Source organism: Citrobacter sp. wls714 (assembly GCF_005281025.1).
In the GTDB taxonomy this organism is placed as follows: domain Bacteria; phylum Pseudomonadota; class Gammaproteobacteria; order Enterobacterales; family Enterobacteriaceae; genus Citrobacter; species Citrobacter werkmanii.
On record NZ_SZWZ01000095.1, the window covers coordinates 57,672 to 115,342 of the forward strand.

General features: G+C 53.1%; 53 protein-coding genes, 3 tRNA genes, 1 pseudogene and 1 other annotated feature (2 of these 58 cut by a window edge). Of the genes and pseudogenes, 37 read left to right on the forward strand and 20 right to left on the reverse strand.

Annotated features, from left to right (window positions below; translation table 11 throughout):
* Positions 1 to 1,322, forward strand: partial view of a PTS sugar transporter subunit IIC gene (locus tag FDX11_RS20790; RefSeq protein WP_061382863.1) — the 3' portion only. The gene continues 19 nt to the left of window position 1, outside the view; the window shows 1,322 of its 1,341 coding nt (coding positions 20–1,341); its start codon lies off the left edge, out of view; the stop codon is at positions 1,320 to 1,322.
* Positions 1,323 to 1,351: 29 nt separating this feature from the next.
* Here FDX11_RS20790 and fhuF read toward each other — a convergent pair whose 3' ends face one another.
* Both fhuF and FDX11_RS20800 read right to left on the reverse strand, forming a co-directional pair.
* Positions 1,352 to 2,140: a siderophore-iron reductase FhuF gene (gene fhuF, locus FDX11_RS20795; RefSeq protein ID WP_137398481.1), complete on the reverse strand. Its 789-nt coding sequence runs from the start codon at positions 2,138 to 2,140 to the stop codon at positions 1,352 to 1,354.
* Between the two features lie 108 nt (positions 2,141 to 2,248).
* Positions 2,249 to 3,324: pseudogene (locus FDX11_RS20800) on the reverse strand (GGDEF domain-containing protein).
* 252 nt (positions 3,325 to 3,576) lie between these two features.
* Between FDX11_RS20800 and FDX11_RS20805 the strand changes: the two are divergent.
* Positions 3,577 to 3,813: a DUF1435 domain-containing protein gene (locus FDX11_RS20805; RefSeq protein WP_072277010.1), complete on the forward strand. Its 237-nt coding sequence runs from the start codon at positions 3,577 to 3,579 to the stop codon at positions 3,811 to 3,813.
* Positions 3,814 to 3,851: 38 nt separating this feature from the next.
* Here FDX11_RS20805 and FDX11_RS20810 read toward each other — a convergent pair.
* From FDX11_RS20810 to rsmC, 4 genes are all read right to left on the reverse strand, one after another.
* Positions 3,852 to 3,937: transfer RNA gene (locus FDX11_RS20810), tRNA-Leu, on the reverse strand.
* A gap of 33 nt (positions 3,938 to 3,970) precedes the next feature.
* A tRNA-Leu gene (locus FDX11_RS20815) sits at positions 3,971 to 4,057 on the reverse strand.
* Between the two features lie 28 nt (positions 4,058 to 4,085).
* A tRNA-Leu gene (locus FDX11_RS20820) sits at positions 4,086 to 4,172 on the reverse strand.
* Positions 4,173 to 4,311: 139 nt separating this feature from the next.
* Positions 4,312 to 5,343, reverse strand: coding sequence for a 16S rRNA (guanine(1207)-N(2))-methyltransferase RsmC (rsmC, locus tag FDX11_RS20825; protein WP_137398482.1), 1,032 nt, complete (start codon positions 5,341 to 5,343; stop codon positions 4,312 to 4,314).
* Between the two features lie 103 nt (positions 5,344 to 5,446).
* Between rsmC and holD the strand changes: the two genes are divergently transcribed.
* The 8 genes from holD to FDX11_RS20865 all read left to right on the forward strand — a co-directional run bounded on the left by holD (position 5,447) and on the right by FDX11_RS20865 (position 11,833).
* On the forward strand, positions 5,447 to 5,860 hold the full coding sequence (gene holD / locus FDX11_RS20830) for a DNA polymerase III subunit psi (protein ID WP_038636992.1): 414 nt from the start codon (positions 5,447 to 5,449) through the stop codon (positions 5,858 to 5,860).
* A complete protein-coding gene (gene rimI, locus FDX11_RS20835) occupies positions 5,829 to 6,275 on the forward strand; it encodes a ribosomal protein S18-alanine N-acetyltransferase (RefSeq protein ID WP_137398483.1) in 447 nt (148 codons plus the stop codon). The genes holD and rimI overlap by 32 nt, the downstream gene beginning before the upstream one ends.
* 14 nt (positions 6,276 to 6,289) lie before the next feature.
* Positions 6,290 to 6,970, forward strand: a complete 681-nt coding sequence (yjjG, locus tag FDX11_RS20840; protein WP_042312525.1) for a pyrimidine 5'-nucleotidase — start codon at positions 6,290 to 6,292, stop codon at positions 6,968 to 6,970.
* A 92-nt stretch (positions 6,971 to 7,062) separates the two neighbouring features.
* Positions 7,063 to 8,652 (forward strand): peptide chain release factor 3, encoded by a 1,590-nt coding sequence (prfC, locus tag FDX11_RS20845; protein ID WP_006686587.1) that lies wholly within the window; start codon positions 7,063 to 7,065, stop codon positions 8,650 to 8,652.
* Between the two features lie 306 nt (positions 8,653 to 8,958).
* On the forward strand, positions 8,959 to 9,576 hold the full coding sequence (gene osmY, locus FDX11_RS20850; protein WP_038636996.1) for a molecular chaperone OsmY: 618 nt from the start codon (positions 8,959 to 8,961) through the stop codon (positions 9,574 to 9,576).
* A gap of 127 nt (positions 9,577 to 9,703) precedes the next feature.
* Complete coding sequence (locus tag FDX11_RS20855; protein ID WP_003019081.1) at positions 9,704 to 9,865, forward strand: DUF1328 domain-containing protein; 162 nt, start codon at positions 9,704 to 9,706, stop codon at positions 9,863 to 9,865.
* 121 nt (positions 9,866 to 9,986) lie between these two features.
* Positions 9,987 to 11,060, forward strand: coding sequence for a patatin family protein (locus FDX11_RS20860; RefSeq protein WP_042312523.1), 1,074 nt, complete (start codon positions 9,987 to 9,989; stop codon positions 11,058 to 11,060).
* A complete protein-coding gene (locus FDX11_RS20865; RefSeq protein WP_061382869.1) occupies positions 11,057 to 11,833 on the forward strand; it encodes a metal-dependent hydrolase in 777 nt (258 codons plus the stop codon). The genes FDX11_RS20860 and FDX11_RS20865 overlap by 4 nt, the downstream gene beginning before the upstream one ends.
* Before the next feature lie 65 nt (positions 11,834 to 11,898).
* On the opposite strand, the gene FDX11_RS20870 is transcribed toward FDX11_RS20865, so the two are convergent.
* Positions 11,899 to 12,762 (reverse strand): YjjW family glycine radical enzyme activase, encoded by an 864-nt coding sequence (locus tag FDX11_RS20870; protein WP_042312519.1) that lies wholly within the window; start codon positions 12,760 to 12,762, stop codon positions 11,899 to 11,901.
* Positions 12,734 to 14,284 carry a YjjI family glycine radical enzyme gene (locus tag FDX11_RS20875; RefSeq protein ID WP_137398484.1) on the reverse strand — a complete coding sequence of 517 codons (1,551 nt, stop codon included), beginning with the start codon at positions 14,282 to 14,284 and terminating at the stop codon, positions 12,734 to 12,736. The genes FDX11_RS20870 and FDX11_RS20875 overlap by 29 nt, the downstream gene beginning before the upstream one ends.
* Before the next feature lie 261 nt (positions 14,285 to 14,545).
* On the opposite strand from FDX11_RS20875, the gene deoC reads away from it, so the two are divergent.
* The 4 genes from deoC to deoD all read left to right on the forward strand — a co-directional run bounded on the left by deoC (position 14,546) and on the right by deoD (position 18,956).
* Positions 14,546 to 15,325 (forward strand): deoxyribose-phosphate aldolase, encoded by a 780-nt coding sequence (gene deoC / locus FDX11_RS20880; RefSeq protein WP_042312514.1) that lies wholly within the window; start codon positions 14,546 to 14,548, stop codon positions 15,323 to 15,325.
* A 107-nt stretch (positions 15,326 to 15,432) separates the two neighbouring features.
* On the forward strand, positions 15,433 to 16,755 hold the full coding sequence (gene deoA / locus FDX11_RS20885; protein WP_016151609.1) for a thymidine phosphorylase: 1,323 nt from the start codon (positions 15,433 to 15,435) through the stop codon (positions 16,753 to 16,755).
* Positions 16,756 to 16,806: 51 nt separating this feature from the next.
* Entirely contained in the window at positions 16,807 to 18,030 is a 1,224-nt protein-coding gene (deoB, locus tag FDX11_RS20890) for a phosphopentomutase (RefSeq protein ID WP_042312511.1), read from the forward strand.
* A 206-nt stretch (positions 18,031 to 18,236) separates the two neighbouring features.
* Complete coding sequence (deoD, locus tag FDX11_RS20895; RefSeq protein WP_000224864.1) at positions 18,237 to 18,956, forward strand: purine-nucleoside phosphorylase; 720 nt, start codon at positions 18,237 to 18,239, stop codon at positions 18,954 to 18,956.
* 86 nt (positions 18,957 to 19,042) lie between these two features.
* Here deoD and lplA read toward each other — a convergent pair whose 3' ends face one another.
* Both lplA and FDX11_RS20905 read right to left on the reverse strand, forming a co-directional pair.
* A complete protein-coding gene (gene lplA, locus FDX11_RS20900; protein ID WP_137398485.1) occupies positions 19,043 to 20,059 on the reverse strand; it encodes a lipoate--protein ligase LplA in 1,017 nt (338 codons plus the stop codon).
* 15 nt (positions 20,060 to 20,074) lie between these two features.
* Positions 20,075 to 20,710 (reverse strand): YtjB family periplasmic protein, encoded by a 636-nt coding sequence (locus FDX11_RS20905; protein ID WP_137398486.1) that lies wholly within the window; start codon positions 20,708 to 20,710, stop codon positions 20,075 to 20,077.
* Positions 20,711 to 20,826: 116 nt separating this feature from the next.
* Between FDX11_RS20905 and serB the strand changes: the two genes are divergently transcribed.
* From serB to nadR, 3 genes are all read left to right on the forward strand, one after another.
* A complete protein-coding gene (gene serB / locus FDX11_RS20910; protein ID WP_038637014.1) occupies positions 20,827 to 21,795 on the forward strand; it encodes a phosphoserine phosphatase in 969 nt (322 codons plus the stop codon).
* A 60-nt stretch (positions 21,796 to 21,855) separates the two neighbouring features.
* A complete protein-coding gene (gene radA / locus FDX11_RS20915) occupies positions 21,856 to 23,238 on the forward strand; it encodes a DNA repair protein RadA (protein ID WP_001728171.1) in 1,383 nt (460 codons plus the stop codon).
* 140 nt (positions 23,239 to 23,378) lie between these two features.
* Entirely contained in the window at positions 23,379 to 24,611 is a 1,233-nt protein-coding gene (gene nadR, locus FDX11_RS20920; protein WP_042312507.1) for a multifunctional transcriptional regulator/nicotinamide-nucleotide adenylyltransferase/ribosylnicotinamide kinase NadR, read from the forward strand.
* A gap of 82 nt (positions 24,612 to 24,693) precedes the next feature.
* On the opposite strand, the gene ettA is transcribed toward nadR, so the two are convergent.
* Complete coding sequence (ettA, locus tag FDX11_RS20925) at positions 24,694 to 26,361, reverse strand: energy-dependent translational throttle protein EttA (protein WP_079225546.1); 1,668 nt, start codon at positions 26,359 to 26,361, stop codon at positions 24,694 to 24,696.
* 207 nt (positions 26,362 to 26,568) lie between these two features.
* Here ettA and sltY point away from each other — a divergent pair, with 207 nt between their 5' ends.
* Both sltY and trpR read left to right on the forward strand, forming a co-directional pair.
* Positions 26,569 to 28,506 (forward strand): murein transglycosylase, encoded by a 1,938-nt coding sequence (gene sltY / locus FDX11_RS20930; protein ID WP_061382876.1) that lies wholly within the window; start codon positions 26,569 to 26,571, stop codon positions 28,504 to 28,506.
* A 90-nt stretch (positions 28,507 to 28,596) separates the two neighbouring features.
* A complete protein-coding gene (trpR, locus tag FDX11_RS20935; RefSeq protein ID WP_032934222.1) occupies positions 28,597 to 28,923 on the forward strand; it encodes a trp operon repressor in 327 nt (108 codons plus the stop codon).
* Positions 28,924 to 28,980: 57 nt separating this feature from the next.
* Here trpR and yjjX read toward each other — a convergent pair whose 3' ends face one another.
* On the reverse strand, positions 28,981 to 29,496 hold the full coding sequence (gene yjjX, locus FDX11_RS20940) for an inosine/xanthosine triphosphatase (protein WP_042312503.1): 516 nt from the start codon (positions 29,494 to 29,496) through the stop codon (positions 28,981 to 28,983).
* Between the two features lie 52 nt (positions 29,497 to 29,548).
* On the opposite strand from yjjX, the gene gpmB reads away from it, so the two are divergent.
* The gene (gpmB, locus tag FDX11_RS20945; protein ID WP_006686609.1) at positions 29,549 to 30,196 is read left to right on the forward strand and encodes a 2,3-diphosphoglycerate-dependent phosphoglycerate mutase GpmB; all 648 of its coding nucleotides are present in this window, start codon (positions 29,549 to 29,551) and stop codon (positions 30,194 to 30,196) included.
* On the opposite strand, the gene robA is transcribed toward gpmB, so the two are convergent.
* On the reverse strand, positions 30,193 to 31,062 hold the full coding sequence (gene robA / locus FDX11_RS20950) for an MDR efflux pump AcrAB transcriptional activator RobA (RefSeq protein ID WP_061382877.1): 870 nt from the start codon (positions 31,060 to 31,062) through the stop codon (positions 30,193 to 30,195). The two genes, gpmB and robA, sit on opposite strands and share 4 nt — an antisense overlap.
* A gap of 211 nt (positions 31,063 to 31,273) precedes the next feature.
* On the opposite strand from robA, the gene creA reads away from it, so the two are divergent.
* From creA to creD, 4 genes are read left to right on the forward strand one after another with little or no spacing between them, the layout of a single operon-like run.
* On the forward strand, positions 31,274 to 31,747 hold the full coding sequence (gene creA / locus FDX11_RS20955) for a protein CreA (RefSeq protein WP_038637033.1): 474 nt from the start codon (positions 31,274 to 31,276) through the stop codon (positions 31,745 to 31,747).
* Positions 31,748 to 31,759: 12 nt separating this feature from the next.
* The gene (creB, locus tag FDX11_RS20960; RefSeq protein WP_042312498.1) at positions 31,760 to 32,449 is read left to right on the forward strand and encodes a two-component system response regulator CreB; all 690 of its coding nucleotides are present in this window, start codon (positions 31,760 to 31,762) and stop codon (positions 32,447 to 32,449) included.
* Positions 32,449 to 33,873 (forward strand): two-component system sensor histidine kinase CreC, encoded by a 1,425-nt coding sequence (creC, locus tag FDX11_RS20965; RefSeq protein WP_137398487.1) that lies wholly within the window; start codon positions 32,449 to 32,451, stop codon positions 33,871 to 33,873. Before creB ends, creC begins: the two co-directional genes overlap by 1 nt.
* A 57-nt stretch (positions 33,874 to 33,930) precedes the next feature.
* Positions 33,931 to 35,292, forward strand: coding sequence for a cell envelope integrity protein CreD (creD, locus tag FDX11_RS20970; protein ID WP_137398488.1), 1,362 nt, complete (start codon positions 33,931 to 33,933; stop codon positions 35,290 to 35,292).
* 60 nt (positions 35,293 to 35,352) lie between these two features.
* Here the strand turns inward: creD and arcA are convergent, their stop codons facing one another.
* The gene (gene arcA / locus FDX11_RS20975; RefSeq protein WP_001194359.1) at positions 35,353 to 36,069 is read right to left on the reverse strand and encodes a two-component system response regulator ArcA; all 717 of its coding nucleotides are present in this window, start codon (positions 36,067 to 36,069) and stop codon (positions 35,353 to 35,355) included.
* Positions 36,070 to 36,164: 95 nt separating this feature from the next.
* On the opposite strand from arcA, the gene yjjY reads away from it, so the two are divergent.
* From yjjY to thrC, 6 genes are all read left to right on the forward strand, one after another.
* The gene (gene yjjY / locus FDX11_RS20980; protein WP_042998021.1) at positions 36,165 to 36,305 is read left to right on the forward strand and encodes a protein YjjY; all 141 of its coding nucleotides are present in this window, start codon (positions 36,165 to 36,167) and stop codon (positions 36,303 to 36,305) included.
* Between the two features lie 398 nt (positions 36,306 to 36,703).
* Positions 36,704 to 37,390, forward strand: coding sequence for a tRNA/rRNA methyltransferase (locus tag FDX11_RS20985; RefSeq protein WP_042312489.1), 687 nt, complete (start codon positions 36,704 to 36,706; stop codon positions 37,388 to 37,390).
* Between the two features lie 206 nt (positions 37,391 to 37,596).
* Positions 37,597 to 37,723, forward strand: a sequence feature (Thr leader region).
* The gene (gene thrL, locus FDX11_RS20990; protein WP_032337689.1) at positions 37,602 to 37,667 is read left to right on the forward strand and encodes a thr operon leader peptide; all 66 of its coding nucleotides are present in this window, start codon (positions 37,602 to 37,604) and stop codon (positions 37,665 to 37,667) included. It overlaps the preceding feature by 66 nt.
* A gap of 23 nt (positions 37,724 to 37,746) precedes the next feature.
* Positions 37,747 to 40,209 (forward strand): bifunctional aspartate kinase/homoserine dehydrogenase I, encoded by a 2,463-nt coding sequence (gene thrA / locus FDX11_RS20995; protein WP_137398489.1) that lies wholly within the window; start codon positions 37,747 to 37,749, stop codon positions 40,207 to 40,209.
* A 1-nt stretch (position 40,210) separates the two neighbouring features.
* Complete coding sequence (thrB, locus tag FDX11_RS21000) at positions 40,211 to 41,140, forward strand: homoserine kinase (protein ID WP_038637046.1); 930 nt, start codon at positions 40,211 to 40,213, stop codon at positions 41,138 to 41,140.
* A gap of 3 nt (positions 41,141 to 41,143) precedes the next feature.
* Positions 41,144 to 42,430 carry a threonine synthase gene (gene thrC / locus FDX11_RS21005; protein ID WP_042312482.1) on the forward strand — a complete coding sequence of 429 codons (1,287 nt, stop codon included), beginning with the start codon at positions 41,144 to 41,146 and terminating at the stop codon, positions 42,428 to 42,430.
* Between the two features lie 84 nt (positions 42,431 to 42,514).
* Here thrC and yaaA read toward each other — a convergent pair whose 3' ends face one another.
* Positions 42,515 to 43,288, reverse strand: coding sequence for a peroxide stress protein YaaA (gene yaaA / locus FDX11_RS21010; protein ID WP_079225541.1), 774 nt, complete (start codon positions 43,286 to 43,288; stop codon positions 42,515 to 42,517).
* Between the two features lie 77 nt (positions 43,289 to 43,365).
* Positions 43,366 to 44,796 carry a sodium:alanine symporter family protein gene (locus FDX11_RS21015; protein WP_079225540.1) on the reverse strand — a complete coding sequence of 477 codons (1,431 nt, stop codon included), beginning with the start codon at positions 44,794 to 44,796 and terminating at the stop codon, positions 43,366 to 43,368.
* A 274-nt stretch (positions 44,797 to 45,070) separates the two neighbouring features.
* Here FDX11_RS21015 and tal point away from each other — a divergent pair, with 274 nt between their 5' ends.
* The 3 genes from tal to FDX11_RS21030 all read left to right on the forward strand — a co-directional run bounded on the left by tal (position 45,071) and on the right by FDX11_RS21030 (position 48,154).
* Complete coding sequence (gene tal, locus FDX11_RS21020; RefSeq protein ID WP_005124064.1) at positions 45,071 to 46,024, forward strand: transaldolase; 954 nt, start codon at positions 45,071 to 45,073, stop codon at positions 46,022 to 46,024.
* A 110-nt stretch (positions 46,025 to 46,134) separates the two neighbouring features.
* Positions 46,135 to 46,722 (forward strand): molybdopterin adenylyltransferase, encoded by a 588-nt coding sequence (gene mog, locus FDX11_RS21025; RefSeq protein WP_038637056.1) that lies wholly within the window; start codon positions 46,135 to 46,137, stop codon positions 46,720 to 46,722.
* A gap of 124 nt (positions 46,723 to 46,846) precedes the next feature.
* Positions 46,847 to 48,154 (forward strand): MFS transporter, encoded by a 1,308-nt coding sequence (locus FDX11_RS21030; RefSeq protein WP_003829746.1) that lies wholly within the window; start codon positions 46,847 to 46,849, stop codon positions 48,152 to 48,154.
* Positions 48,155 to 48,188: 34 nt separating this feature from the next.
* On the opposite strand, the gene satP is transcribed toward FDX11_RS21030, so the two are convergent.
* The 3 genes from satP to FDX11_RS21045 all read right to left on the reverse strand — a co-directional run bounded on the left by satP (position 48,189) and on the right by FDX11_RS21045 (position 50,054).
* Positions 48,189 to 48,755, reverse strand: coding sequence for an acetate uptake transporter (gene satP / locus FDX11_RS21035; protein WP_042312473.1), 567 nt, complete (start codon positions 48,753 to 48,755; stop codon positions 48,189 to 48,191).
* A 148-nt stretch (positions 48,756 to 48,903) separates the two neighbouring features.
* On the reverse strand, positions 48,904 to 49,617 hold the full coding sequence (msyB, locus tag FDX11_RS21040) for an acidic protein MsyB (RefSeq protein WP_061382887.1): 714 nt from the start codon (positions 49,615 to 49,617) through the stop codon (positions 48,904 to 48,906).
* A 32-nt stretch (positions 49,618 to 49,649) separates the two neighbouring features.
* A complete protein-coding gene (locus FDX11_RS21045) occupies positions 49,650 to 50,054 on the reverse strand; it encodes a DUF2541 family protein (RefSeq protein ID WP_042312469.1) in 405 nt (134 codons plus the stop codon).
* Positions 50,055 to 50,438: 384 nt separating this feature from the next.
* On the opposite strand from FDX11_RS21045, the gene dnaK reads away from it, so the two are divergent.
* The 4 genes from dnaK to nhaR all read left to right on the forward strand — a co-directional run bounded on the left by dnaK (position 50,439) and on the right by nhaR (position 55,888).
* Positions 50,439 to 52,361, forward strand: coding sequence for a molecular chaperone DnaK (gene dnaK, locus FDX11_RS21050; RefSeq protein ID WP_042312465.1), 1,923 nt, complete (start codon positions 50,439 to 50,441; stop codon positions 52,359 to 52,361).
* A gap of 85 nt (positions 52,362 to 52,446) precedes the next feature.
* A complete protein-coding gene (gene dnaJ, locus FDX11_RS21055; RefSeq protein WP_003018956.1) occupies positions 52,447 to 53,580 on the forward strand; it encodes a molecular chaperone DnaJ in 1,134 nt (377 codons plus the stop codon).
* 209 nt (positions 53,581 to 53,789) lie between these two features.
* The gene (gene nhaA, locus FDX11_RS21060) at positions 53,790 to 54,956 is read left to right on the forward strand and encodes a Na+/H+ antiporter NhaA (protein WP_042312462.1); all 1,167 of its coding nucleotides are present in this window, start codon (positions 53,790 to 53,792) and stop codon (positions 54,954 to 54,956) included.
* 38 nt (positions 54,957 to 54,994) lie between these two features.
* Positions 54,995 to 55,888 (forward strand): transcriptional activator NhaR, encoded by an 894-nt coding sequence (gene nhaR, locus FDX11_RS21065; protein WP_006686630.1) that lies wholly within the window; start codon positions 54,995 to 54,997, stop codon positions 55,886 to 55,888.
* 54 nt (positions 55,889 to 55,942) lie between these two features.
* On the opposite strand, the gene FDX11_RS21070 is transcribed toward nhaR, so the two are convergent.
* Positions 55,943 to 57,671: the 3' portion of a TIM-barrel domain-containing protein gene (locus tag FDX11_RS21070; protein WP_042312458.1), read on the reverse strand. It continues 311 nt past the right edge of the window; 1,729 of the gene's 2,040 nt are visible here — the last part of the coding sequence; the start codon falls outside the window, past its right edge — the gene reads right to left on this strand; the stop codon is at positions 55,943 to 55,945.

Here is a 57,671-nt window from a genome sequence, read left to right on the forward strand (position 1 = left end):
TGTTTAATGTGATTTTCCGCTTTGTTGAAAACTACGTCAGCCCTGTCGCCGGGCGTATCTCTTCGCAACGTCACGTGATGGCAATTCGTGATGGTTTTATTTCGGCTATGCCATTTATGATCGTAGGCTCATTTCTGTTGGTTTTTGCCTACCCGCCATTTTCTCCTGATACAACATGGGGATTTGCCCGCGCATGGCTGGACATGGCAAAACAGTTTGAAGGCCAAATCCTCACTCCGTTTGATATGACGATGGGGATCATGTCGGTCTACATATGTGCGGCTATCGCTTATAACCTGGGGAAGCACTATGTGAAGTCGTATCAATTAGATCCGTTTATGTGCGCGATGTTGTCCATTATGGCTTTTTTGCTGATTGCTGCGCCGAAAACCAAAGGCACGATGCCCGTTGATAGCCTGGGTGGGACGGGGATTTTCACCGCTATCCTGGTGGCGATTTACTGTGTTGAAATGATGCGTTTCCTGAAGGCGCACAACATCGGTATCCGTTTACCCGATCAGGTGCCGCCAATGATCAAAAACTCCTTCGATCTGCTGATCCCGGTGCTGGTGGTGGTGCTAACTCTGTACCCTCTGAGTCTGGTTATACAGTCGCAGTTTGACATGCTAATCCCGCAGGCCATTATGGCCATCTTTAAACCACTGGTATCCGCCGCTGATTCTCTCCCGGCGATACTACTGGCCGTGCTGATTGGTCATCTACTGTGGTTTGCTGGGATCCATGGTGCGGCGATTGTATCGGGGATGCTGCAAATGTTCTGGCTAACCAATCTCGGAATGAACCAGTCGGCGCTGGCACAGGGCGCGCCTTTGCCGCATATCTTTATGGAAGCATTCTGGACGTTTTTCATCGTGGTTGGTGGGTCCGGCGCGACGATGGGGCTGGTGATTTGCTATCTGCGCAGCCGTTCGGCTCATTTACGCTCGATTGGGCGTTTGAGCGTGGTCCCCAGCATTTTCAATATTAATGAACCGGTGATTTTCGGTACGCCGATTGTTATGAACCCGGTGTTCTTTATCCCGTTCCTGTTGGCCCCGATGGTGAATGCGGTGCTGGCATGGGCGGCGATGAAGCTGGATTTAATTGGTCGGGTGATTTCCGTCGTTCCCTGGACGGCCCCGGCTCCGGTTGGTGCGGCATGGGCGTTAGGCTGGGATTATCGTGCGGCCATCCTGGTTGTCCTGCTGGCATTGGTGTCGGCGATCATTTATTTCCCATTCTTTAAAGTTTATGAAAAGCAGCTTCTGGCACAGGAAAAAGAAGAAGCACAGCGTATAGAAGAAAATCAGCAGGTTGCATAATTTGTTGGCGAGGGGCTACGGTTCCTCGCTTATTTCAGCGTACAGTCACCGCATTGCTGAACGTCGGGCAGGCGATAGCGCTGGCAGCAGGTTCTGCGAACTAACAGTCCCTCGCGTGGAACAACGGTACGCCACAGGGGGTTATCCTGGCCGCAGGAGAGTTGTTTCTCAAAAAAGCAGGTCTGGCGCAGCGTGTTCAACAGTTCTTCACCTAACAACGGCTTCATTTCCGTTAAGTACCAGTGAATTAAGTATCCCGTATTACTCCAGATAAGCTTTGCGTTGATCTCGCCTGTCGCTTCCAGCGCCTGCACAACCGGCGTCAGCGCTGTGAGAATCAGCGTTTCCATACGTTGTTGAGGAGACAGGGCCGTGGTCTGGTGATCCTGATGCACATCGATCCAGAAGCAGGCTGCACGGCCCGTTTCGTGGAATTCTACGTGCATGTGTTCAGGAGAGACATCGATAGCCTCTTTTTGCGTCAGCAGAGCTACCATGAGCGGAGGCATCATCAGGCCGATATACCACTGGGCCCAGAGAGAAATCAGCGGCTTATTTTCGCGTGTCAGCGTAGCTTGGTTGCGATAGATATGGTCTGAATAAACGGCCAACAGCGAACTGAGCGTCGCCGGTTGCGTCCATTCATGTAGCGTCATCGCGCCCGGTACGGGGATTTCGTCAAGACGAATGAAGTCCAGTAGGTGCTCACGGGTCTTGGCTATCGTTTCGCGTACAGCAGCCGCCAGCGAGGGCATCTTTGCTGGGAGGTGGCTACGCCAGATGACATCTTCAACGATCGGTGCGGAACGATAAGCCATGGCAATATACGGATGTTAATCTAAATGATAATGATTGCTAATCCTATAGTTGACAATGAACGATGGCAAGATCTTTGTCACGATGCTGGGTGCCACCGCACATATAGCTCAGAGTGAAGGGCGGTTTATCCGTAGCTCATCGCTGACCAGCGTGTTGTTACGCCCGAGGTTTTTCGCCTCGTATAGGGCTTTATCCGCTCTGGCGATAGCGGCCTCAATATCCTGCTCTACCAGAGGCGCAATGCCAATACTGACGGTCACGTTGGTTGCCACGCTTTCGTTAAACATGTGGGGTATTTTAAGGTCGTACACTTTCTGACGAATACGCTCGGCGGCAGCTTGTGCCTGTTGCGGATCGATCGCGGTCAGCAAAACCATGAATTCTTCGCCGCCGAATCGCGCCACCACATCCCGGGAGCGTACGGAATCACGAATGGCCGCTGAGACGCGGATCAGCGCCTGGTCACCCATCATATGCCCGTAATGATCGTTATAGGCTTTGAAGTGGTCGATATCTAATAACAACACGTAGTGCTTCGAGTTGCTCAGCGCCAACAGTGTATCGAGTCTGTGTTGCAGCCCCCGGCGGTTATATAAACCAGTAAGCGGATCAAGCATGCTGAGTCCGCTGAGCGTTTCTCGTTCCTCCAGCAGTTTGTACATCAACTGCTGGGCGAAACCATCGTAGCGCTTTTGAATCACATGCTGGATGGCGATCCCGGCCATCGGTAACGCCATAAAATAGAAAATTCGTAAACCATGCTCGTTGCCGCTCAGCCATAAACAGACGGCGACGGAAGGCAATGAGTGAAGCGTAAACGCGATGATATTATTGGCAAAAGCAATAGATCCAATAAACAGTACACTGAGCAGTGCGATTAACAGAAAATAATAGTCATTATGACCGAGCGTGGAATATTTCTGAAAAATATGAAATGCCCATAACAAGCCAAAAATTATTGAAATAAAAGGGAGATTAATTTTTTTATCCGTATATTTCCCATGCCATATAAGCAGCAGCGTGCTGGTGATCAGTATCAGCAGAGCCGGTACTGATACGGCTTTGACGGCAAAAAGTGGGAAAAAAGCGTAAACAGCGCGGAGACTGCGTTGAGAAGCAGAAACAAACGCAACGAGAGTTGATATTTTTTAGTGCGCAGAGTTCGCCAGGATTGTACTGTCATAGGTAAATATTGTTAGTTATCTGTAATATACGAAGATGTGTTGGTAAATAAAACAAATAACGAACGGGGCATCATTCGCTGAGGTCTTTATTTTTAGTTGAAGCGTTAATCGGCGAGCAATTTATCACCTTAGGTTATTCATGTCATCAATCGTTAAGTAAAACTCATATAATTGATAGTGCCTCCCAGCTGACAAATGAGAAAATATATCATATGATATTGGTTATCATTATCAATGTAGTAGGTGGAACCATGTTGCAACGTACGCTGGGCAGTGGATGGGGAGTTCTGTTGCCGGGGATGCTCATTGCCGGAATGGCATTTACCGATCTGTCAGTCTATGTATGGAAGGTAATGATTGTATTAGGATTACTACTGACTTCGCTCATGCTATATCACAAGCGTTTACGGCATTTTGTTCTGTTACCTTCATGCGCGGCGTTGATCGGCGGCATTGTGCTGGTAATGATGAACTGGAATCAGGGATAAGCGAAACAGGGAAAAAAGCGAGAGGGAAATAAGATAATTGGTGCGAGGGGGGGGACTCGAACCCCCACATCCTAAGGACACTAACACCTGAAGCTAGCGCGTCTACCAATTCCGCCACCTTCGCACAGTCATCTTATTTTTTTTGATATCGCCTCGTTGGTGCGAGGGGGGGGACTTGAACCCCCACGTCCGAAAGGACACTAACACCTGAAGCTAGCGCGTCTACCAATTCCGCCACCTTCGCCCAGTGCGAGCAATATCAACGTGGATTATGGTGCGAGGGGGGGGACTTGAACCCCCACGTCCGAAAGGACACTAACACCTGAAGCTAGCGCGTCTACCAATTCCGCCACCTTCGCATACCATCGACACTCAAAAAGTATCGTTACCACGGAGGCGCATTCTAGTTGTTTTCAACTTTTCGTCAATAGTTAATTGTACAGGCTGGGCCGATTGATGCAAAAACGGCCATGTGAATGGCCGTTCGCTGCGAGACAATTACGCTTTTTTCGCCTGACGCGTCATGATGGTGCGATAGACCTTGAAGCGTCCGGTCTGTGCGATAACTTCATGGAATCCGAATACCTCATCCAGCACCTTTGGATAGGGCAGGAAGGCGTTCGCCACGATACGCAGTTCACCGCCGCTGTTGAGATGACGCACCGCGCCGCGAATCAGCGTTTGCGCGGCATCGAGGCTGGTCTGCATCCCATCATGGAACGGTGGGTTGGAGATGATCATATCAAAGCGGCCCGTCACGTCAGAAAAAACGTTACTGGCGATCACATCACCTTCAATACCGTTGGCGGCAAGCGTGGCGCGGCTGGCTTCAACAGCGGCCGCACTTACATCACACAGGGTTAAGCGAACTTTTGGCGAGTGGCTGGCTAAAGCGACGGAAAGTACGCCAGCGCCACAACCGACATCCAGAATTTTACCTTTGGTATGCGGCGTCAGTGTGGAGAGTAGCAATTGGCTGCCAACATCCAGGCCGTCACGGCTGAATACGCCCGGCAGCGTTTTGATGGTCAGATTATCAACCTGATATTCATCCCAGTATTTTTCTGCATCAAAGACCGGCTGTTTTTCCAGACGGCCGTGGTACAGGCCACAGCGACGGGCGCTGTCGACTTTATTCAGCGGTGCGTATTCGGCCAGCATCTGCTCTGCGCTACGTACGCCACTGCGGTTCTCACCGACAACAAAAACATCGCTGCCCACCGGTAACAGCGACAAAATGTTCATCAGCTGGAACTGCGCTTCCGGCTTATTCTTCGGCCAGTAGTAGATTAGCGTATCGCTATCGGCAACGTCATCGGCCCTGGCGACGAGGCTGAAACGGACGTTGTCACCCATCTGGCGGTTCAGCACCTGCCAGTGATGAAGTTGTTGAGTGTGCGCACGGCTGGCGGCGCTTTCGAAGTGGGCAGGTAGGTCATCCTGCAAATCACCGGCAAACAGAATACGGCTTTGTTCGAAATCATCACTGTGGCGCAGCAAGACTTCACTTGCCGGGGTAAAAGCAGACATGGAGTGCTCCTTAAATTGTACAGCCGGGGATTATAGTTGTTTGATGGCACGGATTCGACAAATTTGCTATATTTGCGCCCCAGATAGACAGGAGTGTTTCGCTATGACATCCCGACGAGACTGGCAGTTACAGCAACTGGGCATTACGCAGTGGTCGCTGCGTCGTCCTGGCGCACTGCAGGGCGAAATCGCGATCTCCATTCCTGCGCATATCCGTTTAGTGATGGTTGCTGCACAGCTACCCGCGCTAACCGAACCGTTAATGAGCGATATTTTACGCGCAATAACCGTCAGCCCGGATCAGGTTTTACAATTGACGCCTGACCGTGTCGCCATGCTACCGCAGGGCAGTCGCTGTAATAGCTGGCGGCTGGGAACCGAAGAGCCGCTGCTGCTGGAAGGCGCTCAGGTCGAGAGTCCTGCGTTTAATGAATTACGGGAAAACCCAGCGGCCCGCGCCGCGTTATGGCAACAAATCTGCGCATATGAACACGATTTCTTCCCTCGAACCGATTGATTTACCTGCAGCATTTCAGATTGAAAAACGCGCCCACGCTTTTCCGTGGAGTGAAAAAACATTTGCCAGCAACCAGGGCGATCGCTACCTCAATTTTCAGTTGAGGGTTGACGACGTGATGGCCGCCTTTGCGATTACGCAGGTGGTGCTGGATGAAGCTACGCTGTTCAATATCGCTGTCGATCCTGACTTTCAGCGCCAGGGCCTGGGGCGCGAGCTGCTGGAGCACCTGATCGATGAGCTGGAAAAGCGTGGCATTTTGACGCTGTGGCTGGAAGTGCGCGCCTCAAATGCTGCCGCTATTGCACTGTATGAAAGCCTGGGCTTTAACGAGGCGACGATCCGGCGCAATTATTATCCGACGGCCGATGGTCATGAAGACGCCATTATCATGGCATTGCCAATCAGCATGTAAGACAAGGTGTAATGATGAAGAAGTGGGACTGGATTTTCTTTGATGCCGACGAAACGCTGTTTACATTTGACTCGTTTACCGGCTTACAGCGGATGTTTCTCGACTATAGCATTACCTTTACCGCTGAAGATTTTCAGGACTACCAGGCCGTGAATAAACCGCTATGGGTGGATTATCAAAACGGCGCGATTACTTCATTGCAACTGCAGCACGCCCGTTTCCAGAGCTGGGCTGAACGCCTGAAGGTCGAACCAGGCCAGCTTAATGACGCATTTATCAATGCGATGGCGGAGATCTGCTCGCCGTTGCCTGGGGCGGTTTCTCTGCTCAATGCGATTCGTGATAAAACGAAAATCGGTATCATTACTAACGGCTTTACGGCGTTGCAGCAAATCCGCCTTGAGCGGACGGGGCTGCGCGACTATTTCGATCTGCTGGTGATTTCTGAGCAGGTTGGAGTGGCAAAACCCGATCCCCGTATTTTTGACCACGCGCTGGAGCAGGCGGGCAATCCTGATCGTTCCCGCGTGCTGATGGTGGGCGATACCGCAGAGTCCGATATTCTGGGCGGCATTAACGCTGGGCTATCCACCTGCTGGCTAAATACGCACCATCGCGAGCTGCCAGCGGGCATTCAGCCGACATGGACGGTGGCGTCATTAAGCGAACTGGAGCAGCTCCTGTGTAAACACTGATTGCCTCCCCCCCGTTGATGGGTAAAATAGCCGCAATTTTTTCGTATTCAACATGCGCGGCGCATTGCCGCGTTTACTAAGAAGATTGAATTATGACGTTGTCTCCTTATTTGCAGGAGGTGGCCAAGCGCCGCACTTTTGCCATTATTTCTCACCCGGATGCCGGTAAAACGACCATTACTGAAAAGGTGCTGTTATTCGGACAGGCGATTCAGACCGCCGGTACGGTAAAAGGCCGTGGCTCCAGCCAGCATGCAAAATCTGACTGGATGGAGATGGAAAAGCAGCGTGGTATCTCCATTACCACCTCTGTGATGCAGTTTCCGTATCACGACTGCCTGGTAAACCTGCTGGACACCCCGGGGCACGAAGACTTCTCCGAAGATACTTACCGTACTCTGACGGCGGTAGACTGCTGTCTGATGGTTATCGACGCCGCGAAAGGCGTTGAGGATCGTACCCGCAAGCTGATGGAAGTTACCCGTCTGCGCGATACGCCGATCCTGACTTTTATGAACAAACTCGACCGTGACATCCGTGACCCGATGGAGCTGCTGGATGAAGTCGAGAACGAGCTGAAAATCGGCTGTGCGCCGATCACCTGGCCGATTGGCTGCGGGAAGCTGTTCAAGGGCGTTTATCACCTTTATAAAGACGAAACTTACCTGTACCAGACGGGTAAAGGCCACACCATTCAGGAAGTGCGCATTGTTAAGGGGCTGAATAACCCGGAACTCGATGCCGCCGTGGGCGAAGATCTGGCGCAGCAGCTGCGCGACGAGCTGGAGCTGGTGCAGGGCGCGTCTAACGAGTTCGACCATGATCTGTTCCTCGCGGGCGAAATCACCCCGGTCTTCTTCGGTACCGCGCTGGGTAACTTTGGCGTTGACCATATGCTGGACGGCTTAGTGGAGTGGGCGCCTGCGCCGATGCCGCGTAAAACTGATACCCGCACCGTGGAAGCCTCAGAAGAGAAGTTCACCGGCTTCGTGTTTAAAATCCAGGCCAACATGGATCCGAAACACCGTGACCGCGTGGCGTTCATGCGCGTGGTTTCCGGTAAGTACGAGAAAGGCATGAAAATGCGTCAGGTACGCATTGGTAAAGACGTGGTGATCTCCGATGCGCTGACCTTCATGGCGGGTGACCGTTCTCATGTGGAAGAAGCGTATCCGGGCGATATTCTCGGTTTGCACAACCATGGCACTATTCAGATCGGCGATACCTTCACCCAGGGTGAAATGATGAAGTTCACTGGTATTCCGAACTTCGCGCCGGAGCTGTTCCGTCGTATTCGCCTGAAAGATCCTTTGAAGCAGAAACAGCTGCTGAAAGGGCTGGTTCAGCTGTCGGAAGAGGGTGCGGTGCAGGTCTTCCGTCCAATTGCTAATAACGATCTGATCGTGGGCGCTGTTGGTGTGCTGCAGTTCGACGTGGTGGTTTCGCGTCTGAAAAGTGAGTACAACGTTGAAGCGATTTATGAGTCGGTCAACGTGGCGACCGCGCGCTGGGTAGAATGTTCTGACGTGAAAAAATTCGAAGAATTTAAGCGTAAAAACGAAGTGCAGCTGGCGCTGGACGGCGGCGATAACCTCACCTATATCGCACCGACCATGGTTAACCTGAATCTCACCCAGGAACGTTACCCTGACGTTCAGTTCCGCAAAACGCGCGAACACTAATCGCCTTCCAGGGCACGGTATTCGCCGTGCCCTGCAACTTTCCCTGTCTTTTAAATCCCTTGCGGAATGTTCTTAAAACCTCTCGTTTTTCTGTTGTTTGCCTGTTTTTTAGTCAATCCGGACTGCGATCACGAAATCCTGAACTATATTTAACAATGTGATGACATAAATATCGGCGTTAAATGCTTTTTAGGCTGCCTGTTGCAGCTTCTATTGCTGATATTTATTCCACTTACAAGATTAGTTGCTGGTTAACGCCGTTTACGGCAGACCATCGCTTTTAGCAAAACATACAGGAATACATCGATGACAATGACAGGACTTAAGATTTCTAAAACGCTGCTGGCCGTGATGCTGACCTCCGCTGTTGCAACGGGTTCTGCTTTTGCAGAAAACGCCACGACGGATAAAGCGCAATCTGGTGTCGAAAGTGCGGGGCAGAAAGTCGATAGCTCTATGAACAAAGTCGGTAATTTCATGGATGACAGCACTATCACAGCAAAAGTAAAAGCTGCGCTGGTGGATCACGAAAGCATCAAGAGCACCGATATTTCTGTGAAAACAGACCAGAAAGTGGTGACGTTAAGCGGGTTTGTTGAAAGCCAGGCACAGGCTGAAGAAGCCGTGAAAGTGGCCAAAGGCGTCGAGGGCGTAACCTCAGTGAGCGACAAACTACACGTACGCGACAGCAAAAGCACATCCGTAAAAGGCTATGCGGGCGACACGGCAACCACCAGCGAAGTTAAAGCAAAACTGCTGGCTGATGACATTGTCCCTTCCCGTAAAGTGAAAGTAGAGACCACTGATGGAGTGGTTCAACTTTCCGGCACCGTTGACTCAAAAGCACAAAGCGATCGTGCTGAGAGCATCGCCAAAGCGGTTGATGGCGTGAAAAGCGTCAAAAACGACCTTAAAACTCAGTAATTCGACTTAATTCGTCCTCCTGACGTTTGTCGGGAGGCGTGTTGTGCACCACACTAAAAATATCGCCGATGAGCAGCCTGAGCGCTCATAACAAGCGGTGACATTAACTATGGTAAAGGAGAAGCGCATGTTTCGATGGGGCATCATATTTCTGGTTATCGCGTTAATTGCCGCCGCACTGGGTTTTGGTGGACTGGCAGGTACCGCTGCAGGCGCAGCGAAAATTGTTTTCGTGGTGGGGATCATTCTGTTTCTGGTCAGCCTGTTTACCGGTCGTAAACGACCCTAGTAAGTAAACCGTAAAGATAACTTGCTACCAAGCCAGTCCAGTGGACTGGCTTTTACGGTTTTAGCGTCAGGCAATTTGCGTTACTTTGTTGTTCTATTACAAAAACAACAGGAAGGCAGAGGTGGGGCAGAGAATACCCGTCACGCTCGGTAATATTGCGCCGTTATCGTTACGTCCGTTCCAACCAGGCAGTATGGCGCTGGTGTGTGAGGGCGGGGGACAAAGAGGCATTTTCACCGCTGGCGTACTGGATGAATTCATGCGTGCGCAGTTTAATCCCTTTGACCTTTACTACGGGACGTCCGCCGGTGCGCAAAACCTTTCAGCCTATCTGTGTAACCAGCCTGGTTATGGCCGTAAAGTCATTATGCGTTACACCACCCGTCGTGAGTTTTTTGACCCGGTACGCTTTGTGCGCGGGGGAAACTTAATCGATCTCGACTGGCTGGTGGATTCGACCGCATCCCAGATGCCGCTGGCGATGGATAACGCCGAGCGTTTGTTTGCCGCAGGGAAAGCGTTTTATATGTGCGCCTGTCGGGGGGATGATTATACGCCAGGTTATTTTTCGCCGAACCGACAAAACTGGCTCGATCTCATTCGCGCCTCCAGCGCTATTCCGGGATTCTACCGCACAGGTGTTGCGCTGGACGGTGTGAACTATCTGGACGGGGGAGTAAGCGATGCCATACCCGTGCAGGAGGCGGCGAAGCGCGGCGCAAAAACGCTGGTGGTGATCCGCACTGTGCCTTCGCAAATGTACTACACCCCGCAGTGGTTTAAACGTATGGAGCGCTGGCTGGGCGAAAGCAGTCTGCAACCGTTGCTGAATTTGGTCCAGCACCATGAAACCAGCTATCGCGCGATCCAGAGCTTTATTGAAAAGCCGCCGGGTAAGCTGCGAATCTTTGAGATCTATCCGCCAAAACCGCTCCATAGCATGGCGCTGGGCAGCCGTATTCCGGCGCTGCGAGAAGACTATAAGACCGGGCGTTTGTGTGGTCGTTACTTCCTGGCCACCGTCGGCAAGTTGTTGGCGAAAAACGCGCCATTGCCTCGTCAGACGCCGAAGATTGTCGTGCCGGGACCGGTGGTGGTTCCTCCCGCACCGGTGGCCAACGATGCCCACGCGCCGGTGGTGACCAATGCGCCTCAGGCTAACGATACAACGTTTGATAACGAGGATCTGGCGTGAGTTTTCGCTTCATTGATACACATTGTCACTTTGATTTCCCGCCGTTTACTGACGATGAGCCCGCCAGCATTCAACGTGCTGCGGCGGTCGGTGTGAATTGCATCATTGTTCCGGCGACGCAGGCGGCAAACTTTTCCCGCGTACTGGCGTTAGCGGAAAAGTATCCGCCGTTGTTTGCTGCTTTGGGTCTGCATCCCATTGTTATTGAACAACACGGCGATGAAAGTCTGGACCAACTGCAGCAGGCGCTGGATACGCGCCCGCAAAAGCTGGTAGCCGTGGGCGAGATTGGACTGGATCTTTACCGGGACGATCCGCAATTTGATAAACAAGAACGGGTGCTGGAAGCGCAGCTTAAACTGGCGAAGCGTTACGAACTGCCGGTGATCCTGCATTCGCGACGGACTCATGACAAATTGGCGATGCTTCTGAAACGTCATGCTCTGCCACGAACCGGCGTGGTGCATGGTTTTTCCGGGAGTTTGCAGCAGGCGCAACGCTTTGTGCAACTGGGGTACAAAATTGGCGTTGGCGGCACTATTACCTATCCACGCGCCAGTAAAACCCGTGAGGTGATGGCGCAACTGCCGCTGGAATCACTCCTGCTGGAAACCGACGCGCCGGACATGCCGCTCAATGGCTTTCAGGGGCAGCCCAACCGCCCCGAGCAGGCGGTCAGAGTATTTGGGACATTATGCGAACTGCGTTCGGAGCCTGCGGACGTGATAGCAGATGCGCTGTATCGCAATACGACCGCGTTGTTTAATGTGTGATTGTTGGGTGCCGGATGGCGGTTGCGCTTTATCCGGCCTACAAATGATGTCGTCGCATCCGGCAATCACAGATACAGCGCCGGGAAAATCAGGTTATCCACACCACGTTCGCGCAATCCTGCCGCCAGTTGCTCCACATCCTCTGGCGTTGCGCTCGGCCAGTCTTTTGCTTCGCCATACACCCCATGCGCATGAAAGGCGTTCAGCCGCACCGGTACGTCGCCTGACTGCTTAATGAACGCTGCCAGCGCATCAATATGTTGCAAATAATCCACATGGTCGGGGATCACTAACAGGCGTAGCTCAGCAAGCTTTCCCTGCCTTGACAGAAAGGTAATGCTTTGTTTAATAAGCGTATTATCTCTCCCGGTAAGCTGGCGATGGTACGTGCTATCCCACGCTTTTAAATCGAGCATTACGCCGTCGCACACCGGCAATAGTTTTTGCCAGCCGGTTTCGCTCAGCATGCCGTTACTGTCGACCATGCAGGTCAGATGTTGCAGCAGAGGATCGCTTTTGAGCGCGGTAAACAGCGCCACAATAAACGGTAACTGGGTAGTTGCTTCGCCACCGCTGACCGTAATTCCCTCAATAAACAGGGCTGCCTTGCGAATATGCTGCAGCACCTGATCAACGCTCATGGTTTGCGCCATCGGCGTCGCCTGCTGCGGGCACAGGTGCAGGCAGGTGTCGCACTGCTGACACACATCGGACTGCCACCATACTTTCCCTGCACTCAGGCTTAGCGCTTCATGCGGGCAATGCAGCACACATTCTCCGCAGTCGTTGCAGCGCCCCATCGTCCATGGATTGTGGCAGTTCTTACAGCGCAGATTACACCCTTGCAGGAACAGAGCCAGGCGGCTGCCCGGCCCGTCGACGCAGGAGAAAGGGATCAGTTTACTGACTGAAGCGCATCTGCTGTTCATGGCTTATCACACGAGGTTGTCGTTCCAGAATACGCGTATTGCGTGCGGCCTCTTCACCAAGCCAGGTGGTGTTAGTGCGAGATCCTTCGGCACGATATTTTTCCAGATCCGACAGGCGCACCATATAGCCCGTGACGCGGACCAGATCGTTGCCGCTCACGTTGGCGGTGAATTCACGCATTCCGGCTTTAAACGCGCCGAGGCACAGTTGCACCAGCGCCTGTGGATTACGCTTAATGGTTTCATCCAGCGTCAGGATATCGCTGATCCCGGCGTGATAATATGCGTGATGCGGCGCGACGGTTTGCAGATGGGTGATCGGGTCAGGTTCATCACCATAAGGCAGACGCGCGCCGGGCGTGGTGCCGATGTCAGAACTGATCCCCGACTGCGCATGCAGCATTGCGCGCTGCTTCCAGCCATACTTCACCGGTGTGCGTTCGACAAACTCCGCCAGTTGGGCGCTAATGCGGTATCCGAGCTGATTGGCGAACGCCTCTTTCCCATAGCGGGCGCTTTGTCCTGCCTTTTCACATAGCAGGTTTACCGCTTCCGCCAGACCATACATCCCGAACATCGGCACAAAACGTTCGGGATCAACCAACCCTTCCTGTACGAGGAAGCTATTCTCAAAGAAATGTGATTTCTCGTAGAGGAATTCACATCGTGAATCAATGATAGCGATTTGCTGCTGGCAGTAGTGCGGTAGGGTGCGCGTAAAGAAGTCATCGATAGAGGTGCTGCGCTCTGCGATGGCTTTCAGATTAAGCCTGACCAGCGTGCTACCGCCTCCGGAGAGCGGTAAAGAGTTGTAACAACTCACGACGCCATACTGACCTTTTGTGAAAATTTTATCATTTTCGGGGCCGTTGGATATATGTGGCTTACTGCACTCGCAGATATTTTGCGCCACGTTGAGCAGCAGATCGTCAGGGGTGATTTGCGGATCATAAATAAATGTCAGATTCGGTGAAACCTGCTTTAAATCTGCATCTGCGCGTAAAATTGCGCGGGTGACTGGCGTATCGGCGGGGCCGATATTGGCATGCATAAACGCGTCTGGCAGGGTTCTGTCGAGATAACGCCAGAAACGTTTTATTCGAATATCGATCTCATCCTGTGTTAGAATTCTAACATATGGTTGCAACAGGGCGTCGAGCTGACCGAGGTAGACCGGCATTGAGGTCACTGATGGAACGTGGTGGTACAAGATGGTGAGCAAGGACAACGCATCATCAAGGTCACTGGCTCCTTCAAGCTCAAGCCATGAGGAACCGTTGGCCAGAAAACGCGCATAGTCGGGTAAGACATAGCGCGGTTTGAACGGGGAATGACCTTCGTACATATCGCAGATCACCCCGTCATCCAGCGCCTGGCGGGCTTCAGCGGGCAGTTGCGGATAAGGCAGCGCGTTTTCAGCCTCCAGCGCCAGAAAGTGGCGTTTCTGCTCAGGGCTGAGCGTCGGGCTGGTCACGATTTGTTGGCACCGCTGTTGCAGCGCGAATTCGCATGAAGTGGGCATCGTTGGTTCCTTTATGTGCCGAAGGTATCGCGCCATTGTAGAAAGCAACAGCGCCCCAACCTTTGATCCGGATGCGCCTGATGCCACCCCATCGTGTCTGTAAAGGTTAATTATTTGAAGTGGATCTCATTAGAGTAATGCAAATCTGTATGTGGTTTTCATTAACTGTGATGTATATCGAAGTGTAATGGCGAGCGGATGTTAGAATACTAACAAACTCGCAAGGTGAAATTTTATACGGCGAAGCCGTTGGAGAATGTTATGACCGATTTAACAGCAAGCAGCCTGCGTGCCCTGAAACTGATGGACCTGACCACCCTGAATGACGACGACACCAATGAAAAAGTGATCGCGCTGTGTCATCAGGCGAAGACCCCGGTTGGCAACACGGCAGCAATTTGCATCTATCCACGTTTCATTCCTGTTGCGCGTAAGACTCTGAAAGAGCAGGGCACGCCGGACATCCGTATTGCCACCGTCACCAACTTCCCGCACGGCAATGACGACATCGAGATCGCGCTGGCTGAAACCCGCGCGGCGATTGCCTACGGTGCTGACGAAGTTGACGTGGTGTTCCCGTATCGTGCGCTGATCGCGGGTAACGAGCAGGTTGGTTTTGACCTGGTTAAAGCCTGTAAAGACGCCTGTGCAGCGGCAAACGTGCTGCTGAAAGTGATCATCGAAACTGGGGAGCTGAAAGAAGAAGCCCTGATTCGCAAAGCGTCTGAAATTTCTATCAAAGCGGGTGCTGATTTCATCAAAACGTCTACCGGTAAAGTCCCGGTCAATGCGACCCCTGAAAGCGCTCGCATCATGATGGAAGTGATCCGTGATATGGGCGTTTCTAAAACCGTTGGTTTCAAACCCGCTGGCGGCGTGCGTACTGCAGAAGATGCGCAGCAGTTCCTGGCGATTGCTGACGAACTGTTTGGCGCCGACTGGGCGGATTCCCGTCATTACCGCTTTGGCGCATCCAGCCTGTTGGCGAGCCTGCTAAAAGCGCTGGGTCACGGCGACGGTAAGAGCGCAAGCAGCTACTAAGTTTAAATTGCCCATCGTAGGCCGGATAAGGCGCTAGTCGCCATCTGGCATCAATACGACTTGCCGGGGAGCGCACTGCTTACCCGGCCCATAATCGGGAGGTTAACGTGTTTCTCGCACAAGAAATTATTCGTAAAAAACGTGATGGTCATGCGCTGAGCGATGAAGAAATTCGCTTCTTTATCAACGGGATTCGTGACAACACCATCTCTGAAGGGCAAATCGCCGCCCTGGCGATGACCATTTTCTTCCACGATATGACAATGCCCGAGCGTGTGTCGCTAACCATGGCAATGCGTGATTCAGGAACCGTGCTGGACTGGAAAAGCCTGCAACTGAACGGCCCGATTGTGGATAAACACTCTACCGGCGGCGTGGGTGACGTAACGTCACTGATGTTAGGCCCGATGGTTGCTGCCTGTGGCGGCTATATTCCGATGATTTCCGGGCGCGGCCTGGGTCATACCGGCGGTACGCTCGATAAACTGGAAGCGATTCCTGGGTTTGACATCTTCCCGGACGACGCACGTTTCCGTGAAATTATTAAAGACGTGGGTGTGGCGATTATTGGGCAAACCAGCTCGCTCGCACCGGCGGATAAACGTTTTTATGCCACCCGCGATATTACCGCGACGGTGGATTCCATCCCGCTGATTACCGGCTCTATCCTGGCGAAGAAGCTGGCGGAAGGGCTGGATGCGCTGGTGATGGATGTGAAAGTAGGCAGCGGCGCGTTTATGCCGACCTATGAACTTTCTGAAGCCCTTGCCGAAGCGATTGTCGGCGTGGCGAACGGGGCGGGTGTCCGTACCACCGCACTGTTAACCGATATGAACCAGGTGTTGGCTTCCAGCGCAGGTAACGCGGTAGAAGTCCGCGAGGCCGTCCAGTTCCTGACCGGTGAATACCGTAATCCACGTCTGTTAGACGTCACCATGGCGCTGTGCGTGGAAATGCTGATCTCCGGCAATCTGGCGAAAGATGACGCCGAAGCCCGCGCGAAATTGCAGGCGGTGCTGGACAACGGTAAAGCGGCGGAAATTTTTGGCCGTATGGTTGCGGCGCAGAAAGGCCCGACCGACTTCGTCGAAAACTATGCGAAGTATCTGCCGACGGCGATGCTCAGTAAAGCCGTCTATGCTGATACCGAAGGTTTCGTCAGCGCGATGGATACCCGTGCGCTGGGTATGGCAGTCGTTTCTATGGGCGGCGGACGCCGTCAGGCATCGGACACCATTGATTACAGCGTCGGCTTTAGCGACATGGCCCGTTTGGGCGACAGCGTAGACGGACAGCGTCCGCTGGCAGTGATCCACGCGAAAGATGAAGCCAGCTGGCAGGAAGCGGCGAAAGCGGTCAAAGCGGCAATCAGCCTTGACGATAAAGCGCCAGAAATTACACCGACAGTCTATCGTCGTATAACCGAATAACTGTATACTGATCTGATCGCTTTTTTGCGGCGCAGATGTATGGAGAACAAGATGAAACGTGCATTTATTATGGTGCTGGACTCCTTTGGTATTGGTGCGACTGAAGATGCGGATCGCTTTGGCGACGTAGGCTCAGACACTATGGGACACATTGCAGAAGCCTGTGCGAAAGGCGAAGCTGATAATGGTCGCAAAGGCCCACTGAATCTGCCTAACCTGACCCGTCTGGGCCTGGTGAAAGCTCACGAAGGTTCTACCGGTAAAATTGCTGCTGGTATGGACGGTAACGCGGAAGTCATTGGCGCCTACGCATGGGCGCATGAACTCTCTTCCGGGAAAGACACGCCGTCTGGCCACTGGGAAATCGCCGGTGTTCCGGTTCTGTTTGACTGGGGTTATTTCTCCGATCATGAAAACAGCTTCCCGCAGGAGCTACTGGATAAACTGGTTAAGCGTGCCAACCTGCCGGGTTACCTCGGTAACTGCCACTCTTCCGGTACTGTGATTCTGGATCAACTGGGCGAAGAACATATGAAAACCGGGAAGCCGATTTTCTATACCTCCGCTGACTCCGTGTTCCAGATTGCCTGTCATGAAGAGACCTTTGGCCTGGATAAACTCTACGAGCTGTGCGAAATCGCCCGTGAAGAGCTGACCGAAGGCGGTTACAACATCGGTCGTGTTATCGCGCGTCCGTTTATCGGTGATAAAGCCGGTAACTTCCAGCGTACCGGTAACCGTCACGACCTGGCCGTTGAGCCGCCAGCGCCGACCGTGCTGCAGAAACTGGTTGACGAGAAAAAAGGTCATGTTGTCTCTGTCGGTAAGATCGCGGACATTTACGCCAACTGCGGTATCACTAAAAAAGTGAAAGCGACCGGTCTGGATGCGCTGTTCGACGCCACCATCAAAGAGATGAAAGAAGCGGGTGACGAGACCATTGTCTTCACTAACTTTGTGGACTTCGACTCTTCCTGGGGCCACCGCCGCGACATCGCGGGCTATGCCGCAGGTCTGGAACTGTTTGACCGCCGTCTGCCGGAGCTGATGGAGCTGGTGGGTGAAGATGATATTCTGATCCTCACCGCCGACCACGGCTGCGACCCGAGCTGGACCGGTACCGACCATACCCGTGAGCACATTCCGGTGCTGATCTACGGTCCGAAAGTGAAACCGGGCTCTTTAGGTCACCGTGAAACCTTCGCGGATATCGGCCAGACGCTGGCGAGCTACTTCGGTACGTCGCCAATGGACTACGGTAAAAACATGCTGTAATGCCCGTTGTCTTTCGCGCTGTAGATGCGTTGACTTCATTCGTTCACCCCGGTCACATAGTTTATCTATGCTCCCGGGGATTCACGAATTCGTCGCCTTCCTACAACGCGAAATCCTTAGGGTATTTCACTGTTTTTGCACACGTTTTGTAGGCCTGATAAGGCGTAGCCGCCATCAGGCGATAACAACGAGATAAGGATAAAAAAATGGCAACTCCACATATTAATGCAGAAATGGGTGATTTCGCTGACGTCGTATTGATGCCGGGCGACCCGCTGCGTGCAAAACATATTGCTGAAACTTTCCTCGAAGATGTTCGTGAAGTGAACAACGTTCGCGGCATGTTAGGTTTCACCGGTACTTACAAAGGCCGTAAGATCTCCGTGATGGGCCACGGTATGGGTATCCCATCCTGCTCCATCTACACCAAAGAGCTGATCACCGATTTCGGCGTGAAGAAAATCATTCGCGTTGGCTCCTGCGGCGCTGTGCGTATGGACGTCAAACTGCGCGACGTGGTGATCGGTATGGGCGCCTGCACCGACTCTAAAGTGAACCGTATCCGCTTTAAAGATCATGACTTTGCGGCTATCGCTGACTTTGACATGGTACGTAACGCAGTTGATGCGGCAAAAGCGCTGGGCGTTGACGCGCGCGTAGGTAACCTGTTCTCCGCTGACCTGTTCTACTCTCCGGACGGCGAAATGTTCGACGTGATGGAAAAATACGGCGTACTGGGCGTGGAAATGGAAGCGGCGGGCATCTATGGCGTTGCTGCTGAGTTTGGTGCGAAAGCGCTGACTATCTGCACCGTGTCCGACCATATCCGTACCCACGAGCAGACCACTGCCGCTGAGCGTCAGACGACCTTCAACGACATGATCAAAATCGCGCTGGAATCCGTTCTGCTGGGCGATAAAGAGTAAGACTGTGTTATGCCCGGTGGCGCCGCGCTTACCGGGCCTCGCGATCGTAGGCCGGATAAGGCGTAGCCGCCATCCGGCTTTTTTTATTAACGTACGGCGAGTGCAATCCATGCCGACAGTTCCCGCAGTTCTTTTTCCTGCTCCGGGAAATCAACCAGCAGCGCCTCGCACTCCTGTTGTAGCATATCCGCGCGGTACAAACACCCTTGTAGTCGCCCCGCCAGCGCTTCCAGCGGCGCGGGATTGAGGCTGTCGGTAAAGACCTGTGCACGGGTGATATGACCTTTTTCGACGTCGAAATGTAGCTCGACGCCGCCCCAGGTGAAACGCTCGTCCAGCAAATGTGAGAATGCCGGCGCCTGGCCGAAATTCCACTCCCAACTGCTCTGGCGCGCAAAGGTTTCGGCAAAATTCGGCAGATCCGGCGTTTTATCCGGGGATATTACTTCTGCTTCGACGCACTCGCCGTAATGGGCGAAAAAGGCGTCCGTGACCGCCTGGCAGACCTGTTCATGGGTGATGCCCGGTAATAGCTCGGTAAGATTGGCCACGCGAGAGCGAACGGAGGTAATCCCTTTCGCCGCGAGTTTCTTTTTATCCGGATTCAGATAGTTCGCCAGGCGACTGAGGTCAGCATTCAGCAGCAGCGTACCGTGATGGAAGCCGCGATCTTTGGTTTCGCGATAGGCTGAACCAGAGACTTTGCGATCGCCGTCCGGCGTTTTCACCACCAGATCGTTGCGTCCCGAAGCATCGGCCATAACGCCCAATGAATTCAATGCGTTGAGTACGATAGAGGTAGAGATAGTTTTGTCGTATTCCGGTTTGCCGGCCATAAAGGTAAAGCAGGTATTGCCTAAATCATGAAACACCGCGCCGCCGCCGCTGCTGCGACGAGCGAGCCGCACGTTATCCTCTTCCATACGGCGGGTATTGCACTCTTTCCATGGGTTTTGCGCCCGGCCAATCACCACCGTATCGGCGTTACGCCATAAGAACAGAACGCGCTGTGTGGCGGGCATCTGGCGAAATATGCACTCTTCAACCGCCAGGTTAAACCACGGATCGTAAGAGTCTGAGATAAGCAGACGCAGGGTAGTCATAGCGATTTCCTTTTCTTAATCATCTTTATCTTCTTCCTGCACCGGTTTGTTGGCGGTAAGCAGGAACGGCGATTGTTGCCAGCGGGTGCGTTTACCTTGCAGTAAGGTCCGGGTCAGCACCACGCCAATCGCCAGTGACAGGAGCAGCATAAGGCGTAGAATGTTGGTGGTGTTATCCACCTGTTTGGCCTCGGTGGCGAGCGTGTGGGTATCCAGCGTCAGGCGCAGATAGCCCAGTGGACCATTTTTGCCTTGAATGGGTTCGACAATCTGCTGGTTGAAATATCCCCCGGCTTTTTTACCGTCCAGCGCCAGTCGGTCACGAACGTTAACGCTCTCACCGGTACGGGTAATCAGGTCACCCTGTTCATCGTACACGCCCGCATCCAGAATACGGCTACTTTCCGTCAACTGCGTGAGCACTGCTTTAATGCGTTTTTCATCCGGTGTTTCGGTATGCATCAGCGGTGCGACGTTTAATGCGACCTGACGTGCCAACGTACGGGCCAGCTCTTCCAGTTGCGGATTACGTTGTTGATGGTGGCTTTGACTAAACCAGGATGCGCCCTGCATCAGGGCGACGAGTAGCGCCAGGCAGGACAATACAATCACTGCACGATGTAGTCGGAATTTCAGTTTTGTGCGAGCCATATTCCACCTGCTGAAAATTTGAGACTTAATGTTGCCAGAAGCGCTGGTTACAGGGTAGCCTCATGCGTTATTTTCCCCTGGATGATTCCGACCCGAACGATTTTACAGGAGCTTTAATGCCTAACATTACCTGGTGCGATCTACCTGAAGATGTCTCTCTGTGGCCAGGTCTGCCCCTCTCTTTAAGTGGCGATGAAGTCATGCCGCTGGATTACCACGCGGGCCGTAGTGGCTGGCTGCTGTATGGTCGCGGGCTGGATAAACAACGTCTCACGCAATACCAGAGCAAACTGGGCGCGGCGATGGTGATCGTGGCCGCCTGGTGCGTTGAGGATTATCAGGTGATTCGCCTGGCAGGTTCGTTAACGCCGCGTGCGGCAAAACTGGCGCATGATGCCAAACTGGATGTTGCGCCACTCGGCAAGATTCCACATCTGCGTACGCCGGGTTTGCTGGTGATGGATATGGATTCAACGGCGATCCAGATCGAGTGCATTGATGAAATCGCGAAGCTGGCCGGCACCGGTGAGATGGTTGCCGAAGTTACCGAACGTGCGATGCGCGGTGAGCTGGACTTTACCGCCAGCCTGCGCAGCCGTGTGGCAACGCTGAAAGGTGCGGATGCCAATATTCTGCATCAGGTACGCGAAAATTTACCGCTGATGCCTGGCCTGACTCAACTGGTGTTGAAGCTGGAAACGCTGGGTTGGAAAGTGGCCATCGCCTCCGGCGGGTTTACCTTCTTTGCGGATTATCTGCGTAATAAGTTACGTCTGACGGCGGCTGTAGCAAACGAGCTGGAGATCATGGACGGGAAATTTACCGGCAACGTGATTGGCGACATCGTCGATGCGCAGTACAAAGCCAATACGCTGACCCGTCTGGCGCAAGAGTATGAGATCCCGATGGCGCAGACGGTGGCGATCGGCGACGGCGCGAACGATCTGCCGATGATCAAAACCGCGGGGTTGGGCATTGCGTATCATGCCAAACCCAAAGTGAATGAAAAGACAGAGATTACTATCCGTCACGCCGATCTAATGGGGGTGTTCTGCATTCTCTCCGGCAGCATGAACCAGAAATAGTTTTGATGCCTGATAAGCGTCAGCGTCATCCGGCAACAGCGTTAACGAAAGAGGTAAAACGTGGCAAAAGCTCCAAAACGCGCCTTTGTTTGTAATGAATGCGGGGCCGATTACCCGCGCTGGCAGGGGCAATGTAGCGCCTGCCAGGCCTGGAACACCATTACCGAGGTGCGCCTTGCCGCGTCGCCGACGGTGGCGCGTAACGAGCGGCTCAGCGGCTATGCCGGGAATGCGGGTGTCGCAAAAGTGCAGAAGCTGTCTGACATCAGTCTTGAAGAATTGCCGCGTTTTTCCACCGGATTTAAAGAGTTTGACCGTGTGCTGGGCGGCGGTGTGGTGCCCGGCAGCGCTATTCTGATTGGCGGTAACCCCGGCGCGGGCAAATCGACCCTGTTGCTGCAAACTCTGTGCAGGCTGGCGGAGCAGATGAAAACGCTGTACGTCACCGGCGAAGAGTCGCTACAGCAGGTGGCGATGCGCGCGCATCGGCTTGGCCTGCCGACGGCGAATCTGAACATGCTGTCGGAAACCAGCATCGAACAAATTTGCCTGATTGCCGAAGAAGAACAGCCGAAACTGATGGTGATCGACTCCATTCAGGTGATGCACATGGCGGATATTCAGTCTTCGCCGGGCAGCGTGGCGCAGGTGCGCGAAACTGCCGCTTACCTGACGCGCTTTGCCAAAACGCGTGGCGTGGCAATTGTGATGGTAGGTCATGTGACTAAAGACGGATCGCTGGCGGGGCCAAAAGTGCTGGAGCACTGTATCGACTGCTCGGTGCTGCTCGACGGTGACGCTGATTCCCGCTTTCGTACCCTGCGTAGCCATAAAAACCGCTTTGGCGCGGTGAATGAGCTTGGCGTCTTTGCCATGACCGAGCAGGGCCTGCGTGAAGTCAGCAACCCTTCCGCTATCTTCTTAAGCCGTGGCGATGAAGTTACTTCCGGTAGTTCGGTGATGGTGGTCTGGGAAGGTACGCGTCCGCTGCTGGTAGAGATTCAGGCGCTGGTCGATCACTCAATGATGGCGAACCCGCGTCGCGTGGCGGTCGGTCTGGAACAGAACCGTCTGGCGATTCTGCTGGCGGTGCTGCATCGTCACGGCGGCTTACAGATGGCGGATCAGGACGTGTTCGTCAACGTGGTCGGCGGTGTCAAAGTTACGGAAACCAGCGCCGATCTGGCGCTGCTGCTGGCAATGGTCTCCAGCCTGCGTGACAGACCGCTGCCGCAGGATTTAGTGGTCTTTGGCGAAGTGGGACTGGCAGGCGAGATTCGCCCGGTGCCGAGTGGCCAGGAGCGTATTTCTGAAGCGGCGAAGCATGGTTTCCGTCGGGCGATTGTACCTGCCGCCAACGTCCCGAAAAAAGTGCCGGAAGGGATGCAGGTTTTCGGCGTTAAAAAGCTTGCAGATGCGTTAAGCGTGTTTGACGACTTATAATCCTCTGTATGCAGTGATGTTGTATAATTTGCCGGATGGCGACGCAATGCGTCTTATCCGGCCTACGGATTGATGTTGTAGGCCTGATAAGCGAAGCGCCATCAGGCAGTGTTACGCGATTTTTCCAGCAGGAGGCTCTTGTGTCATCGTTCGACTATCTCAAAACCGCCATAAAGCAAAAGGGCTGTACCCTGCAACAGGTGGCGGATGCCAGTGGCATGACCAAGGGATATTTAAGCCAACTGCTGAATGCCAAAATCAAAAGCCCCAGCGCGCAAAAGCTGGAGGCGTTGCACCGTTTTCTCGGGCTGGAGTTTCCGCGCCAGCAGAAAAATATCGGTGTGGTATTCGGTAAATTTTATCCGCTGCACACCGGCCACATCTATCTGATCCAGCGCGCCTGTAGTCAGGTCGATGAGCTGCATATCATCATGGGGTATGACGATACGCGCGATCGCAGCCTGTTTGAAGACAGCGCCATGTCGCAACAGCCGACGGTGCCCGATCGTTTACGTTGGCTGCTGCAAACATTTAAATATCAGAAAAATATCCGAATTCATGCCTTCAACGAAGAGGGTATGGAGCCGTATCCGCACGGTTGGGACGTGTGGAGCAACGGTATCAAAACGTTTATGCAGGAGAAGGGGATCCAGCCAAACTGGATCTACACCTCTGAAGAGTCAGATGCGCCGCAGTATCTGAAACATCTGGGGATCGAAACGGTGCTGGTGGATCCGAAACGGACGTTTATGAACATCAGTGGCGGGCAAATTCGCGAAAACCCGTTTCGCTATTGGGAGTATATTCCCACCGAAGTGAAACCGTTTTTCGTGCGCACCGTGGCGATCCTCGGCGGGGAGTCGAGCGGAAAATCCACGCTGGTGAACAAGCTCGCCAATATCTTTAACACCACCAGTGCGTGGGAATACGGGCGTGATTACGTCTTCTCCCATTTGGGCGGCGACGAGATGGCGTTGCAATATTCCGACTACGATAAGATTGCCCTCGGACAAGCGCAATACATTGATTTTGCTGTCAAGTATGCCAATAAAGTGGCGTTTATCGATACCGATTTCGTGACCACTCAGGCATTCTGTAAAAAGTACGAAGGGCGCGAACACCCGTTTGTGCAGGCGCTGATTGATGAGTACCGTTTTGACCTGGTGATCCTGCTGGAAAATAACACTCCATGGGTGGCGGATGGTTTGCGTAGCCTTGGCAGCTCGGTTGACCGAAAAGCGTTTCAGTCGCTGCTGGTCGAGATGCTGCAGGAAAACAATATCAATTTCGTGCACGTTCAGGAGCCTGACTACGATGGCCGATTCCTGCGCTGCGTGGAGTTGGTGAAAGAATTGATGGGTGAGCAGGGTTAGGTTTTAATGCCGGATGGCGCCGCGCTTATCCGGCCTACAAGTCGTACTAACCTCGTAGACCGGATACGGCGCTTAACGGTAATTACTTCGAAATACGCTTGTACTTGATACGCTTCGGCTCCAGAGCATCGGCGCCCAGTGTGCGTTTCTTGTACTCTTCGTATTCGGTAAAGTTACCTTCGAAGAACTCCACTTTACCTTCATCCTGGTAGTCCAGAATATGGGTCGCGATGCGGTCGAGGAACCAACGGTCGTGCGAGATAACCATCGCGCAGCCCGGGAATTCCAGCAGGGCGTTTTCCAGCGCGCGCAGGGTTTCAATATCCAGGTCGTTGGTCGGTTCATCGAGCAGCAGCATGTTGCCGCCAACCTGCAGCAGCTTGGCCAGGTGCAGACGACCGCGCTCACCGCCGGACAGTTCGCCCACGCGTTTACCCTGATCCACGCCCTTGAAGTTAAAACGGCCTACGTAAGCACGGCTTGGCATTTCGGTGTTGCCGATCTTCATGATATCCAGACCGCCGGAAACTTCTTCCCACACGGTTTTGCTGTTATCCATTGCGTCACGGAACTGGTCAACAGAGGCCAGCTTCACGGTTTCGCCCAGCGAGATGGTGCCGCTGTCGGGCTGTTCCTGACCGGACATCATACGGAACAGGGTTGATTTACCCGCGCCGTTCGGACCGATGATGCCGACGATAGCGCCTTTCGGTACAGAGAAGCTCAGATCGTCGATCAGCACGCGATCGCCGTAGGATTTACGCAGATTGCTGACCTCAACGACTTTATCGCCCAGACGAGGTCCAGGTGGAATAAACAGTTCGTTGGTTTCGTTACGCTTCTGGTATTCGGTGTTATTCAGCTCTTCAAAGCGTGCCAGACGGGCTTTGCCCTTAGACTGACGGCCTTTCGCGCCCTGACGCACCCACTCCAGCTCTTTCTCGATAGATTTACGACGAGCGGCTTCCTGAGAAGCTTCCTGCGCCAGACGCTGATCTTTCTGCTCCAGCCAGGAGGAGTAGTTGCCTTCCCATGGAATACCTTCGCCGCGGTCCAGCTCCAGAATCCAACCCGCAACATTGTCGAGGAAGTAACGGTCGTGGGTAATCGCCACGACGGTACCTTCGAAGTCGTGCAGGAAGCGTTCCAGCCAGGCGACGGATTCGGCGTCCAGGTGGTTGGTTGGTTCGTCGAGCAGCAGCATGTCTGGTTTTTCCAGCAGCAGGCGGCACAGCGCGACGCGGCGGCGTTCACCACCGGACAGGTTCCCGATTTTGGCATCCCAGTCCGGCAGACGCAGGGCGTCAGCGGCACGCTCGAGCTGCACGTTCAGGTTATGGCCGTCATGCGCCTGAATAATCTCTTCAAACTTGCCCTGCTGCGCGGCCAGTTTATCGAAGTCGGCGTCCGGTTCTGCGTACTTGGCATACACTTCATCCAGGCCTTTCAGGGCGTTAACCACTTCGGCCACCGCTTCTTCAACAGACTCACGGACGGTGTGTTCCGGGTTCAGTTTTGGTTCCTGCGGCAGGTAACCGATTTTAATGCCAGGCTGTGGGCGAGCTTCGCCTTCGATTTCGGTATCAATACCGGCCATGATGCGCAGCAGGGTAGATTTACCCGCGCCGTTCAGACCGAGTACACCGATTTTGGCGCCAGGGAAGAAGCTCAGTGAGATGTTTTTAAGAATATGACGTTTCGGCGGAACGACTTTGCCGACACGATGCATGGTATAAACGAATTGAGCCACGTGGACTTCGCCTCTTTTATAGTGATGAATAGAGTTATCAAAAGCGAAGTGTAGCCTTTTTCATTGCCCAATCCCAGCCAGCAGATCTCACTCGCAACAAAAGTAAAAAAGTGTCCGTGACGTGGCGCATTCTGCAATGTCTGGTTAGCATGAATGAATTAAGCGGCATGATGCTGCACAGACGTAACATGACAAGAGGAAGAGCTTGTGGACAAAGCCAAACAATTTACCTGGCGCCTGCTGGCGGCCAGCGTATGTCTGCTGACGGTCAGTCAAGTGGCGCGAGCCGATTCCCTGGATGAGCAGCGCAATCGCTATGCGCAAATTAAGCAGGCCTGGGACAACCGACAGATGGATGTCGTAGAGCAGATGATGCCCGGCCTGAAGAACTATCCTCTGTATCCCTATCTGGAATATCGTCAGATTACTGACGATCTGATGAATCAGCCGACCATTACCGTCACCAATTTTGTGCGCGCCAACCCGACGCTGCCCCCGGCGCGTACTCTGCAATCGCGTTTTGTGAATGAACTGGCGCGACGGGAAGACTGGCGTGGACTGCTGGCATTCAGCCCGGAAAAACCGGGTACCACGGAAGCGCAATGTAACTATTACTTCGCGAAATGGAGTACCGGACAAACCGAAGAGGCCTGGCAGGGCGCGAAAGATCTGTGGCTGACCGGGAAAAGTCAGCCGAACGCCTGTGACAAATTATTCGGCGTGTGGCGCGCTTCAGGCACTCAGGATCCGCTGGCTTATCTGGAGCGTATTCGTCTGGCGATGAAAGCGGGTAATACCGGGCTGGTTACGGCATTGGCCGGGCAAATGCCTGGGGAGTACCAGACAATTGCGTCGGCGATCATCGCGCTGGCTAACGATCCAAACACCGTAATGACCTTTGCGCGCACCACTGGCGCAACGGATTTCACCCGGCAGATGGCGGCGGTGGCTTTTGCCAGCGTGGCGCGTCAGGATGTCGAAAACGCCCGCCTGATGATCCCCTCTTTGGTGCAGGCGCAGCAGCTAAATGACGAGCAGACTCAGGAGCTGCGCGACATCGTCGCCTGGCGTCTGATGGGCAATGACGTTACCGACGAGCAGGCGAAATGGCGTGATGATGCGATTATGCGCTCAAATTCCACCTCGCTTGTGGAGCGTCGCGTGCGGATGGCGCTGGGAACTGGCGATCGTCGCGGCCTGAATACCTGGCTGGCGCGTCTGCCGATGGACGCTAAAGAAAAAGATGAGTGGCGCTACTGGCAAGCGGATCTGCTGCTGGAGCGCGGACGCGAGGCGGAAGCGAAAGAGATTCTGCATCAACTCATGCAGCAGCGCGGTTTCTACCCGATGGTGGCGGCGCAACGCCTCGGTGAAGAGTACGAGCTGAAGGTGGATAAAGCCCCAGCGAACGTTGACTCTGCGCTGACTCAGGGACCGGAAATGGCGCGCGTACGCGAGCTGATGTACTGGAATCTGGATAATACCGCGCGCAGTGAATGGGCAAATCTGGTCACCAGCCGCACCAAGTCCGAGCAGGCGCAGCTGGCGCGCTACGCGTTTAACAATCATTGGTGGGATCTGAGCGTACAGGCCACGATCGCCGGTAAACTGTGGGATCATCTGGAAGAGCGCTTTCCGCTGGCCTATAAAGATCTGTTTACCCGCTATACCAGTGGGAAAGATATTCCGCCAAGTTATGCGATGGCGATCGCGCGTCAGGAAAGCGCCTGGAACCCGAAAGTGAAATCGCCGGTTGGCGCCAGTGGGCTGATGCAGATTATGCCGGGCACCGCAACGCACACGGTGAAAATGTTCTCGATTCCGGGTTACAGCAGTCCGAGTCAACTGCTGGATCCTGATACCAACATCAACATTGGCACCAGCTATTTGCAGTATGTTTATCAGCAATTTGGCAATAACCGCATCTTTGCATCGGCGGCCTATAATGCCGGACCGGGGCGCGTGCGCACCTGGTTGGGTAATAGCGCAGGTCGGATCGATGCCGTGGCGTTTGTCGAAAGTATTCCGTTCTCAGAGACGCGTGGTTATGTGAAGAACGTGCTGGCTTACGATGCGTACTATCGTTATTTCCTTGGCGATAAACCGGAACTGATGAGCGACGCAGAATGGCAACGTCGTTACTGATCGTATCGGTTGTGTTATGCTATCGTACTCGTTAAAGAGTACAAAAGGGGGGAGGCAAGCACGCTTCCCCCACAACGATGGCGATATCTTATGACTCAGCAATCACCCTATTCAGCAGAGATGGCAGAACAGCGTCACCAGGAGTGGTTACGTTTTGTCGACTTACTTAAACACGCCTATGAGCAAGATTTACATCTGCCGCTGCTCAATTTGATGTTGACGCCGGATGAGCGCGAAGCGTTGGGCACGCGAGTGCGTATCATTGAAGAGCTGTTGCGCGGCGAGATGAGCCAGCGCGAGCTGAAAAATGAGCTTGGGGCGGGCATCGCCACCATTACGCGCGGTTCAAACAGCCTGAAATCCGCGCCGGTGGATCTGCGCCAGTGGCTGGAGCAGGTACTGCTGAAAAGCGTCTGATTTGCTCGTAGGCCTGATAAGCACAGCGCCATCAGGCCTACAACATAGCGCAAATAATTATCGATACACCGCGTTATGAAACGGGCTTAACGCCAGAATCACCGCCTGATGGTAAACGCTTGAGCGCGTCAGCTTACCCGCGGTAAACACGCCAATCGCGCCCTCTTTACGACCAATCTCATCAATACCTGTGTACTGCGACATCACCGGGCCAAGCGCTTCCCCCTGGCGGACTCTGTCGAGAATGACGGCGGGCAGCGGCAGCGTGGCCGATCGCGCTTCACCGCGCTGAACGCCGTTATCAATCACCACCCAACTGAAGGTGGCGTCATCGTCAATTCCGGCTTCAATGGCTACCCAGAAATCAGCTTGTGGATGCAGGCGTCGCGCATTATCCACGCGATTTCGTGCGCCAGTGCGCGTTTCCTGGCTTCCAAAAGGCTGTTCCGGTACGCCGCTCTCGACGGCGACGGGTTCGATATGGCAGGATCCTTCCCCGAAAATCTCTTCAAATGCCCGGAGAATTGCCTGAATTTTGGCAGGATTGGTGGTAGCAGAGATAACCTTGTGCATAATAAAGCTCAGTTTGAAAATTCATCGCATCGCAGTATAACGGAAAAAAAGCATGTTACAGGTATACCTTGTTCGCCATGGTGAAACGCAGTGGAACGCCGAGCGACGTATTCAAGGCCAGTCAGACAGCCCACTGACCGCTAAAGGTGAGCAGCAGGCCATGCAGGTTGGTGAACGCGCCCGCTCGTTGGGTATTACGCATGTCATCAGTAGTGATTTAGGTCGTACACGACGCACAGCAGAAATCATCGCTCAGGCTTGTGGTTGTGATATCACTTATGACTCCCGGCTGCGTGAACTGAATATGGGCGTGCTGGAAAAACGCCATATCGACACGCTGACGCCAGAAGAAGAGGGCTGGCGTCGCCAGTTGGTGAACGGTACGGTTGATGGGCGTATTCCGGAAGGGGAATCGATGCAGGAGCTGAGCGATCGCGTCAACGCGGCGCTAGCAGCCTGCCTGGACCTTCCGCAGGGGAGCCGCCCACTGTTGGTGAGCCACGGTATCGCGCTGGGCTGCCTGGTGAGTACGATTCTGGGATTGCCGGCATGGGCTGAACGTCGCTTGCGTCTGCGCAATTGCTCAATTTCCCGCGTTGATTACCAGGAAAGTTTATGGCTTGCGCCGGGATGGGTGGTTGAAACGGCAGGGGACATCTCACATCTGGACGCCCCTGCGTTGGATGAGCTGCAGCGTTAGCGGCGAATCGGTATCAGGAATTCGCAGCGCAGGTTGATCGGGCGATCTCCCGCTTTGGCATCTTCTGCCGGGTAGTATCGCTCGATATCCTGTCCTTTACGGCGGGTCAGGTTTAGCATCGGCATGCAGGTGCCATACACCGTCAGGATAAACTCCTGTACGCCGGTTCCCAGCCCTTCATAGGTAAACATCACGTACTCGCCGCCCTGCAGCAGGATAGGCTGCGCCGCCGGTACATAGCCATTGGCTTGTTCCGGCGTCAGTGCCGTGGTGTAAAACACTTCCTGTTCATCATCCTTTTCAATGCTCGGACGCGTTTCATTCAGCCCGTACAGCACCGGCGGGATTGAAGGCGCATGGCCAAGGAAATCGCGCCAGAACTGAATACGCATTTCATGACGGAAATCTGAAATCTGTTCCAGCGAGCAGGAATAACTTTGCGTGGTGCCAAGCAGTTGCGTATCTTCCAGCGTCACAAACTCGTGCGCAGGCATGGCAAATTCACCGAGTCGCATTGGCGGGCGAATACCAAAAGCGCTCCATTCCGGCGAGCGGCGATACAGCGCTGGCGTCTGAGAAAACTGTTTCTTGAACGCGCGGGTAAAGGTTTGTTGAGAGTCGAAGCGGTATTGCAGGGCAATATCCAAAATAGGGCGCGCAGTCAGGCGAAGCGCCACTGCGGATTTCGATAAACGACGGGCGCGGATATAGGCGCCAATAGCATGGCCCGTCACGTCCTTAAACATTCTCTGCAGGTGCCACTTGGAATAGCCTGCTTTTGCCGCCACATTGTCAAGCGACAAAGGCTGATCCAGATGACCTTCCAGCCAGATTAATAGGTCGCGAATAATGCCAGCCTGATCCATAAAATATCCTCATCCTTTCAACAACGAGTACCTGACGTCAGGTATGAGGATAATAGCATTTTTTGTTGTTTTAGCATTCAGTGTTTTTTTTGCTCATAAATGCTTTTTTTGGACATTCGAAAGCGTGATTATTGTAATCCTGTGATCTGTATACGTTTTATCTTAGAATGTCGAATAATTACTCAGAGTAACTTTTAAGAATGGTAACAATATGAAATATAAGAGCTTAGCCATTTCCTCAATTTTGCTGATGTTGGCGCAGGTCGCCCATGCGGAGCAGATTGGATCTGTCGATACGGTGTTCAAAATGTTTGGGCCGGATCATAAAATTGTGGTCGAAGCGTTTGACGATCCGGATGTAACCAATGTGACCTGCTACGTGAGTCGTGCCAAGACCGGCGGCATCAAAGGTGGGTTGGGGCTGGCTGAGGATACCTCTGATGCCGCCATCTCCTGCCAGCAGGTAGGACCGGTGGAACTGAGCGACAGAATCAAGAACGGTAAAGCGCAAGGCGAAGTGGTGTTTAAAAAACGGACCTCGCTGGTGTTTAAATCCTTACAGGTCGTACGTTTTTATGACGCAAAACGTAATGCGCTGGCCTATCTGGCCTATTCAGATAAAGTGGTTGATGGATCGCCCAAAAATGCCATCAGCGCTGTGCCAATCATGCCGTGGCGGCAATAACAAGGAAGCAAAATGCAACAGCCGTTGATCTGGTTGGTTGAGGATGAGCAGGGAATCGCCGATACGCTTATCTATATGCTGCAACAGGAAGGTTTTAGCGTAGAAGCGTTCGAGCGCGGGCTACCGGTGCTGGAAAATGCGCGCCAGAGATGCCCCGATGCGATAATTCTGGACGTCGGCCTACCGGATATCAGCGGTTTTGAACTGTGTCGACGTTTACTTGAACGCCATCCGGCATTGCCGATCCTCTTTCTCACCGCGCGCAGCGATGAAGTGGACCGTCTGCTGGGGCTGGAAATCGGCGCGGATGATTATGTTGCCAAACCCTTCTCGCCGCGTGAGGTGTGCGCCCGCGTACGTACACTGCTGCGGCGGGTGCAAAAATTCGCCTCTCCTTCCTCAACGACGCGCTGCGGGGATTTTGAGCTTAATGAGCTGGCCGCGCAGATTACCTGGTTCGGTATACCGTTAACTCTGACGCGCTATGAATTCCTGTTGCTGAAAACACTGCTGATGTCGCCGGGGCGCATTTACTCTCGCCAGCAATTGATGGATTTAGTCTGGGCCGATGCGCAGGACACCTTCGACAGAACGGTCGATACCCACATCAAAACGCTGCGCGCCAAGCTGCGGGCCATCAACCCCGAGTTTTCCCCTATTAATACGCATCGCGGTATGGGATACAGCCTGAGGAGCGTCTGATGCGCATTGGTATGCGTTTGCTGCTCGGCTATTTCCTGATTGTCGCCGTTGCCGCCTGGTTTGTGTTGTCGATCTTTGTGCAGGAAATTAAGCCTGGCGTCCGCCGGGCGACGGAAGGCACATTGATTGATACCGCCACGTTGCTGGCTGCGCTGGCGCGTGATGATTTACTCTCTGACGCTCCCGCCAACGGTAAGCTGGCGCAAGCATTTTCCCAACTGCATAACCGCCCATTCCGTGCCAATATCAGCGGCATTAACAAAGTGCGTAATGAATACCATGTCTATATGACGGACGCGCAGGGTAAGGTGCTGTTTGATTCCGCTAACCAGGCGGTCGGCCAGGACTATTCCCGTTGGAATGACGTGTGGTTAACGTTGCGTGGGCAGTATGGCGCCCGCAGTACGTTGCAAAATCCGAACGATCCGGAAAGTTCGGTGATGTACGTTGCCGCGCCGATCGTTGACGGCGGGCGTATTATTGGCGTGCTTAGCGTCGGCAAACCCAATGCGGCGATGGCGCCGGTGATTAAACGCAGTGAACGGCGGATGCTTTGGGCCAGCGCGGTGTTGCTGGGGATCGCCTTAGTGATTGGCGCCGGAATGGTATGGTGGATCAACCGTTCCATTGCCCGGCTGGCGCGTTATGCCGACTCTGTGACCGAGAACCGCCCCGTCGCACTGCCTGATTTAGGCAGCAGCGAGTTACGTAAACTGGCGCAGGCGCTGGAAAGTATGCGTCTGAAGCTGGAGGGCAAGAATTATATTGAGCAATACGTTTATGCATTAACGCACGAACTCAAAAGCCCGCTGGCGGCCATTCGCGGCGCGGCGGAAATTTTGCGCGAAGGCCCGCCGCCGAACGTGGTTGCGCGTTTTACTGATAATATTCTGACGCAAAATGCGCGCATGCAGGCGCTGGTTGAAACCTTGTTACGCCAGGCGCGACTGGAGAATCGACAGGACATTACGTTGACGCCGGTGGCGGTAGATGCGCTGTTTGCCCAGCTTAAAGAAGCCCGGAGCGTGCAGCTGGCGGCAAAAAACATCACGCTGACCATTATGCCTTCATCGCTTAGCGTCGATGCCGATCCCGCGCTGCTGGAGCAGGCATTGGGGAATTTGCTCGACAACGCTATCGACTTTACGCCACAGGACGGGACGATTGTGCTGAGTGCGCATCAGCACGAAGAGCAGATCATATTGCAGGTTACCGACAGCGGCAGCGGGATCCCTGATTTTGCGTTGCCGCGTATTTTTGAACGCTTCTACTCGCTGCCCCGTGAAAATGGGCTTAAGAGCAGCGGATTGGGACTGGCGTTTGTCAGTGAGGTTGCGCGACTGCATGCAGGCTCGGTGACCTTACGCAATCGACCGGAAGGCGGCGCCCAGGCTTCGTTTACGCTTCACCGTCACTTCACATAACTTCAAATTCCCCGCACATAGCTGTTCTACCTTGCTGCTATTGCAAAGGAGAACGCTATGTTGAAATCACCCCTGTTCTGGAAAATCGTCACCTTAGGCGGCGCTATGCTGCTGTTGTTAATTCCCCTGACAATGGTCAGGCAGATAATCGTTGAGCGATCGGACTATCGCAATGATGTTGAAGATGCAATCCGCCAGAGCACCAGCGGACCGCAAAAGATGGTCGGCCCGTTGATTGCCATTCCGGTGACGGAACTTTATACCGAGCTGGAGGAGGGTAAAGAGGTCCAGCGTAAGCGCAGCTATATCCATTTCTGGCTACCGGAATCGTTGGTCGTTGAGGGAAGCCAAAACGTTGAAGCGCGTAAAATTGGTATTTATGAAGGCCAGGTCTGGCATAACGATTTGGCGGTGAAAGCTGAGTTTAACGCTGAACGTTTGAGTGATTTAAACCATCCCAATGTCAGCCTGGGCAAACCGTTTATTGTGGTGGGCGTGGGTGATGCGCGTGGGATCGGCGTGGTGAAAGCCCCCCTGGTTAACGGCATGTCGCTGGCCGTTGAGCCTGGAACGGGGCTGGCTGGTCGTGCTCAGGGGATCCATATTCCGCTGCCCGACGCGAGCTGGACGGCGCAAAATCTCAGCATGGCGCTGTCGCTTAATTTGAGCGGCACCGGCGATTTCTCCGTCGTTCCGGTTGGCCGAAACAGTGAAATGACCTTAACCAGCAATTGGCCGCATCCCAACTTTCTTGGAGATTTTCTTCCGGCGAAGCGCGAAATCAGTGAGTCTGGATTCAATGCCCAGTGGCAAAGCAGTTGGTTTGCCAATAACCTCGGCGAACGCTTTGATGGTGAAAAGATTGGCTGGGAGGGAATGCCTGCATTTAGCGTTGCTGTCGCCACGCCAGCGGATCAATATCAACTGACGGACAGGGCGACAAAATATGCCATTTTGCTGATTGTGCTGACCTTTATGTCTTTCTTTGTCCTTGAAAGCATGACCAGCCTTCGACTGCACCCGATGCAGTACCTGCTGGTGGGGTTATCGCTGGTGATGTTTTATCTGTTGCTGCTGGCGTTGTCAGAACACATTGGTTTTACCGCCGCGTGGATTACGGCCAGTCTGGTGGGAGCGTTGATGAACGGTGTGTACCTGCAGGCGATATTACAGGGTTGGCGTAAGAGTATTTTGTTCACCGTAGCGCTGCTGGGGCTGGATGGCGTGATGTGGGTGTTGCTCCGTTCACAGGACAGTTCTTTACTGCTTGGCACCAGCGTACTGTTATTCGCACTGTGTGGCGTGATGTTCCTGACGCGTCATCTTGACTGGCACTCGCTGGCGCAGCCAAAGCCTGCGTCGAAAGCGCTTCCTGAGCCGCAACCCGGTGAGAGTGATGAATTACGTATATGGAAATAGCGGAGCGGTGAAATGAAAAACGGCGCATAAAGCGCCGTTTTTGTACGTGTGAGGATCGAATTAATCCTGCAGGTCGCCGCAGAAACGGTAGCCTTCACCGTGGATGGTAGCGATGATTTCTGGCGTATCCGGCGTTGATTCGAAATGTTTACGAATGCGGCGGATAGTCACGTCAACGGTACGGTCATGTGGCTTCAGTTCGCGACCGGTCATTTTTTTCAGCAGTTCTGCGCGAGACTGGATTTTGCCAGGATTCTCACAGAAGTGAAGCATGGCGCGGAATTCGCTGCGTGGCAGTTTATACTGCTCGCCATCAGGACCAATCAGAGAGCGGCTGTTGATGTCCAGCTCCCAGCCATTGAACTTGTAGCTCTCGACGCTACGGCGTTCTTCGCTGACGGTACCCAGGTTCATGGTACGTGACAGCAGGTTACGAGCACGGATAGTCAGTTCGCGCGGGTTAAACGGCTTGGTGATGTAATCGTCGGCGCCGATTTCGAGGCCGAGAATTTTATCGACTTCGTTATCACGGCCCGTCAGGAACATCAGCGCAACGTTAGCTTGTTCGCGGAGTTCGCGCGCTAACAGAAGGCCATTTTTCCCAGGCAGATTGATATCCATAATCACAAGGTTGATGTCATATTCAGAGAGAATCTGATGCATTTCCGCGCCATCTGTCGCTTCGAATACATCATAGCCTTCTGCTTCGAAAATGCTTTTCAACGTGTTGCGTGTTACTAACTCGTCTTCAACGATAAGAATGTGCGGGGTCTGCATGTTTGCTACCTAAATTGCCAACTAAATCGAAACAGGAAGTACAAAAGTCCCTGACCTGCCTGATGCATGCCGTAAATTAACATGATCGGCGTAACATGACTAAAGTACGTAATTGCGTTCTTGATGCACTTTCCATCAACGTCAACAACATCATTAGCTTGGTCGTGGGTAGTTTCCCTCTGGACCCGACAGTGTCAAAAACGGCTGTCATCCTAACCATTTTAACAGCAACATAACAGGCTAAGACGTACCGGACACCCAATAAAACTACGCTTCGTTGACATATATCAAGTTCAATTGTAGCACGTTAACAGTTTGATGAAATCAACGCATCCAAATGTTTGCTTTCATCACAAAATTGCAATATTACAACTAGTTGCACGAGCTAATTAATAAATGTAATGAATCCAACCAATGCTATCCATTTTAAATTAAATTATCATGGATAAACAGCAGGATATGCAACTTCTGTTAACATAAAAAGCAATAGTACAGGTTGGAAATAGTTTAGCATTTTTTATTGGATGCGAAATCCTTTTTCAGTGATTTCTGTTAAAAATATGTAAATTCGCGCTGCGTAATATGTTGATGTGGGTCACATTATTACCTGCCGACTGGCTAAAAGAGTATCGAAATGCGTTTAACAATTATTCTGGTTGCCCCTGCCAGAGCGGAAAATATTGGTGCGGCTGCCCGCGCGATGAAGACCATGGGATTCACCCAATTGCGGATCGTGGACAGCGAGGCCCATCTGGAACCTGCAACGCGATGGGTTGCTCATGGATCGGGCGACATTATTGATAATATTAGTGTTTTTCCAACGCTAGCCGAAGCGCTGCACGACGTTGATTTTACCGTTGCGACCACGGCGCGTAGCCGGGCGAAGTTCCATTATTACGCCACACCGGTCGAACTCGTTCCTCTGCTGCAGGAAAAATCCGCGTGGATGGATCACGCCGCGCTGGTGTTTGGGCGCGAAGATTCCGGGCTGACCAACGAAGAATTAGCGCTGGCGGATATCCTTACCGGGGTACCAATGGTGGCTGACTACCCTTCACTCAATCTGGGGCAGGCGGTAATGGTATATTGCTATCAATTAGCAGGTTTAATACAACAACCGGCCAAAAATAGTGAGGTGACGGATGAACTTCAGTTGCAGGCATTGCGCGCGCGCGTTTTACGTTTATTAGCTACGCTGAACGTTTCTGACGACATCAAACTCACCGACTGGCTGCAACAGCGAATGGGCTTATTAGGGCAGCGAGACACGGCAATGCTGCACCGTTTTTTACATGATATAGAAAAAAACATAACAAAATAAAATGCTGGCTAATGTTGTATTATTAGCGTTTTACTTTGGTTTCAAGTGGGGCGGACATGCTGTATTGGTTGAAAGTAAAAGGGCAAGCAGTGGCTCATGAACAAGTTTCGGAATGTGATCAATTTAAAAATTTATTGACTTAGGTCAGCAGATACTTTAACCCTAAAAGAATACAAGACAGACAGATAATAATTACAGAGCACACAACATCATGAAACGCATCAGCATCACTATTACCACAACCATCACCATTACCACAGGTAACGGTGCGGGCTGACGCGTACAGGAAACACAAGAAAAAGCCCGCACCTAAACAGTGCGGGCTTTTTTTTCGACCAAAGGCAATGAGGTAAACCATGCGAGTGTTGAAGTTCGGCGGTACATCAGTGGCAAATGCAGAGCGATTTCTGCGGGTTGCCGACATTCTGGAAAGCAATGCCAGACAGGGGCAGGTCGCGACCGTTCTCTCTGCCCCCGCCAAAATTACCAACCATCTGGTGGCGATGATTGAAAAGACCATCGGTGGTCAGGATGCTTTAGCCAATATCAGCGACGCCGAACGCATTTTCTCAGAGCTTTTAGCTGGTCTTGCCGCTGCACAGCCGGGTTTCCCGCTGGCTCAGCTCAAAGCCTTGGTTGAACAAGAATTTGCTCAGATTAAGCACGTCCTGCACGGTATCAGCCTGTTGGGGCAGTGCCCGGACAGCATCAATGCCGCGCTTATCTGCCGTGGCGAAAAAATGTCGATCGCCATCATGGCTGGCCTGCTGGAAGCGCGCGGGCACAACGTGACGGTCATCGACCCGGTTGAGAAGCTGCTGGCGGTAGGCCATTACCTCGAATCTACTGTTGATATCGCCGAGTCTACACGCCGCATTGCCGCCAGCCGTATTCCTGCGGACCATATGATTCTGATGGCCGGATTTACCGCCGGGAATGAAAAAGGTGAGTTAGTGGTGCTGGGGCGTAATGGCTCTGACTACTCTGCCGCCGTACTGGCCGCCTGTTTGCGTGCGGACTGTTGCGAGATCTGGACCGATGTCGACGGCGTATATACCTGCGATCCGCGTCAGGTACCCGACGCCCGACTGCTGAAGTCGATGTCTTATCAGGAAGCGATGGAGCTTTCTTACTTCGGCGCTAAAGTGCTACATCCGCGCACCATTACCCCTATTGCCCAGTTCCAGATCCCGTGCCTGATTAAAAATACCGGCAATCCGCAAGCGCCCGGTACGCTGATCGGTGCCAGCAGCGATGACGACGACTTGCCGGTAAAAGGTATTTCTAACCTCAATAACATGGCAATGTTTAGCGTCTCCGGCCCTGGAATGAAAGGTATGGTGGGCATGGCGGCGCGCGTTTTCGCCGCGATGTCGCGTGCAGGCATCTCGGTGGTGCTGATTACCCAATCCTCTTCTGAATACAGCATCAGCTTCTGTGTCCCGCAGGGCGACTGCGCGCGTGCGCAACGCGCCATGCAGGATGAATTCTATCTCGAACTGAAAGAAGGTCTGCTGGAGCCGCTGGCGGTGACTGAGCGTCTGGCTATCATCTCGGTGGTTGGCGACGGTATGCGCACGTTGCGCGGTATCTCGGCGAAATTCTTTGCCGCGCTGGCTCGCGCGAACATCAACATCGTGGCGATCGCCCAGGGGTCTTCTGAGCGTTCTATTTCGGTGGTAGTGAACAACGACGACGCCACTACCGGCGTACGCGTGACCCATCAGATGCTGTTCAATACCGATCAGGTGATTGAAGTGTTTGTGATTGGCGTCGGTGGCGTGGGCGGTGCGCTGCTGGAGCAGCTTAAACGTCAGCAAACCTGGCTGAAAAACAAGCATATCGATCTGCGCGTGTGCGGCGTGGCGAACTCGAAGGCCCTGCTGACCAACGTTCATGGTCTGAATCTGGAAAACTGGCAGTCTGAGCTGGAGTGTGCGAAAGAACCTTTCAACCTTGGGCGCTTAATTCGTCTGGTGAAAGAATATCATCTGCTCAATCCGGTGATCGTCGACTGTACCTCAAGCCAGGCGGTGGCGGATCAGTACGCCGACTTCCTGCGTGAAGGCTTTCATGTGGTCACCCCGAACAAAAAGGCCAATACTTCGTCGATGGATTACTACCATCAACTGCGTTTTGCTGCGGCGAAGTCGCGACGTAAATTCCTGTATGACACCAACGTGGGCGCGGGCTTACCGGTTATTGAAAACCTGCAAAATCTGCTCAGTGCAGGCGATGAACTGCAACGATTCTCTGGCATTCTTTCCGGTTCGCTGTCGTTTATTTTTGGCAAGCTGGATGAAGGCATGAGCTTCTCCCAGGCGACCACCATGGCGCGTGAGCTGGGTTATACCGAGCCCGATCCGCGTGACGATCTTTCCGGTACGGACGTGGCGCGTAAGCTGCTGATTCTGGCTCGTGAAACCGGGCGTGAGCTGGAGCTGTCTGACATTGTCATTGAGCCGGTTCTGCCAACAGAATTTGATGATTCCGGCGATGTTTCCACCTTTATGGCGAAGTTGTCGCAACTGGATGATGACTTTGCCGCGCGGGTGGCGAAAGCTCGTGATGAGGGGAAAGTATTGCGCTATGTTGGCAATATTGAAGAGGATGGCGTCTGTCGCGTGAAAATTGATGCAGTAGACGGCAACGATCCGCTGTTCAAAGTGAAAAACGGTGAAAACGCGCTGGCGTTTTATAGCCATTACTATCAGCCGTTACCGTTAGTGCTGCGCGGATACGGCGCGGGGAATGACGTAACCGCGGCGGGCGTATTTGCCGACCTGCTACGTACCCTTTCATGGAAGTTAGGAGTCTGACATGGTGAGAGTTTATGCCCCGGCTTCCAGTGCCAATATGAGCGTCGGGTTTGATGTGCTTGGGGCGGCGGTAACCCCCGTAGACGGTTCGCTATTGGGTGATGTGGTCTCTGTTGAGCCAGCCGACCAGTTCAGTCTGAATAATCTTGGGCGCTTTGCTGACAAACTGCCTTCTGAGCCGCGAGAAAATATCGTCTATCAGTGCTGGGAGCGATTCTGTCAGGAGCTGGGTAAAACCGTTCCGGTGGCGATGACGCTGGAAAAAAATATGCCGATTGGCTCCGGGTTAGGTTCCAGCGCCTGTTCCGTTGTGGCGGCGTTGGTCGCCATGAACGAGCACTGTGGGAAACCGCTCAACGACACGCGCCTGTTGGCGATCATGGGTGAGCTGGAAGGACGTATCTCCGGCAGTATTCATTACGATAATGTTGCCCCGTGCTTTTTGGGTGGTATGCAGTTAATGATCGAAGAAAACGGCATTATCAGCCAGCAGGTGCCAGGCTTTGATGAGTGGTTGTGGGTACTGGCGTATCCGGGGATTAAAGTATCGACGGCGGAAGCGCGGGCCATTTTACCTGCGCAGTATCGCCGTCAGGACTGTATCGCCCACGGGCGGCATCTGGCTGGGTTTATCCATGCCTGCTATTCCCGTCAGCCTCTTCTGGCCGCGAAGCTGATGAAAGATGTCATTGCTGAGCCGTATCGTACCCGCTTGCTGCCAGGCTTCAGCCAGGCGCGTCAGGCGGTAGCGGAAATCGGCGCGCTGGCCAGCGGGATCTCCGGGTCAGGGCCGACGCTGTTCGCCTTGTGCGATAAGCCGGATACGGCGCAGCGTGTCGCAGACTGGCTGGCTAAACATTATCTGCAAAATCAGGAAGGCTTTGTTCATATTTGCCGGTTGGACACGGCAGGCGCACGGGTACTGGGATAATCAATGAAACTCTATAATCTGAAAGATCATAACGAACAGGTCAGCTTTGCGCAGGCCGTCACGCAAGGGCTTGGCAAGAATCAGGGGTTGTTTTTTCCGCACGATCTGCCGGAATTCAATCTGACAGAAGTGGATGAGATGCTGAACCAGGACTTCGTTAGCCGCAGCGCTAAGATCCTTTCCGCATTTATTGGTGACGAGATCTCGCAGGAGATTCTGGAAGAGCGCGTGCGCGCGGCGTTTGCGTTCCCGGCGCCGGTTGCTCAGGTTGCAGCGGACATTGGCTGTCTGGAGCTGTTCCACGGCCCTACGCTGGCATTTAAAGACTTTGGCGGGCGCTTTATGGCGCAGATGCTGACGCACATCAGCGGCGACAAACCGGTAACGATTCTGACGGCGACCTCCGGCGATACCGGTGCCGCAGTGGCGCATGCGTTTTATGGCCTGCCGAACGTTCGTGTGGTGATCCTCTACCCGAACGGCAAGATCAGCCCATTACAGGAAAAACTGTTCTGTACGCTGGGCGGTAACATTGAAACCGTCGCTATTGATGGTGATTTTGATGCTTGCCAGGCGTTGGTGAAACAGGCGTTTGATGACGAAGAACTGAAGGTAGCGCTGGGGCTGAACTCGGCTAACTCAATCAATATCAGCCGTCTGCTGGCGCAAATCTGTTACTACTTTGAAGCTGTGGCTCAACTGCCGCAAGAATCGCGCAACCAGCTGGTTATTTCCGTTCCCAGCGGCAACTTTGGCGATCTGACCGCCGGATTGTTGGCGAAATCGCTGGGCTTGCCGGTGAAGCGTTTTATCGCGGCGACCAACGTTAACGATACAGTTCCACGCTTCCTTGCAGAAGGCGAGTGGGCGCCGAAGGCGACGCAGGCGACGTTATCCAACGCGATGGATGTCAGCCAGCCGAACAACTGGCCGCGTGTGGAAGAACTGTTCCGCCGTAAAATCTGGCGTCTGAATGAGCTGGGTTATGCCGCCGTTGACGATGCTACCACTCAGGATACGATGCGCGAGCTGCATGAAATGGGGTACACCTCAGAACCGCATGCGGCGGTGGCTTACCGTGCGCTGCGTGACCAGTTGAATCCTGGCGAGTATGGCTTGTTCCTCGGCACCGCGCATCCGGCGAAGTTTAAGGAAAGCGTTGAAGAGATTCTTGAGCTTACGCTGGCTCTGCCAAAAGAGCTGGCGGAGCGCGCGGATCTGCCGCTGCTCTCTCATCACCTGCCAGCGGATTTTTCTGCACTACGTAAGCTGATGATGACCCGCGGTTAACGGTGGTGCCCGCTGGCGTTTTGCTTAGCGGGCCAACAAAACCTGTAGGCCGGATAAGGCGTTAGCCGCCATCCGGCATGTACACTACTGCTCGTGGCGTTTAAACACCAGTTCGCCATTCCCTGACGCTTCTTCATCAAAGAAATAGCCTTCACTGTTAAATGCCGTCAGTTGCTCTGGCTGCGTTAAGCGATTTTCAATGATGTAGCGGCTCATCAGGCCACGCGCTTTTTTGGCATAAAAGCTGATGACTTTGAACTTGCCGTTCTTCTCATCGAGGAAGACCGGCTTGATAAGCTCGGCGTTCAGCTTTTTCGGCTTCACGGATTTAAAATACTCATCCGAGGCGAGGTTAATCACCACGCTGTCACCTTGCGCTTCCAGTGCTTCGTTAAGTTTGTCGGTGATGGTATCACCCCAGAACTGGTAAAGATCTTTACCCTTTGGATTAGTCAGACGAATGCCCATCTCCAAACGGTAAGGCTGCATCAAATCCAGCGGACGCAACACGCCGTACAGCCCGGACAACATGCGTAAATGCTGCTGAGCGAAGTCAAAATCCGCTTCGCTGAAGGTTTCAGCCTGCAGCCCGGTATAGACGTCGCCTTTAAACGCCAGAATAGCCTGACGCGCATTCTCCGGTGTGAAATCGGGTTGCCAGTCATGGAAACGGGTGGCGTTCAGATCAGCCAGCTTGTCGCTAATTCCCATCAACTTGCCAATCTGCGGTGCGGAGAGTTGGCGCGCCACGTGAATAAGCTGCTGCGAGTGATCCAGCAGTTCAGGCAGCGTGTGGCGTGTGGTTGCCAGCGGACTTTGGTAGTCGAGCGTTTTTGCAGGTGAAATCAGAATCAGCATATCCAGTCCTTGCAGGAAATTTACTGCGACTTTAGCAAAAAAATGGACAGAATTGATCGATGGTTGCGATTGCCGCGCTAATCACGCGGCGTTTCATCCCAGCTTTCAGGCGCAAGCTGCTGTCTGATATCAGGATAACGGCGCGGATCAAATTCCGGGCGCACTCCGAGTTTACGCTGGCGTAGATAGTCGCTGGCGAGGGTATGGACAACCGGCGAGAGCAGTAAAATCGCCGTCAGGTTAGTGATAGCCATACAGGCCATGATGATGTCGGCAAGTTGCCAGAGCAGCGGGAAGCTGAGTAATGTGCCGCCGACAACGGTGCTCACGGTCGCGATACGTAATAGCCAAATTACCCGGATATTGTCCAGCTTCAGGAAAACAAGGTTGTTTTCCGCATAGATGTAGTTGGCGACGATAGAGCTAAAGGCAAACAGGATCACAATAAAGGCGACGAATCCGGCGCCCCATTCACCCGTCAGCGAGACCATCGCTCTCTGCAGCAACTGGATGCCTTCAATGGGCATGGAACTGGTGCCATTACCCGCCAGCAGAACGATCATCGCGCTGGCCGTACAGAGAATCAGCGTATCGCCTAAAACACCAATCATTTGCACAATGCCTTGTGCCGCAGGATGCGGAGGCCATGACGCAGCCGAGGCGGCGGCGTTCGGCGTTGAGCCCATTCCGGCCTCATTCGAGAACATACCGCGTTGAAAGCCGCTGGCAATGGCCTGGCTTAGCGTGTATCCGGCGGCGCCGGCGGCGGCTTCCTGCCAGCCAAAGGCGCTTTTAACGATGGTCATGATAATGTCGGGAAGCTGAGCGAAATGCCATAGACAGATGACGAGGCTACAACCGACCCACAACAGAGCCATTACCGGAACAAACCATTGCATCAGACGGGCAACGCCTTTAATACCGCCGACGATGACCAGTAATGATGCGATAGCCAGGGCGATACCGGAGAAGAGGGGAGGGATATCGAAGGCAAAAGCAAGTGCGCGCGAGACCGAGTTTGCCTGCACGCTGTTAAAAATCAGCCCATATGCGATGAGTAAAAAGATGGCAAAAAGCACGCCCATCCAGCGCATACCCAGCCCACGCGCCATATACCACGCAGGACCGCCACGAAACTGTCCCTTGCTATCGCGTTCTTTATACAGTTGCGCAAGTGAGCATTCGGCAAACGAGGTTGCCATACCAATGACTGCCGAGACCCACATCCAGAAAACGGCTCCCGCGCCGCCTGCGGCGATTGCCAACGCCACGCCCGCCAGATTTCCACTGCCGATCCGCGCGGCAAGACTGGTGCATAAAGCCTGAAAGGAGGTTAAACCGCCCGGTTGCGGGTTGATGCTGTTTTTAAGACTTCTGCCAAACTGGCGAATGTAGCGAAACTGGATGAACCCCGTGCGCCAGGTGAACCAACATCCTGCGCCAAGCAGGAGGTAGATCATCACCGATCCCCAGAGTATTTCATTAATAAATGCGAAAAAATCAGGCATTAACATCCCTCTTGTTGATGCCGGTAAGCGCGAATAATCCCATGTAAGCGCTACCAATTATCGACCAGTATATACCTTATAAGCAGATTGATTGCGGGAGTTTATCATAACAATAGGTATCCCCCTTAATTGCGCATCTCAGGCTTTGGGATGCGTAATCAGGGCTGAGCGGCAGGTAGGACAATCCAGGCGGTTGCGCTGAGAGTGCGTCGTGCTATCATCAGGGAAGATCGGTTACATCCCCCTAACAAGCTGTTTAAAGAGAATCGCTATCATGACGGACAAATTGACCTCCCTTCGTCAGTTCACCACAGTAGTGGCCGACACCGGAGACATCGCGGCAATGAAGCTGTATCAGCCTCAGGATGCCACAACTAACCCTTCTCTCATTCTTAACGCAGCGCAGATCCCGGAATACCGCAAGCTGATTGATGACGCTGTAGCCTGGGCTAAGCAGCAGAGCAACGACCGCGCGCAGCAGGTCGTCGACGCGACCGACAAACTGGCGGTAAACATCGGTCTGGAGATCCTGAAACTGGTCCCGGGTCGCATTTCCACAGAAGTTGACGCTCGCCTGTCCTACGACACCGACGCATCCATCGCGAAAGCAAAACGTCTGATTAAACTGTACAACGATGCTGGCATCAGCAACGATCGCATTCTGATCAAACTGGCTTCAACCTGGCAGGGCATCCGTGCTGCTGAGCAGCTGGAAAAAGAAGGCATCAACTGTAACCTGACCCTGCTGTTCTCCTTCGCGCAGGCGCGTGCATGTGCAGAAGCTGGCGTATACCTGATTTCTCCGTTCGTTGGTCGTATTCTTGACTGGTACAAAGCCAATACCGATAAGAAAGAGTATGCACCGGCAGAAGATCCGGGTGTGGTTTCCGTAACGGAAATCTACGAGTACTACAAACAGCACGGTTACGAAACCGTAGTTATGGGCGCGAGCTTCCGTAACATCGGCGAAATCATCGAGCTGGCGGGCTGCGATCGTCTGACGATTGCACCGGCTCTGCTGAAAGAGCTGGCGGAAAGCGAAGGTGCTATCGAACGTAAACTGTCCTTCTCTGGCGAAGTGAAAGCGCGTCCGGCACGTATCACAGAAGCTGAGTTCCTGTGGCAGCACAACCAGGATCCAATGGCTGTAGACAAACTGGCGGACGGTATCCGTAAGTTTGCTGTAGACCAGGGTAAACTGGAAAAAATGATCGGCGATCTGCTGTAATCATTTCGGCGTGGCCCTGACTGGGGTCACGCTACCTCTTCTGAAACCTGTCTGTCCTTCCTTTCGCAGTGTATCATTCTGTTTAACGAGACTGTTTAAATGGAATAATCATGAATACTTTACGCATTGGCCTGGTGTCCATTTCTGACCGTGCTTCCAGCGGCGTTTACCAGGATAAAGGTATCCCGGCCCTTGAAGAGTGGCTGGCATCAGCCCTTACGACCCCTTTTGAGCTGCAAACGCGGTTGATCCCGGATGAACAGGCGATCATCGAACAAACCTTATGCGAGCTGGTTGATGAAATGAGCTGTCATCTGGTGCTGACGACCGGCGGAACGGGTCCGGCACGTCGCGACGTAACGCCAGACGCTACGCTGGCCGTAGCTGACCGCCAGATGCCAGGTTTTGGTGAGCAAATGCGCCAGATAAGTCTGCACTTTGTGCCAACCGCAATCCTTTCCCGTCAGGTTGGGGTGATTCGCAAACAGGCGCTGATCCTGAATCTGCCTGGGCAGCCGAAATCGATCAAAGAAACGCTGGAAGGCGTGAAAGATGCCGAGGGTAAGGTAATTGTGCCAGGTATCTTTGCAAGTGTACCGTATTGTATACAGCTGTTAGATGGGCCTTATGTCGAAACTGCACCGGCAGTTGTAGCATCTTTTCGCCCTAAAAGCGCAATACGCGATACAAATGCCTGAAAGTAGACTATTCGTGATATAAGTAACAATGAAGGTGGAGTATTGAATTGTTTACGATATAGTAATTTTTGCTTTACATATATCGACAGACATAATCAATTACTCCACTGAATCATGGTTTGCTATGTCACAACACACTCGACCGCTAAATCGCCAGGATTATAAAACCCTTACGCTTGCTGCTCTCGGCGGGGCGCTTGAGTTTTATGATTTCATTATCTTCGTCTTCTTTGCCGCTGTTGTTGGCGAACTTTTCTTCCCGGCAGATATCCCTGAATGGCTACGTCAGGTACAAACCTTCGGCATTTTTGCCGCCGGATACCTGGCGCGCCCATTGGGCGGCATCATTATGGCGCATTTTGGCGACCTGGTCGGACGCAAGAAAATGTTTACCCTGAGCATTTTGCTGATGGCGATACCGACGCTGGCGATTGGTTTGTTGCCTACCTATGCCTCCATGGGGATCCTTGCGCCGTTACTGTTATTACTGATGCGCATTTTGCAGGGGGCTGCCATTGGGGGAGAAGTGCCGGGGGCGTGGGTGTTCGTGGCGGAACACGTACCGGAGCGTCGCATTGGCATTGCCTGCGGAACGCTGACCGCCGGGCTGACGGTGGGGATTCTGCTGGGTTCGGTGGTTGCAACGCTGGTGAACACCAGCCTGACGCAGCAAGCGGTGCATGACTACGGCTGGCGTATTCCTTTCCTGCTGGGCGGCGTGTTTGGGCTGGTGGCGATGTACCTGCGCCGCTGGCTTCAGGAAACGCCTATCTTCCTCGAAATGCAGCAGCGTAAAGCGTTGGCACAAGAGCTACCAGTGAAGTCGGTGGTGAGCAAACATAAAAAAGCGGTGGTCATTTCCATGCTGCTGACCTGGCTGTTATCGGCCGGGATTGTGGTGGTGATCCTGATGTCGCCAGTCTGGTTGCAAAAGCAGTATGGCTTTGCGCCAGCATTGACGTTACAAGCCAACAGCGTCGCTACCATTATGCTGTGCGTCGGTTGTCTGCTGGCCGGGTTTATTGTCGACCGGGTTGGCGCCAGCAAAACCTTTATTGTCGGTAGCCTGCTGCTGGCCTGTTCGAGCTGGTTTTTCTATCATCTGACCGGTAGCCATCCTCAGCATTTGTTCCTGTTGTATGGGCTGGTGGGCTTGTGCGTTGGCGTGGTGGGGGCCGTGCCTTATGTCATGGTACGAGCGTTTCCAGCGGAAGTCCGCTTTACCGGTATCTCGTTTTCTTACAACGTTTCGTACGCCATTTTTGGTGGTCTGACGCCAATCGCCGTGACGATGTTAATGAGCGTGTCGCCAATGGCTCCTGCCTGGTATGTACTGGCGTTATCGCTGGTGGGATTAGGACTGGGGATTTGGCTGCGACAGGATATTTATCATCGCGATACCAGCGTGCAGGGAGAGTTACAGCGCTTGTAAGGAATATCCCCCCGTTCGGGGGGATAGCGTCAGATTAGTGTGTTTCACCAATCGGCAGGATGGTACGGCCAAACTGTTCGTTCAGCACTTCGCCCATCGCCAGGTAAATGGCGCTTGCGCCACACACTAAGCCAACCCAGCCAGCAACGTGGATGATCGCTTCGTTACCTGCAATGTTGCCCACGGCCAGCAGTGCGAACAGCACCGTCAGGCTCAGGAAGACAAATTGCAGCGCACGAGCAGCTTTCAGCGTGCCGAAGAACATGAACAGTGTGAACACGCCCCACAGACCCAGGTATACGCCCAGGAACTGACCATTGGTCGCATCCGCCAGGCCCATTTTCGGCATGATCAGGATCGCAACCAGCGTCAGCCAGAACGAGCCGTAGGAGGTAAAGGCGGTTAAACCGAAGGTGTTGCCTTTTTTATATTCCAGCAGCCCGGCAAAAATTTGCGCAATACCGCCGTAGAAAATGCCCATCGCCAGAATAATAACGTCAAAGGCGAAGAAACCCGCGTTATGCAGGTTAAGCAGAATGGTGGTCATGCCAAAGCCCATCAGGCCCAGCGGTGCCGGATTAGCCAACTTAGTGTTGCCCATAATTCCTCAAAATCATCATTGATTGAATGGTGAAATAGTTTCCCCGAATAACGATCACTGTCTTCGGGGCGCGGCATGATAATCAGGGGAGAGGGCACTGTCTATGATCTAACGAAGGGAAAATGAATTATTTTCCCTGTGATGGGCATCACGCTTGTACGCTGTTGATCATTCTGCGCAGACAGGCGATTTGTAGCACCGCCGGAATCGTCACGCGATAGGCGCTGCCACTCACTGCTTTAACCCCGTTTAAAGCCGCGCCGACCGGGCCGCCAAGCCCAGCACCGCGTAGCAATCCATGCCCAATGACGCTCACTGCGGCATGGGTACGCAGGATCTGAGTGAGTTGGCTGGAGAGCAGGTGAGAAATGCCAGTCGCCAGATGGCGATCCTTCATCAATAGCGGCAGTAACTCTTCCAGTTCAGAGACTTTTGCATCGACCGCCTGCAGAAATTCCTGCTTATGCCCGGCATCCATTTTTTGCCAGGCATTCCGTAGAAAGTGTTCCAGCAAATATTGTTCAATTTCGTACGTGGACATCGCTTTGTCGGCTTTAAGCTTCAAGCGCTTCGAAACATCCAGCAAAATCGCCCGATATAGCTTTCCATGGCCACGGAGTTTATTGGCAATGCTGTCGCCACCATAATGCTGAAGTTCTCCGGCGATCAGTTGCCAGTTGCGGCGGTGCTGTTCCGGGTGTCCTTCCATCGATTTAAATAATTCGTTGTGGCTCAGAACGCTCGACAGACGGGCTTTGCCTTTTTCATTATGCGTTAACAGGCGAGTAATCGTGGCGAGTTGTTCCTCACTGCAATGCTGCAGAAAGTCGAGGTCGTCGTCATGCAAATACGTGACATTCATGTTTTCTATGGCTTCTGAATAAAAGGGCGGAATTAGTCGTCGCCGATGACTTTAAGCGTCGCCATGTCAGAGGAGTTTACCGACTGGCCTGAAAAAGTAATTTTGGATACGCAGCGTTTGTTGTCGTTGTCGCTATTAATGTTGATCCAATTGGTGGTTTGTCCCTCTTTAATGGAAGACGGGACATTCAGGCTTTGGCTGGAGGTGCGCGCAGCTTTGAAGTAAACGGATGCGCCGTTAAGGTTAATATCGCCTCGATCGGCGGTGAGTTGAATACGTTTCACCACCCGACAAACGGGAATTTTGAGCGTGAGATCGTTGGTTGCATTGCGGGGCATAGCAATCATCCCCAGAACTTTATGATCGTTAGCGTGCGCGGCGCTGCTCAGCAGCAGACCCATAAGCAGGCTGGCGGAAAGGGTTAAAACGGATTTCATGGAATTTCTCTTTGACGGCTGCAAAAGTGTGTGGCTTCGCGCTATTTTACCGCCGACATAAAAACGATTCATTCACGTAATCTTTTCTTTTTATTACAATTTTTGTGTGAATGACAGCGCCGTATTAATCGGTTTTATGAATTAATTTTGATTGGCGATTATTCATTTTTTGTAGTTTTGTGCCTTTTTTCGGCAAATTTATTGCTTCTGCGCTAAAAAAAATTTTCATGCCCCCCTTGATGAAGTGGGTTACGACCCCACTTAGTAGTCAACCGCAGTGGTGAGTCTGAAAAAAAACGATTCAGGGTAGTTGAAACCGCACGTTTCGCCCTTATTACAGATTCACAACCACATGATGACCGAATTTTTAGTGGAGACGTTTAGATGGGTAAAATTATTGGTATCGACCTGGGTACTACCAACTCTTGTGTAGCGATTATGGATGGCACTACTGCACGTGTGCTGGAGAACGCCGAGGGCGATCGCACCACGCCTTCTATCATTGCTTATACCCAGGATGGTGAAACTCTGGTTGGTCAGCCGGCTAAACGTCAGGCAGTGACAAACCCGCAAAACACCCTGTTTGCGATTAAACGCCTGATTGGCCGCCGCTTCCAGGACGAAGAAGTACAGCGTGATGAAGCGATCATGCCGTACAAAATCATCGGTGCTGACAACGGTGATGCATGGATTGACGTAAAAGGTCAGAAAATGGCACCGCCGCAGATTTCTGCTGAAGTGCTGAAAAAAATGAAGAAAACGGCTGAAGATTACCTGGGTGAACCGGTAACTGAAGCAGTTATCACCGTACCTGCATACTTTAACGATGCTCAGCGTCAGGCAACCAAAGACGCCGGTCGTATCGCAGGTCTGGAAGTAAAACGTATCATCAACGAACCAACCGCAGCTGCGCTGGCTTACGGTCTGGATAAAGAAGTCGGCAACCGTACTATCGCGGTGTATGACCTCGGTGGTGGTACTTTCGATATCTCTATTATCGAAATCGACGAAGTTGACGGCGAAAAAACCTTCGAAGTTCTGGCAACCAACGGTGATACCCACTTGGGTGGTGAAGACTTCGACAGCCGTATGATCAACTACCTGGTTGACGAGTTTAAGAAAGATCAGGGTATCGACCTGCGTAATGACCCGCTGGCGATGCAGCGTCTGAAAGAAGCCGCTGAGAAAGCGAAGATCGAGCTGTCTTCCGCTCAGCAGACCGACGTGAACCTGCCGTACATCACTGCAGACGCGACTGGTCCGAAACACATGAACATCAAAGTGACCCGTGCGAAACTGGAAAGCCTGGTTGAAGACCTGGTTAACCGTTCTATCGAGCCGCTGAAAGTTGCTCTGCAGGACGCCGGCCTGTCTGTTTCTGATATCAACGACGTTATTCTCGTTGGTGGTCAGACGCGTATGCCGATGGTCCAGAAGAAAGTTGCTGAGTTCTTCGGCAAAGAGCCGCGTAAAGACGTTAACCCGGACGAAGCTGTAGCAATCGGTGCTGCCGTTCAGGGTGGTGTATTGACTGGTGATGTGAAAGACGTGCTGCTGCTGGACGTTACCCCGCTGTCTCTGGGTATCGAAACCATGGGCGGCGTGATGACGCCACTGATCGCGAAAAACACCACTATCCCGACCAAGCACAGCCAGGTGTTCTCTACCGCTGAAGACAACCAGTCTGCGGTAACCATCCACGTGCTGCAGGGTGAACGTAAACGTGCTGCCGATAACAAAGATCTGGGTCAGTTTAACCTGGATGGTATCAGCCCGGCTCCGCGCGGTATGCCGCAGATCGAAGTAACTTTTGACATCGATGCCGACGGTATCCTGCACGTTTCCGCGAAAGATAAAAACAGCGGTAAAGAGCAGAAGATCACCATCAAGGCTTCTTCTGGTCTGAACGAAGAAGAAATCCAGAAAATGGTTCGCGAAGCAGAAGCGAACGCAGAATCTGACCGTAAGTTTGAAGAGCTGGTTCAGACCCGTAACCAGGGTGACCATCTGCTGCACAGCACTCGTAAGCAGGTTGAAGAAGCTGGCGACCAACTGCCGGCTGACGACAAAACTGCCATCGAGTCTGCACTGACCGCGCTGGAAACTTCTCTGAAAGGCGAAGACAAAGCGGATATCGAAGCGAAAATGCAGGCGCTGGCACAGGTTTCCCAGAAACTGATGGAAATCGCTCAGCAGCAGCACGCACAGCAGCAGGCTGGTGCAGCAGGCGCTGATGCTTCTGCAAACAATGCGAAAGATGACGACGTTGTCGACGCTGAGTTTGAAGAAGTGAAAGACAAAAAATAATCGCCCTTTGAACGGGTAATTACTGGCACGGGCGAAGAGGTTTCCTCTCCGCCCGTGCACGCATGTTAGGGGCAGATAAAAAGAGATGGCTAAGCAAGACTATTACGAGATTTTAGGCGTTTCCAAATCAGCGGAAGAGCGTGAAATCAAAAAGGCCTACAAGCGCCTGGCCATGAAATATCACCCGGACCGTAACCAGGGTGATAAAGAGGCCGAAGCCAAGTTCAAAGAGATCAAAGAAGCCTACGAGATCCTGACCGATGCACAAAAACGCGCGGCTTACGATCAGTACGGTCATGCCGCGTTTGAGCAAGGCGGTATGGGCGGCGGCGGCGGTTTTGGCGGCGGGGCTGACTTCAGCGATATCTTTGGTGACGTGTTTGGCGATATCTTTGGCGGCGGTCGTGGTCGTCAGCGCGCCTCACGTGGTGCTGATTTACGTTACAACATGGATCTCACTCTGGAAGAAGCCGTGCGTGGCGTCACCAAAGAGATCCGTATTCCGACGCTGGAAGAGTGTGACGTCTGCCATGGCAGCGGTGCGAAGGCAGGTACTCAACCGCAGACCTGTCCAACCTGTCACGGTTCCGGCCAGGTGCAGATGCGCCAGGGCTTTTTTGCCGTACAGCAGACCTGTCCACATTGTCAGGGGCGCGGTACGCTGATTAAAGATCCGTGCAATAAATGCCACGGTCATGGTCGCGTTGAGAAAAGCAAAACGCTGTCCGTTAAAATCCCGGCAGGCGTTGACACTGGCGATCGTATTCGTCTGTCTGGCGAAGGTGAAGCCGGTGAGCATGGTGCGCCAGCAGGCGATTTATACGTTCAGGTGCAGGTAAAACAGCACCCAATTTTTGAGCGTGAAGGCAACAACCTGTACTGTGAAGTGCCGATTAACTTTGCGATGGCAGCGCTGGGCGGCGAGATTGAAGTCCCAACGCTGGACGGTCGCGTGAAGTTAAAAATTCCGGGCGAAACGCAGACCGGCAAACTGTTCCGCATGCGCGGGAAAGGCGTGAAGTCGGTTCGCGGTGGCGCTCAGGGCGATCTGCTATGCCGTGTAGTTGTTGAAACCCCGGTTGGTCTGAATGACAAGCAGAAGCAACTGCTGAAAGATCTGCAGGAAAGCTTCGGCGGTCCCACCGGAGAAAACAACAGCCCGCGTTCCAAAAGCTTCTTCGACGGTGTGAAGAAGTTCTTTGACGATCTGACGCGCTAATTCTCGACTCAGAAATCTTCGATTAAAAGCCTGGGACTGAAATGTTTCAGGCTTTTTTATTTCTGTTTTCCGTTCGGAAAATCTTTATCGACTTTACTTTATTGGATCGTAAAAACCGAATCATTCATCATAAATAATCTAATTTTAACGAGCTTTTTGAGGGTGTAAGATAGTATTTACGAAGTATTCACCTAATAGAGAGAATAAAAGTGAAACATCTGCATCGTTTTTTTAGTAGTGACGCCTCGGGGGGCATCATCCTGATCATCGCAGCCGTCGTCGCTATGTTGATGGCAAATATCGGGATCACCAGTGGATGGTACCACGCCTTTCTGGAAACGCCCGTTCAACTGCGGGTTGGCGCGCTTGAGATCAACAAAAATATGCTGCTGTGGATCAATGACGCGTTGATGGCGGTGTTCTTCCTGTTGATTGGTCTGGAGGTAAAGCGCGAGTTGATGCAGGGGTCGCTGGCCAGTCTGCGTCAGGCTGCATTTCCGATCATTGCCGCTATCGGGGGGATGATTGTCCCGGCGCTACTGTATCTGGCATTTAACTATGCTGACCCTATCACTCGTGAAGGGTGGGCGATCCCGGCTGCAACGGATATCGCTTTTGCATTAGGCGTGCTGGCACTGTTGGGCAGTCGTGTTCCGTTGGCGCTGAAAATCTTTCTCATGGCGCTGGCGATTATCGATGATCTTGGCGCTATCGTGATCATCGCGCTGTTCTACACCAGCGATCTCTCGCTGCTGTCGCTGGGCGTTGCCGCGTGCGCCATTCTCGTCCTGGCAGCCTTGAATCTGTGTGGCGTGAGACGTACCGGGATTTATATTCTGGTGGGCGTGGTGCTATGGACTGCGGTACTGAAGTCCGGCGTGCATGCGACGCTGGCTGGCGTGATCGTCGGTTTCTTCATTCCGTTAAAGGAAAAACACGGACGTTCACCGGCAAAGCGTCTGGAGCATGTTTTGCATCCGTGGGTGGCATACCTGATCCTGCCGCTGTTTGCCTTCGCCAACGCAGGCGTTTCACTGCAGGGCGTCACTATTGATGGACTGACCTCCGTATTACCGTTGGGGATTATTGCAGGTCTGTTGATTGGTAAACCTCTGGGTATCAGCCTGTTTTGCTGGCTGGCGTTACGCTTAAAGCTGGCGCAATTACCTGAAGGAACGAATTTCCAGCAGATCATGGCGGTCGGGATTCTGTGCGGTATTGGCTTTACGATGTCGATTTTCATCGCCAGCCTGGCGTTTGGTAATGTCGATCCTGAGCTGATTAACTGGGCGAAACTGGGGATCCTGATTGGCTCCTTGCTGTCGGCGGTAATTGGTTACTGCTGGTTACGCACCCGGTTAAACGCATCCGCCTGACAGGATAACCCTTTCGTGACAATTTTCAGGGAGAGAGTATGTCTCATATAAATTACAACCACCTGTATTACTTTTGGCATGTTTATAAAGAAGGTTCGGTGGTTGGTGCAGCAGAAGCGCTTTATCTGACACCGCAGACCATTACCGGGCAGATCAAAGCGCTTGAAGAACGTTTACAGGGAAAGTTGTTCAAGCGGAAGGGGCGTGGGCTGGAGCCAAGCGAGTTGGGCGAGTTAGTCTTTCGTTATGCGGATAAAATGTTCACGTTAAGCCAGGAAATGCTGGATATCGTGAACTACCGCAAAGAGTCTAACTTGTTGTTTGATGTCGGTGTGGCGGATGCACTATCCAAACAGCTGGTCAGCCGTGTGTTGGATGCCGCGGTGGTGGAAGATGAACAAATCCATCTGCGTTGTTTTGAATCAACGCACGAGATGCTGCTGGATCAACTCAGCCAGCATAAGCTGGATATGATTATCTCTGACTGTCCGATTGATTCTACGCAACAGGAAGGGTTGTTCTCGGTGCGCATAGGCGAATGCGGCGTGAGTTTTTGGTGTACCCAGCCTTTGCCTGAGAAGCCGTTTCCGGCCTGCCTGGAAGAGCGTCGATTGCTGATCCCAGGACGTCGCTCGATGCTCGGTCGTAAGCTGTTGAACTGGATTAACTCACAAGGCTTGAACGTTGAAATCCTCGGCGAGTTTGATGACGCAGCGCTGATGAAAGCTTTTGGTGCAACGCATAACGCTATATTCGTTGCCCCGACGCTCTATTCGAACAACTTCTATGCCGATGATTCGATTGTTGAGATTGGGCGCGTGGAGAATGTGATGGAGGAGTACCACGCTATATTTGCGGAAAGGATGATCCAGCATCCGGCGGTGCAGCGTATTTGTAATGCGGACTACTCGGCGTTATTTAAGCTGCAGTAGACATCAACACGGTAAGACTTCCGGCTGCGGGCAATTACCGCAGCCGGAATCAATCTACAACCTCAGTAGGCTACGGTATTGCCCACCTTCGCGAATAAATACCGGAATTCTGTTCAGTGGCGTAGCGTAATGCAGCGTCTGCCCTCCTGAATAGCTTTCCCCGGTCGCAAGATCTGTCCACTTTTCCCCTTCCGGTAGCCAGACATCACGCTCGCGCATGCCTTCATGCATCACCGGAGCAATCAGCAGATCGGGACCAAAACAGTATTGGTCGGCGATCTCCCAGCTTTTAGCCTGCTCAGGAAATTCAAAAAACAGGGTGCGCATCACCGGCGCATTGCGCTCATGCGTTTCTGCCATCAGCGCCTTGATGTAGGGCTTCAGCTTTTCACGCAAGGCCAGGCAACCCGTTAATAGATCGTAAACGTCTTCGCCATAGCTCCAGACTTCATTCGGCGCTCCGGTCGGGCATTGAGCAATGCCATCCCGATACGGTTGTTCAGGTAAAATTTGCGGATCGCGATTGCCGTGCAGGCGCATCACCGGGCTAAAGACGCCCCACTGAAACCAGCGGATCAGCAGTTCATGAAAGCGTGGATCGTGAATATTGCCGCCATGAAAACCGCCAATATCCGTGGTCCACCACGGGATACCCGCAATCCCCATATTGAGTCCGGCGGCAAACTGATTGCGCAGCGATCGAAACGAGGAGTGAATATCACCTGACCACACTAGCGCGCCGTATTTCTGACTCCCCGCCCAGGCACAGCGCAGCAGATTGATAACCTTGTCTTCGCCATCGGCTTTCATGCCGTCAAAAAAGGTTTTGGCATACATCCGCGGGTAGATATTGCCCACTTCCAGTACCGGACCGGCGTGGTAGCGATAGTTGTCGTAGTCGTAAACGCTGAATTCAGGCTCGGCCTCATCTAACCAGAACAGCTTCACGCCTTTATCGTAATAATTGCGCTTGGCTTTGCCCCAGACATAGTCGCGAGCGCCCGGATGGGTGGCATCAAAGAAAGTGGTATTCCCGAGGAAATCCATATTGATCGGCAAGCCACGCTCCGTTTGCACCAGCCAGCCGTTTTCACGCATCTCCCGATAGCTTTCGGTGCGGTTATCTACCGTTGGCCAGACGGACACCATCAGTTCGATACCCAGTGATTTCAGTTCGGCGATCATGGCGTCGGGATCGGGCCAGTCGCGCGGGTCGAACATCCAGTCACCTTGATTCGGCCAGTGGAAGAAGTCGATAACGATAACCGAAATGGGCAGATTGCGCTGTTTATACTCGCGGGCGACCGCCAGCAGTTCTTCCTGGGTACGATAACGGAGTTTGCACTGCCAGAAACCCATGGCGTAATCCGGCATCATCGGCGGCGTGCCGGTTGCGAGCGCGTAAGCCTGGCTGATTTCCGCTGGCGTATCACCTGCGGTGATCCAGTAGTCCAGTTGTTCGCTGACCTGAGCTTCCCATTCGGTAAGGTTGTGGGCGAAGGTTACGCGGCCTACAGCCGGGTTGTTCCATAAAAAACCGTAGCCCAGACTGGAGAGCATGAACGGTACTGAGGCCTGGGAATTACGCTGTGCCAGCTCAAGCACGCACCCTTTGAGATCCAGATTGGCTTGCTGATACTGGCCCATGCCATAAATTTTTTCGTCTTCGGCTGCTTCGAAACGGGCTTTAATCGCATATTTTCCACCCTGAATAGGGCGAAATTCACGCCCCTCAAGGTTAAGTGCGCTGACGTACTGGCCGTGTGAAGATTCGTCCTCGCCG

Coding starts and splice junctions, on each gene's coding strand:
- satP (WP_042312473.1), bottom strand. CDS start 48,755: ATGGGCAACACTAAGTTGGCTAATCCGGCACCGCTGGGCCTGATGGGC.
- deoB (WP_042312511.1), top strand. CDS start 16,807: ATGAAACGTGCATTTATTATGGTGCTGGACTCCTTTGGTATTGGTGCG.
- FDX11_RS20985 (WP_042312489.1), top strand. CDS start 36,704: ATGCGTTTAACAATTATTCTGGTTGCCCCTGCCAGAGCGGAAAATATT.
- FDX11_RS21030 (WP_003829746.1), top strand. CDS start 46,847: ATGTCACAACACACTCGACCGCTAAATCGCCAGGATTATAAAACCCTT.
- FDX11_RS20870 (WP_042312519.1), bottom strand. CDS start 12,762: ATGAACAGCAGATGCGCTTCAGTCAGTAAACTGATCCCTTTCTCCTGC.
- creA (WP_038637033.1), top strand. CDS start 31,274: ATGAAATATAAGAGCTTAGCCATTTCCTCAATTTTGCTGATGTTGGCG.
- creC (WP_137398487.1), top strand. CDS start 32,449: ATGCGCATTGGTATGCGTTTGCTGCTCGGCTATTTCCTGATTGTCGCC.
- thrB (WP_038637046.1), top strand. CDS start 40,211: ATGGTGAGAGTTTATGCCCCGGCTTCCAGTGCCAATATGAGCGTCGGG.
- dnaJ (WP_003018956.1), top strand. CDS start 52,447: ATGGCTAAGCAAGACTATTACGAGATTTTAGGCGTTTCCAAATCAGCG.
- nhaR (WP_006686630.1), top strand. CDS start 54,995: ATGTCTCATATAAATTACAACCACCTGTATTACTTTTGGCATGTTTAT.
- holD (WP_038636992.1), top strand. CDS start 5,447: ATGACATCCCGACGAGACTGGCAGTTACAGCAACTGGGCATTACGCAG.
- thrA (WP_137398489.1), top strand. CDS start 37,747: ATGCGAGTGTTGAAGTTCGGCGGTACATCAGTGGCAAATGCAGAGCGA.
- creB (WP_042312498.1), top strand. CDS start 31,760: ATGCAACAGCCGTTGATCTGGTTGGTTGAGGATGAGCAGGGAATCGCC.
- lplA (WP_137398485.1), bottom strand. CDS start 20,059: ATGACTACCCTGCGTCTGCTTATCTCAGACTCTTACGATCCGTGGTTT.
- prfC (WP_006686587.1), top strand. CDS start 7,063: ATGACGTTGTCTCCTTATTTGCAGGAGGTGGCCAAGCGCCGCACTTTT.
- yjjX (WP_042312503.1), bottom strand. CDS start 29,496: ATGCACAAGGTTATCTCTGCTACCACCAATCCTGCCAAAATTCAGGCA.
- FDX11_RS20805 (WP_072277010.1), top strand. CDS start 3,577: ATGTTGCAACGTACGCTGGGCAGTGGATGGGGAGTTCTGTTGCCGGGG.
- rimI (WP_137398483.1), top strand. CDS start 5,829: ATGAACACGATTTCTTCCCTCGAACCGATTGATTTACCTGCAGCATTT.
- mog (WP_038637056.1), top strand. CDS start 46,135: ATGAATACTTTACGCATTGGCCTGGTGTCCATTTCTGACCGTGCTTCC.
- arcA (WP_001194359.1), bottom strand. CDS start 36,069: ATGCAGACCCCGCACATTCTTATCGTTGAAGACGAGTTAGTAACACGC.
- yjjG (WP_042312525.1), top strand. CDS start 6,290: ATGAAGAAGTGGGACTGGATTTTCTTTGATGCCGACGAAACGCTGTTT.
- msyB (WP_061382887.1), bottom strand. CDS start 49,617: ATGAATGTCACGTATTTGCATGACGACGACCTCGACTTTCTGCAGCAT.
- trpR (WP_032934222.1), top strand. CDS start 28,597: ATGACTCAGCAATCACCCTATTCAGCAGAGATGGCAGAACAGCGTCAC.
- yjjY (WP_042998021.1), top strand. CDS start 36,165: ATGACTAAAGTACGTAATTGCGTTCTTGATGCACTTTCCATCAACGTC.
- yaaA (WP_079225541.1), bottom strand. CDS start 43,288: ATGCTGATTCTGATTTCACCTGCAAAAACGCTCGACTACCAAAGTCCG.
- FDX11_RS20905 (WP_137398486.1), bottom strand. CDS start 20,710: ATGGCTCGCACAAAACTGAAATTCCGACTACATCGTGCAGTGATTGTA.
- FDX11_RS20875 (WP_137398484.1), bottom strand. CDS start 14,284: ATGCCCACTTCATGCGAATTCGCGCTGCAACAGCGGTGCCAACAAATC.
- deoC (WP_042312514.1), top strand. CDS start 14,546: ATGACCGATTTAACAGCAAGCAGCCTGCGTGCCCTGAAACTGATGGAC.
- osmY (WP_038636996.1), top strand. CDS start 8,959: ATGACAATGACAGGACTTAAGATTTCTAAAACGCTGCTGGCCGTGATG.
- fhuF (WP_137398481.1), bottom strand. CDS start 2,140: ATGGCTTATCGTTCCGCACCGATCGTTGAAGATGTCATCTGGCGTAGC.
- dnaK (WP_042312465.1), top strand. CDS start 50,439: ATGGGTAAAATTATTGGTATCGACCTGGGTACTACCAACTCTTGTGTA.
- FDX11_RS21045 (WP_042312469.1), bottom strand. CDS start 50,054: ATGAAATCCGTTTTAACCCTTTCCGCCAGCCTGCTTATGGGTCTGCTG.
- rsmC (WP_137398482.1), bottom strand. CDS start 5,343: ATGTCTGCTTTTACCCCGGCAAGTGAAGTCTTGCTGCGCCACAGTGAT.
- thrC (WP_042312482.1), top strand. CDS start 41,144: ATGAAACTCTATAATCTGAAAGATCATAACGAACAGGTCAGCTTTGCG.
- gpmB (WP_006686609.1), top strand. CDS start 29,549: ATGTTACAGGTATACCTTGTTCGCCATGGTGAAACGCAGTGGAACGCC.
- serB (WP_038637014.1), top strand. CDS start 20,827: ATGCCTAACATTACCTGGTGCGATCTACCTGAAGATGTCTCTCTGTGG.
- tal (WP_005124064.1), top strand. CDS start 45,071: ATGACGGACAAATTGACCTCCCTTCGTCAGTTCACCACAGTAGTGGCC.
- deoD (WP_000224864.1), top strand. CDS start 18,237: ATGGCAACTCCACATATTAATGCAGAAATGGGTGATTTCGCTGACGTC.
- creD (WP_137398488.1), top strand. CDS start 33,931: ATGTTGAAATCACCCCTGTTCTGGAAAATCGTCACCTTAGGCGGCGCT.
- FDX11_RS20855 (WP_003019081.1), top strand. CDS start 9,704: ATGTTTCGATGGGGCATCATATTTCTGGTTATCGCGTTAATTGCCGCC.
- FDX11_RS21015 (WP_079225540.1), bottom strand. CDS start 44,796: ATGCCTGATTTTTTCGCATTTATTAATGAAATACTCTGGGGATCGGTG.
- robA (WP_061382877.1), bottom strand. CDS start 31,062: ATGGATCAGGCTGGCATTATTCGCGACCTATTAATCTGGCTGGAAGGT.